Genomic DNA, 48,235 nt, shown 5'->3' on the forward strand with positions numbered 1-48,235 from the left:
GGGAAGATCACCCGTTCTACCGGATCTCCGTTCTCATGTCCTGATCTTCTGACGGTCTTGAAATACCAGCCCCAACCCTAACTAACCGGCATTGCGGCTAACCGGGCCTGCAGATCGGTGGTCCAGCCGAGGTAGTGGCGGGCGTGCCGGTACGGCTGGGCGAAGTGCAGCAGGTAGACGGTGCCCGTCATGGCGTGCCCATCGTGGTGGTCGTGGGGAATTCCACCCATGTGCGGCCGTCGAGCTGCCGGCCAGCACGCTTCTTTCCGACGCGGATGGCGATCGTGTCGGGATCGAGCAGGACACCGCCGCGGGTCGCTTCGCCTGGCAACATGAGCCTGGTTACGCCAGCGCGGAAAGTCCCTGAACGGCCGCGCTCACGAAGGACCGGAGCCGACCGTCCCCCGCGAGGGTGATCGAACGCACGTCCGCCGAAGAAGGCGGGATCATCTTCGACTGGAACGGACAGATACTCCCCCCACTGCTTGAACAGGAACGGCACGCCTGCTGCTTGGCATTGGTCTCGGAGAGTGCGCGCCCAGTCGGGGTGCATGGGTCGGGCGCCTGGGCCTGATTCGCCGCCGGCGATGATCCAGTGCAGGCCGCCGGCGATTCCTACTCGGCCGGACAGTGAGGCGAACATTTCCTGCCCCCAGCCCTCGAACGATTCCATCCATTCGAGGCCGAGCCACGGCGAAAGATCTACGGGCCCGAATAGCGGTTCACAGGACAGAAATCGCCTGGTGGCGGGCGTCTGGAGAAGGGCGGGGATTCTCAAGTTGGCGCGTCTTTGATCCTCTACCGAGACACCCAGCAGCACATTGGGCAGCGGCCATGCCAGCGGTGTCGGGCAGTCCGTCAGAGCGAGGTCGGTCTCCATCTGCCGGAGTGGCGCCTCGATGCGCGGCAGAAGGGACCGGAGGCGGCTGTGGCGCTTGGTGAGCACTTGGAAGGTGTGCTGAGGCGACCACCACATGCGCGCGAACACCTCGACGATGAACTCGTCTGGTACCTGCTCGTGGAAGAGGTCGCCCATGGAGGTGACGAAGATCTTGCGTGGTTTGCGCCACCTAAGCGGCAGGTCGAGGCGTTCGGGCCACAGGCGGATGTTGAAGCCTTGCTCGAAGGGGTGGCCGGGGGTGCCCCGCCAGCGGCCTGCGAATGTCTCGGCGTAGCAGTGATCGCAGCCGGGGCTGACCTTGGTGCAGCCGGTAACGGGGTTCCAGGTGGCGTCGGTCCACTCGATCGCGCTGCGGTCGCTCATGGCAGGCGCACCTCCAGGTAGAGGCGGACCTGGCGGGAGTTGCCGCGGCTCGGATAGGGGGTGGAGGTTTCGACCACGGTCAGCACGCGGGCGATCTCGGCGGCGGCGCGGTCGACTTCGTCGGGCAGGCCGACAATGCGGATCTTCACGATCATCTCCAGAAGCCTGTTGGGGACACGGGGAGGGCTGGCCGGGTTATGGGTGCTTGGCGAACAGGCGTAGTTCGCGGCCGGTGCCGTCGCAGCGGTCGCAGGCGCGAAACGAGCGGGTGAAAATGGCGCCGCGGTGTTTGCGGGAGCCCTGGCAGCGTCGACAGTTGCGGTAGGGGTGCAGCCGGATGGAGATCGTGTAACCGACGCTGTAGAGGGCGGCGAGCCCGGCCAGGAACAGCCAGCCAAAGGTGGGGTCGCCCGCCTCAGCAGCAGGCGCGGACAGGACGACAGCAAGAAGTGGGTGCACGACGAAGCTCCTAACGGCGGGGGTGCGCCCGTGACGGTGTGTAGTGGCCCGGTGGAGGCCGGGATTTCGCTCTTTCCGCTCACGCGGCCTCACATAGGGGTCCGATGAGCGGAATGAGTGAGCGGAATCAGTGAGCGGAAACGCCCCGACGTTGGCTACTCTTCGTGATCATCTGGGGCGTGCTCGGGCAGGTAGTAGCGGGCGGCGCGGGTGCTGCCGCGGCTGACGGTCAGCCCTTGGTCGCGCATGATCGCCAGCCACCGCCGGACCGTGGATTCCGGTTTGCCGGTGGCCTTGACGAGATCGGCCGGGCTGGCCCCCTCCGGGCCGCGCTCGTCCAGCAGCGTCAGGACGGGCTGGGCGATGTGGGCCGGGATGGTGATGCCGCGGTTGAGGCCCGGGTCGTTGCTTTCGGCGTTGTCGAACAGCTGCTTGGCCGCGACCAGGTCGTCGAGACTGGTGGCGCGCTCGGGCGGGTCGGGCATGCCGGCGAGCCGGGATTCGACGTCGGCGACCAGGTCGTGGGCCAGCCGTTCGACGGCGCCCGGGTCGGCGGGGTCGATCCCCCAGCCAGAGCTGGGAGACGGGCTGGGGGCGCGACCGGTGCCGCTTCCTGCGGTGGCGTGGACGCGGCGGCGGTCGGCGTAGCCGTCGAGTGCGGCGGCCAGGTCCGGCTCCAGCGTCGCGGCCGGGGTACCTCGGGTGTGGGCGAGAGCTTCGACGGCGTCCAAATCGGACATGTTGCGGACACGGCCGGCCGACCACACGTTTTCACCGTCGACCACCAGCGCCACGCCTTTGACTCCGCGGGCGTAGCTGACCATGTTGGGCATGCCGTCGATCTGCCAGTCGGGGATGACGTTGCCCATCTCGCTGGCCCGATTCAGCCGCAGCACAATCTTGTTGTCAGCGTTGGCGTGCGGGTCCTTGGTGCCGGTGTACTGCACCACGCCACGCTGGGAGGCGGTGGCCACCCCGACGCCGGCCGAGCGGCCACGCCGGTAAATCGTCTCGAACAGCGGCTTCGCCTTGTGCCCGATGGGCGAGTTGTAGCCGGCCAGCTCATCAAGCTCGTCAATCGGGATCAGGATGAACGGCTCGCTCGGGGACGGTACGTGGTTGCGTCCGCCTGACTTCAGCGACCGGTACTTGATGACCTGGTCGGCCCAGGTGAGGATCTGCAACGCCCGGTCGTATTCGTCGATACCGGCGTAGGCGTCCAGGGCGTCGCCCCAGATGGCGCCCAGGGTGCCCTTGCCCAGGTCGATCCCCCATACCAGGACGTCGCGGCAGGCGGTCGCCTGTTCGATGATGTTGTAATACAAGACGGTCTTGCCGCTGCCGGTCGGGGCGACGATGAACGTGTGGTGGCCGCCGGCGCGATCGAACACCACCAGGGTCATGTCGCGGCCGGAGTCGGGGTCGAAGCCGATCACGAGCGGACCGTCCATGATGGAACGCCGGGTTGTCGGCGCGGTCTGGCTGGTCAGGGCGGGGCTTTCGACCTTGCCCTGCCAGGGGTCGACCGTGTGCACGTCCACGATGATGATTCCGGCGTGCTTGTGGTAGTCGGTGACCTTGACGCGTTCGCGCGGCAGGGCGAGCGCGCCGGCGATGTCTTCGGCCATGGCACTGTTGCTGCCGGCCAGCTGGCTGGCGCGCTTGCCGGTCTTACGGACGTCGACGCGGTAGCGCTTGCCCAGCCGGACGTCTTTGACCGAGATCAGCCGCGAATCGGTCAGGCTTGCTGCTTGGGCGAGGTGCTCCCAGCCTGCGCATTCGGCCTGCCAGTTGCGACGCTCGCGCAGCACGTCCGACCAGGTGTAGGCCGACCAGGCAAGGGCGGCGGCGCCGCTGTAGACGGCCAGAGTGGGGAGGCTGAAAGCCCCCGCGTGAGCAGCGAAGGCCAGCCAGCCCGGGGCGGCCGCGACGGTGGCGGCCACGGTGGCGGAGTAGCTCTTGGAGCGGTGCTTTCGGTAGGTGGCGGTCCAGGCGGCCAGGGCCAGCGGGGCGGACGGGGCGGCCACCCACAAGGGGTCAGGCAGCTGCATCAGGTGGGCGAGCTGGCCTGCTGGATACAGAGCGGTCAGGCCGGTGGCCAGGCCGCGGGTGTCCGGGGAGCGGGCAACCCACCGGGCGTACCCGCGAACGACCGCACTGAGCACGCGGCCGAAGGTGATCCGGTCGCGGTAGTAGCCGGACGATCGATAGGGCGTCTCATCGCCCCATCGCCCGTCGTGACGGGGGCGGTATGAGCGGTCGCGCCGGGGGTTGCGCCGCGCCATTGAGCAGTCCTCCTCACGAGATCCTTCGGGCGAAGCAGGGGCAGGTGTTCATGCGCGGCCAAGCAGCCTTAGGTAGGCGCGCAGCCAGAGCACAGCAAGGGCGGTCTGTACCGGGTCGCCGCCGGGGTCGTAGGGGCAGGTTGTCGCGGGCAGGCCGCGGGTCGCGGCGAGCATGGCGGAGGTGATGGCCGCTCGGCGGTCCCGTTCGGGGATGGTCATGTGCGGTCCTCTTGGTGGCGGCGGGCGGCTTTGACGTCGGCGTCGCGGTGCAGTAGCTGGGCGCGGAACTCGGTCAGGGTCAGGCGCGGGTGGGTGTGCCACCAGGCTTTGAGTTCCTCGCTGGCGTAGGCGGCGGCGCGGCGCGGGCTGCCGTGCAGCAGGCTGCGGCCGTCGACGCCGTGGGCTCGGCCGCGCTTGTTGACCAGCACGCCGCGGGTGGCGTGCTCGGCGGCCAGGAACTGCGCTTCGATCCATTCGCCGTACAGGCGTCGGGCCAGGGCATCGGCGCTTTCGCCTGGTAGGCGTTGCGTGTGCAGGTGCGCTCGGGCTTGCTGGCGGTGCAGGTCGTCGACGTCCAGCCGGTAGACCTGGGCGTAGGCGTCCAGCTGATCCATGCCGGAGGCGATCAGGGCGGTGATCTGCCGGTCCTGGTCGGTTTCGAGCTGTCGCCAGTCCCAGCCGGGGTTGAGGCGGCGTTCGCGCTCGTCCAGCTGGTTGAGAAGGTGCTCCAGGCCGGGGTGGTCACGAAACCGTGTGATGAGGTTGACCAGCCTTTCGCCGGTCACCGAAGCGAAGTCGGCAGGCAGCTCCGACAGGGCGGCGTCGGCTTCCTGCAAGGCCCAGCCTGGCGCCTGGTCATGCGCGGGCGGTTCTGCCTGCTTGGGGCGGGGTTCTGCGTGGGCTGGGCCGGTGGGCTCCGTCGTGGATGCCGGGGCGTTGCCCGCTCGTAGGGAGCGGGCAACAAGGGCAGGGTGGCGGTGCCGGGATGCTCTTCAAGCGGCGTCGCGGCCGGTGATCGTCATGCCGGCGGCGGCGACGTCGCGGGCTTCCTCGAACTCCTCCTCGAAGCGGGTGGCGGCGGTCATCGCGGAGTTGGCGGCTTCGGTCAGACCTTCGCCGATGCCGATCAACGGCTGGGTGATGTGCTTCGGCAGCTTTCTGCGGGCTACGACCTCAGCCCATTCCGATATCGCCAGAGCGCTGGACCTCATGAAGGAGGCGATGGCGTGGCAGTCGTCGAGGAACTCGGCGTCGGACTTCGGCTCGTCCAGATCAAGGACGACTCTGCGGGGATTGGACATGCTTCCTCCGGAGGAAGTAGGGCGTTCGGGCGAAGTGGCGGGGGGCGCGGGCGGCCGGGGGCTTGTCGCGGTGGGCTCGGGTTGGTGCTGAGGTTGGGCGGGAGCGGCCTGTCCAGATGTGGCCGCGGCCGGCGGCTCGGTCTTCGAGGCGAGAGCCGTACCCGGTGCGGGCTTGGGCTTGGCTTGCGGTGCGGCGGGGCCGAGCGGCGGAGGGTCTGGGTCGCGGGGGCGGCGACTGAACAAGGGGGTCGGCTCGGGGTTGGCCTGCTTGCGTCGCTCCCACCGCGCTTTGAGCCGGCGCAGGACCCCCACGTGGCCGGCGCGGGCGGTCTTGGCTGTGGCGCGGCCGGTCCAGGCTCCGGCGCGGCCGGAGTGGTGGATGAGCGCCTTGCCGGGGGTGCGCCAGCCGGTGGCCTTGTAGCCGGAGCGCACGGCGTTGCCGACCATGCCGCGGCCGGTCTTGGTGACGGTCATGACCGCGGCCAGCAGGATGAGCAGGGTGATGGGGTCACCCATGGCGCTCATCCCGCTCGGCGTTGCCGTGTCGGCCGGGGCCGTCGTAGTACTCGGCGGGCTTTTCGCCCTCCGCTGTTGCTGTTTGCGGGGTGGCCGATAGCGCGTTGACGGCAGTGGCGCCAGCCAGTACGGCGGCCAGAAGCAAGCCGAACCACCAGGAGATACCCAGCAGGTAGTGGGCGATGACGGTGAGCGAGGCGCAGAAGAGGTAGTCGCCCCAGCCGGGACGGTGCGTCCACATCGCCCGCCCGAAGGCGATCAGCCGGTGTCTGGCGTTCGGGCTGAGCCACAGCGCCAGGCCGGAAGTGGTGATCGAGTTCGCCACCTCCGGCAGGTTTGAGCCGAGATCGCCGACCCATTTGCTGATCTGGCCGTTGAACACCAGGCCATCCAGCAGCAGCACGAACAGGCCACAGACGATGAACTCATACGTCTTGAGCTGCCGAGACTTAAAGCCGACCAGCACGGCGCCGGCCAGCGCAGCGAAGATGATCCATTTGCCCGCTTCCATGAGCGGTTCTCCTCCGTGAGCAGGGACGAAACAGCCCACCGGGACAGGGTGATGTCCGGTGGGCTGCAAGGCGGGGCGCCTGGTTGGGGCGCGGGTCAGGCGGCGGGCCGTCCGGGAGACGTCGGTCCGGCGCTGCTGCGCTTGTAGCGCTTGAGCACGGTCTTGGCGTTGGAGGCGGTGACGGTGACGCCGTGCGCGGCCAGCCAGGCGACGATGTCGCCGGGGCTCGCGGCGGTGCCGAGAGCGTCAATCGCCACGCGGATGCGCTGGGAATCGTGCGCGGCCTGCGACAGATCAGCGATCACCGGGACCGAGCCAGCCTGCTCCGTGAGCGGGGTCACCCGATTGGGTCCGGGGTCAGGGTGGCTCGGATGCGGGGTCAAGGCGGGGTCAGGAGTGGGCAGGTGACCCCCAGCGCCGGGGGTCGGAGGGGCAGCGGGGTCAGCAGCCGGGGTCAGCGATGGGGGCGAAGGCGCCCGGTCGGTGAACAGGTGCCGCGGGTGGGAGTCGAGCATGTTCGGGCCATTCCACAGGTTGGCCCACGTGTCGAGTACGGCCTTGGCCTCCTCGACCTCCGGATTGGGCTGGTTCTGGTCGGCGGTCAGCGAGGCGAGTACGCGCGTCCATGGGGTGGGCATGCCAGCGCTGGTCAGGCTGGCCGCGTGGGTGAGCGCGCCGATCTGGGAGATCAGCGTGCGCTGCTGGCCGGGATCGGTGGCAAGGGCTGCGTGCTCGATCGCGGCGTTCATGCTCTTGCGCAGCCGCGCCAGAGCACGCGAGCGTCGCCAGCCTCCGGCGATCCGGGCGCCGGCGGTGAGCTGGACGCGATGAGCGGCACGCGCCACCGCGGTGACCCGCCGGTGGGCTGCCACCTCGGAGATGGCGCGGTCAGCGGGTTCGGCCAGCCCGAGCCGGACCAGAACGCGCTCGCGGGTCAACCGCCAATACACCCGCTCGCGCTGCTGAGCGCCGGCGCGCTTGCGCCGCTCCCCGGCCAGCCCGCGCTCCCACAACCACGCGGCCACGAACGGAGTTGCCAGCCGCAGCACGTCGACGGCGAAGGAGTCAGCCGCCAGCGCGGACAGTACCGCGGACAGGCCGGTCAGCACCCACACGGCCAGCCCGTCGACTCCAGCCGTGCCAGGCCCATCAGCGTCGCGGATGTTCTGACGGGCGCGCACGGCGGAGGTGAGTACGGCCAGCTCCAGGAAGCCGAAGAACACCACGCGCAGTGCGATCGGCAGGCGCGGGAGCTTCTCGTCGAAGAACTCCCACATGCCGCTGGCGGCCACCGCGCTGGCCACGAGTGCCGACAGCACGGTGAGCCGGTCGGCCGGGGTCGCGCCGGTCTTGCGCAGAGCGCGCCAGGCCAGCCAGCAGCCCCCGACACCGAGCCCGGCCAGCACGAGCCACGCGACAGCGGTGACCGGGTCGTCCTGCAGCAGGGATAGCAGATCGCTAAGGGTCGCCATTCGGGGTCACCTCCAGATAGACGCGGACCTGGCCCGCATCGCCGGGACTCGGGTAGGGGTGGGCGAACCGAGTGATGTCGTACGCCCCAGTCGGCGAGACGATGAACGGGCCGGCCAGAGCTGCTACCGCGGTGTCGACCTCATCGGGCGTGCAGACGAGGCGGAGGTTCACCGCCTGCTCCCGTCGCGGTCGGGTGCGTACCTGCTGGGCACGGCCAGGGCGCGGACGCGGGCCGCGGCCGGCGGAACCGTGGAGAAGATCCAGCCCAGACGCTGGTAGAAGGCCGATTCACGCTCGGACAGGTCGACCAGCATGGCGTGCATGCAGTCAAAACCGTTGAGCCCGGCCTGCTCCAGCAGGCGCACGGCGGCCCGGTCGATGCCGTACTCACCGCGCCGCTGCAGAGCGAGGTCGGCCAGCGCGCCGACGCTCCAGGCCAGGCTCCCCAGCAGCAGCGTCCGGACGCTGCCCGAGGTCAGCGCGATCAGCAGGCCGGCGATGGTGACCGTGAAGGCCACCATGGTCAGACGGCCGGTCCAGCGCTGCCAGGCGGTGGGCTGCCACTCGTGGCTGACGAGCGCGTAGGCCAGCGTGCCGGCCGCGATCCGCCCGACCGGGGTGTCGGCATCGCCGTGCAGCAGGTGCTCGCCGACAGTGAGGATCGGGATGGGGCTGTCTTCGTCGGTGCGCTCGACAGCTACCCCGGACGGCTGATCGGGGTCGGCGACCAGCATGACCGCCGGCAGGCCAGCCGCCTGTGCCAGGTGCTTGGTCAGCGCGGTCAGGGCGGTGTAGCTGGCGACCAGGTCGTGGTGCACGCCGGGCAGGGACGTGGGTGAGGTAGACACGGAAACGCTCCTTTCGCAGGAATGGCGATATGGCCGGGAGAGGCCCCTTGGTAGGCGGGCGGATCATGCGATAGCCCCTTCACGCCCGTGGGTGGCGTACGGCCGGAGGTGGTCGGGTAACAGGTCGGATATGGCGGCGGCTCCTTGGAGGGGGAGGACGCCGTTGCCGAGGGCTTTAAGGCGGGCGTTGCGAAGGCCGGCGGGCCGCATGCCGGTCGGGGCGGGGACATCGCAGACGTGGCCAGCGGGAAGGCCCATCATCCACTCGACGAAGGGAGCTGCAAGGCGTCCTCGATCGTCAACTGGAGAGGGCGCAGGGCGGCCAAGGATGCGCTCCCAGCGGTGGACGGCCGGACCGTACTGGCGCCAGAGCTCAGCTCGCTCATCTCCGCGGCCAGGCACAGGCCGTGCTTCCCTGCCTTCTGCGTCGGAGAGCGCTTCGTCTGCCGGTTCTCCCGAGCGGAGGCTCGCGGGGTCGGCAGCAGCCGGGCCGCATCGAGAAGCGTCATCCCGTAGCCGTCGCTGTACGGCGTGCCGTCGGCCCGGTAGTTCGCGGTCGTCGCCGGACGGGTCGCCGTGGGCGTCGGCAGCAGCGAGATCGTGTGGCGCAGATTCATCCCGCCCTGCGCCGCGTGCCCCGCACCGGTGCCCTCGCTGGTTGTCGGTGTCGGCAGCAGCTCCACCACGTTCGGCAGAGCGTCGTCGTAGCCGCGCCCCTTCGAGTCGCGTGCCCGCGGAGTCGGCAGGCCAGGCGAGGCAGAACCAGCGCCACCGCTCGTGCGGGGCGCCGACGTCGGCCGCGCGGACACACTCCCACTCCGCATCGAACCCGAGCTCGGCAAGCGAAGTGAGGACGACATCAAGTCCAGGTCGCCGAGCAACGATGGCCCGCACGTTTTCCAGGACAACGAGCTTGGGTCGTAGCGCACGGATGGCGTCGGCGACGGCGTACCAGAGGCCACTGCGGGTTCCTTCCTTGATTCCGGCGCCGCGGCCGGCGTAGCTGAGGTCTTGGCAGGGAAACCCGGCGGTGAGCACGTCGATCGGCTCGAGCTGCGTCCAGTCCACAGCGGTGATGTCGCCGTGGTTGGGGACGGCCGGCCAGTGGCGTTCGAGGATGGCGGCGGCGTACTGGTGGCGGTCGTCGGGGTCGTACTGGCAGTGCCACGCCATGCGGGCGTCGAGGACGTCCATGACGGCCATGTCGAGCCCGCCGTACCCAGAGCACAGCGACCCCGCCCTGAGCGGAGATAGGCCGGTGGCCGATACGTTGACAGCGGGACCGATCACGCCGCCGTCCGTTTGAGCGCTCTGCGGGACTTCTCCGCAGAGCTGCGGCAGATGGCGCTGCAGTACACGCGGCGGGGGTCCGGGTCGAGAACCGGACTCGAACAGTGCCCGCACCGGTGCGGGAGATACTTGATCTCGCGCCGCTTGCGCTCCGAGACTCCACCCCGGATCCCGTACCGCTCACGCTGGACGAGCGCATCGGTCAGGCACTCGAACCGGACCGGGCAGGCCGCGCACACCCCTTTGGCCGCGGCGGCGCTGGCGTGGTCGCCCTGGTCGGGGAAGAACAGTTCGGGGTCGACTTCCTGGCACAGCGCCAGGTCCTGCCACACCTGGTCGAGGTCGGTGTTCATGAGGTCTCCTGCAGGTGGTTCGGGTTGGCGTCATCGGCGGTGTCGCTGATGTTGTTGGGGGCGGGGAAGCGCACGTGGGTGTTCAGCACGCAGCGCGCGATGCGGGCGGCCAGGCTCGGCGGGCGGCCGGAAAGCGTGCCGTACCGGTCCTCGTGCCGGATGCCGATCGGGACGGCAACCATGACGACGGCCAGGGCGACGGCGGCAACGGCGCCGAGCACGATGACAACGCGCCAGCCCATGACCAGGTAGCCAGCGATGACGGGAGTGATACCGGGCATGGCCAGCCCGGCAAGGCGCAGGAATGTACGCATGACGAAGCTCCGATCAACACGGAAGAAGGCGCACGCCAGGCCGGGCGTGCATGCGGGAGTGCGGGAGATTGCCGAAGTGCCCCGGCAGGGAGTCGAACCCCGCCTTTGACCATCGGGGCGGTAGAAAGACGATCAGCGGAGCGGGACGCTCATCGGTCAGCGCTCGGCGCTTCGTGCCAGCGCATCGCGCGCCTCATCGGTCAGCAGCCACCGGCCCTCAATGGCCTCCTTGGCGTAGGCCATCAACACCATGGCGTCCCGTCTGCCCTGCGCCTGCTCAGATGTCGGACCCTGGCCATCAGGCCAGTCGGAGTTGAGCCAATCCCGTGCATCGGACAGGCAGGAACGAGCTTGCCGGGCGTACTCGCAGTACGGCTGAAGTTTCACCGGTCAGTCCTCCCGTTCGTCATGCCAGGCGGCCAGCTCGCGCCCGTGACGTTCGCAGGCGGTGGCGTGGCCGCGTTCGCAGTCGTCGGGGTGGCCGTTGTACGGGCCGTAGTCGAGGATCAGCTGCCCGCATGCCAGGTCGGGGCAGCGCCAGGTGAAACTTGGATCGCCGTAACCGGCCTCGGTCAAGTACTCGAACGCGGCCTCGCTGAGCGCGCGATGGTCGTCATCGGGCAGTTCCAGGGCTTGGCCGATCTCGTGCCAGGTGTGGCCGGCCTCACGAGCGTGCCGCGCCTGGCGGCCGATCTCAGCCCTGGCCAGCGCTGCCAGCAGCTTGGCAGCCCACAATCCGGGCAGCGGATCGGCGACCCGGTCGTGAGACAAGGCGCCCGGGAAGATCGGCCGCGTAGCGATGGCCTGCTGGCCATAGGTCTCGGCCATCAGGTCGACAACTGCGGCTTCTATCCGGTGGCGCGCCTTGCTACGGGCTTCGGCCGGGTCGTGCGGGGTCATGTGCCCACCTCCATGCGGACGAGCCGGACTCCGGTCTGGCTGCTGTCGGCGGGGTGGGCGCAGCGCGGGCACAGCCGGGACTCCGGCGGCTGCACGTCGATACCTGCGGTGAGCATCGCGTGGCCGCAGCCCCGGCAGCTCCAGCCGACACCCGGCGGGCACACGACGTCGGGGAGGGAACCGTCAAGCAGGGCTCGGGTGGCCGCGGCGTCGGCCAGCACGCGCGCCGCGGTGACACCGTCGGCCGGCAGCTGACCGTGGCGTTCCAACTCCCACCGCACGAACGTCAGCGGAGCGGCCTCCCCGCAACCATCAGCGGCGATGGTGGCGCGAGCGGCAGCCAGCAGGGCAATGTAGTCGGCGCGCGTCAGGCTCTCCCGCACGCGGCTACTGGCCACCTCGGCCAGCAGTTCGTCAACGATGCCGGCCAGTTCGGCGGCCTCGTGGACCAGAAGCGCGGCCTGGGCGTGCTCGCGCAGACCGTCGAAGCGGGCGCGGCTCATCATGACGGACTGCCCGCGCGCCGCTGGCTGCGCAGCTCGTTCAGGACCTGGTCGAGCGTGCCGGCGATGCGCTCCAGCGCGTCGACCTGGGCCAGCCGCGCGGCCAGCTCGGCAACGCGCATCCGGGTGTCGAACTGCGCCTGGTCGACGGCTGTAGCGAGGTCCGGGTCGTAGCCGAGTGCCTCGTTCAGCTCCCACTCGGCCCAGCCCCGATGCGTCTCGACGGTCGAGGAGTCCGTGTCATGGCTGTCGGTCATTGGTTGCCCCTCTCTGCTTGGGCATGAGTAGGCGCCCGGCCACATCCGCGTGGAGTCCGACCGGGCGCTCAGGGTGGGATTGGATTAGGCGGCGGCGCGCTGCCGCAGGCCAGCGAGGAGGTCGTGCAGGCTGGCGGGGTTCACCAGCACGTCGCGCGCTTTTGCGCCTGTGCTGGGGCCGACGACACCACGACGTTCTAACTCGTCCATGAACAACTCGGCCCCAGCGAGGGGGATGCGGAGCTTGCGGGCGAGCATCCGTGTGGAGCCGTACTGAGCGACGACCACCAGCTCAGCAGCGATCAGCAGCAGCTCATACTCCTGGCCCGAGCATCGGGCGCGAGCGTCATTGACTGGCACCGGGAGACTCCTCGGGTGTGAGGGCATAAGAAAGCGCCCGGCCGGACCTGGTAAAGGGTCCGATCGGGCGCCGGGACGGGGTGCCGACCTGTCAGGCGGCAGCAATGCGGTGGAGCGGCTCGGGCGTCGGCGGGGCAGGCTTGCGGTGCGTCCGGCTCCCGCGGCGGGTCGCGGCCTGCCGGACGGCTACGACCATGGCGCTCCGCCATTCCACGGACGTCAAATCGACCACCAGGCGAGTACCACTGCCGGGACAGCGGGTCACGCCGTCATCAGCGCGATGCGGCCAGATCATGCCGCGACGGATCACGCGCCAGGTCCTGCAATCGGGGCAGACCATGGTCAGCCGTTCCCCGGGGTGCAGGTTGAGATCGTTCGGCGGCAGAGTGCTCGCCAGGATGGATCGACCGTTCGAGCGCACGGGGCGTCTCCTCATGAACACGGGCTGGGGGCTTGCGTTCTCCGCCCGCCACGAACCCGCCCTACCGAAGCTGCCGGGTTCGTGCCGGACAGGCAGCGCAAGCGCTGCACGTACTGCCAGCCGTACCGGCCTGCGACCGAGGGACCTCGTTGTTCGTCACCTTGATCGCCTGCCCAGCTAGCCACTCTGAAGTTCTCAAGATCTGTAGGCCTCAGGGAGTAGCAACCCACCGGGGTCTATGGCGTTCAGTGGCGTGCACTGACATGCGCTAGCGTATACGCAGCTGTGTATACACACAAGTCTTGCGTATACAGTGATGCGTATACACTGACTACGTCGCAGAAGACGTCCAGGAAGGAGTGATCGCCAGTGGCAGAGCCGGCCTACGTTCGCATCGCAGGGGAGTACGCCCGACGGATCCGAGCCGGAGAGCTTCCGTCAGGCATACAGCTGCCGAGCTACGCCGAGATCGCCCAGCAGAGCGGCGTCTCGGACATCGTGGTTCGGCAGGCCATCCAATTGCTTCAACGCCAAGGACTCGTCCGGTCCGTCCCGCGTCGTGGCATCTTCGTCGCCAGCAGGCCCAACCTCGTTCGAGTCTCGCCCGAGCGCCAGATGGAGACGGCCGAGCGCTCATTCGAGCACGAGTCCGACCGTGACGTCGCGGTGGAGCGCGACACAGCACAGATCGCCGCAACCGACGAACTTGCCGAAGCATTCGATCTATCGGCGGGCGAGGAGGTCATGCACGTCATTACTCGAGCCAGCGAAGACGGTCGGCCTATCTCGATCTCGGATACCTATCATCCGTTGGATATCGCAGACATATCAGAAGCCGTCTACCTGGAGGAGACGCTGTCTGATCAACTGCCGACGCAGGCGCACGCCAACTGGTTGGGCACAGCACCAGGCGATCTTGTCCAGACGGTCCACCAGCGGTTCCTTGCCGATGATGGACGACCCGTGATGATTTCGGATATTTCGTACCCGCGCGACCGGTACGACGCGTTCGTGTTCCGCATGCGCCTCAAGTAGCCCAAAGAAAGGGGGGTATCGATTTGATCGATACCCCCCTTTCTTTGTCATCTACCTTCTAACCCAGCACTGGGCACTGTCTTTTGCTGTCCACCATGAAACAAATTGTGGCTCGACGGAGTCGAGCCTCCATCGCTCCGAGAGTGTGTCAAAGAAGACATCGTCTCCAGTTGCGCCCCCCTTTGGCTCTCCAATATAGATGAGTCGCTCACCTCCCGATGCCTCGAACGACAGCAATGCTTCAGATGCCATCGTGTTGCCCCATCCAGGAGGCCAGCAGAGGAATAGTACGTAACTCTTAGATCGGGAACGTGTCGCGAGCTCTTCAAGGGGGCCCACTGGATGCCAAACATCAACCTGGCCGGCCGCTCCGAGGAATGAGACGTTCTTGACCTTGTCGGGCGGCTCCAGGTCGTATGCCTCGACGGCTATCCCAGCATGGGACAACTGTGCAGCCCAATATCCCCGACCAGCTCCCAATTCCACGATTGGGAGATCAGCGCTGAGGCTCGATATCCATTCGATGGTCGTTGGAGAAGGTATGGCATATGAGTAAGCCGCCTGCAGGATCGTCTGCGCAAATGCGAGTCGCGCGCTCCCACCCTCCCGGCCCCCATTTATGACCTGGCACCCCTTGTGCTCGAACACAAGAGGTTCGACGATGTCCCAGTACGGGTTCGGGCTAACCGTGCTTCCACCCGTCATATAGTGGACGAACCGTAGGCCAAAAGCCGCTTCTACCTGATCGTCGCCCGTTCCTGATAGCCCTTCTGCCATATCTAGATACTCAGCTACTCTGGGATACTCGGCCTGAAGACGTTGCTCATCCTTCAGCAGAACCGTGAGTTCATCCCATCTCTGCGCGGTCATGGTCATCTTGGCCATGCAACTAAGCATCTCGCGTCGAGTCTGCCTCTGCCACACTTTGCGCGGACCTTTGCCGTCAGGCCTGTGAGGTTGACCAGTGCATCCCCATCTGGAGGCCAGGTGGATGAGCTGGGTGTCACGCTCTTCAAGTAGCCCTCTGGGGCTAGTCCGACCGAACTCGCCGCCGCAATGAGGCCTCCATCCTGTAGCCCGAGGAGAGCTTTACGGGCGCGCGTCGGGACCATCCCGCCTGTGGAAGCACAGCATCTGCGGCACGTTTGTTGACGTGCTTGAGCCTGAGACCATCCCCGCGTGCGCGGGGAGCACAGACCTGCTGTCACGGTCTCCGGCCGGGTCGAGGGACCATCCCCGCGTGCGCGGGGAGCACGTGTGGGGGCGGCCCCGGGCCGCGGGGTAGCGGGGACCATCCCCGCTGCGCGGGGAGCACCTCCGCCAGCTCGGCGACGGCCACTGGTGGGCGGGACCATCCCTGCGTGCGCGGGGAGCACGCTGACCAGCGCTCCCCGGTCAGCGCGAAGTCGGGACCATCCCTGCGTGCGCGGGGAGCACGACATCGCACCGGGCCCAGTGCCCTTGATGAAGGGACCATCCCCGCGTGCGCGGGGAGCACGCGTAACGCAGCAGCCCGGCCGCGTTCGAGCCGGGACCATCCTCGCGTGCGCGGGGAGCACGCCACGGTTGCGTACGCGGTAGATCCGAAGACGGGACCATCCCCGCGTGCACGGGGAGCACCCGGAGTGTGGTGCCTGGGCGGGCTGCATCCAGGGACCATCCCCGCGTGCACGGGGAGCACGGATCGGAGGAGAACGTACACCCCCCGTACTTGGGACCATCCCCGCGTGCGCGGGGAGCACCGCAACAAGGTGCACCAAGTCGCCACAAGTATGGGACCATCCCCGCTGCGCGGGGAGCACGAGGTCTGTACGGACGCGATGGGCAGCGACACGGGACCATCCCCGCGTGCGCGGGGAGCACATCACCGCCCTGGCCGCCATCTCGGCTCTGATGGGACCATCCCCGCGTGCGAGGGGAGCACGGCGGGAGCGCCCGGTGGCGCCGCAGCAGGTCGGGACCATCCCCGCGTGCGCGGGGAGCACGTCTGCTTCCTGGCTATGTCGCTTTGGAGTCGGGGACCATCCCCGCGTGCGCGGGGAGCACACGAGCTGCTTGGCCCCAGCGATGCTAGGGCGGGGACCATCCCCGCGTGCGCGGGGAGCACACGAGCTGCTTGGCCCCAGCGATGCTAGGGCGGGGACCATCCCCGCGTGCGCGGGGAGCACTTCGCGTCGTGTAGCACATCGTGCTCTCGCGGGGGGCCATCCCCGCGAGCGCGGGGAGCACAACTCGGGCAGGTCGGATCGGCGGGGCGTGGTGGGACCATCCCCGCGTGCGCGGGGAGCACCTGCGCCGGGGTGAGACCAGCAAGGCGGAGGAGGGACCATCCCCGCGTGCGCGGGGAGCACAAGGTCGGGTGGGGCACGTTCCACCTTGCTGGGGGACCATCCCCGCGTGCGCGGGGAGCACGACGCGACAGATCGCCGCACGTCCAGATCAGCGGGACCATCCCCGCGTGCGCGGGGAGCACTTCGTCGTCCCGGATCCGAGCGGCGGCGTGAAGGGACCATCCCCGCGTGCGCGGGGAGCACGGACCCCACGGGCCGAACACCTGCGAAGTGGCGGGACCATCCCCGCGTGCGCGGGGAGCACTATTTGCCTGGGTACTTCATGCGGGAACGCCAAGGACCATCCCCGCGTGCGCGGGGAGCACACCGACCGGGTTCGCAGGTCACACGAGCAGTGGGGACCATCCCCGCGTGCGCGGGGAGCACTTACTCCACGCGAAACCGGTCTGGACGTCGCCGGGACCATCCCCGCGTGCGCGGGGAGCACAGCAGTTCTCGTCGTCGGCCGGCGCTGGCCAGGGGACCATCCCCGCGTGCGCGGGGAGCACCTAGAAACCCTTGTATTGCAACTGTGAGCATGGGACCATCCCCGCGTGCGCGGGGAGCACGAAGGTCCTGGCCGAAACCCGGCCGGGAGGCGGGACCATCCCCGCGTGCGCGGGGAGCACCGCTGGTTCTCGGCCGAGACGCCGATCCACACGGGACCATCCCCGCGTGCGCGGGGAGCACTCTGGCGGCAGCCCTTGGACGCAGCAGGCAGAGGGACCATCCCCGCGTGCGCGGGGAGCACGTAGCGCCGATCCTCGTCCTGGTTGCGCAGACGGGACCATCCCCGCGTGCGCGGGGAGCACTCTGGGTTGGCTTCCAGAGCGAGCACGGCCACGGGACCATCCCCGCGTGCGCGGGGAGCACGTCGGCACCAGCCAGATGCGCGGCGAGGGCGCGGGACCATCCCCGCGTGCGCGGGGAGCACATCATAGACGTCACGAAGACGGCCAGACCTTAGGGACCATCCCCGCGTGCGCGGGGAGCACGGCAACCCCACCGTCTCCGGCGGCGACACCGGGGGACCATCCCCGCGTGCGCGGGGAGCACCTGGTGCCGGTGTAGGTGAGGATCTTGATCTCGGGACCATCCCCGCGTGCGCGGGGAGCACCACGACCAGCCGCCCGTCACCCATGACACCCCGGGACCATCCCCGCGTGCGCGGGGAGCACCGGGTCGCCGTACCCTTTGACGACGAGCGGCAGGGACCATCCCCGCGTGCGCGGGGAGCACGGGGAGGTGCTGTCTGCGGCGCTCGCCGATGAGGGACCATCCCCGCGTGCGCGGGGAGCACGACCTGCTGATTCGGATGGTGGGCGGGTATCCGGGACCATCCCCGCGTGCGCGGGGAGCACTTCCCCGAGCCGGGTGTCCGGGCAGGGCTGGAGGGACCATCCCCGCGTGCGCGGGGAGCACATGAGATGCCGTCGCCGGAGGTCTGATTGAAGGGGACCATCCCCGCGTGCGCGGGGAGCACCACATCCTCGGACGGCCCGCGCCTCATCCAGTTGGACCATCCCCGCGTGCGCGGGGAGCACCTCTGGGCTACGAGCGCGATGGGGAGGACTGGGGGACCATCCCCGCGTGCGCGGGGAGCACTCCCGTTCCCACACGCCGCCGCCATCGTCGTAGGGACCATCCCCGCGTGCGCGGGGAGCACACTCGCCGAGCTGCAGGTTTAGGAGGGCGTAGCGGAGTTCTGGAGCACTTTCGATAATTCGGTCATAACGCCCTCCAAGGTCCTGAGCGTCGGGTTGAACCGCTTCTTGCCCTCCGAAAGGCTGGATCGTCGCAGCGATTGTCACCCGTCAGGAGTGCCCATATCTGCGGCGCTTGGCGGCCTTACTCCACCCGGATGGCGCAGCTTCTGCCTGTACTGCTGGTTTCGACTTGGGCCGGTGGATCAGGACGAGTCCTTCATGGTCGATCGGGTGCCAATGGTGATCATGAGTTTGGAAGGCGAAGCCTTGCTCGTTGTCGCTGGAGTGCGCGAGTAGGGCTCGTCCGGTGTCCGCGTACTGCTGCACTTCGGCCCACAGCGCCTCGCGGACTCGGGCGGACGGGCCTCCGATGAAGACACCTGGCGAGATCTCCATGAGCCAGCGGGTGAGAAAGCCCCGTAATCCTGCTGGGCAGCGCGTCAATACCAGGACCATCACCAGGGCACCTCATATTCGCCAGAATCGGATGAGGCATGATCGTCATCGTAGTTGCGGCCGGCTTCCAGCTGGGTTCCGCGGTCTCCTTGGAGCGTGACCCGATCGACATGGTCATCAATGTCGCCTCGCGGCTGATCAGGCAGCAGTAGGTGCTTGATGTCGTTGACGCAGCGCTTGAGGAGGCCAGTGCGGTTGATCTGGTCTCTGATCGCTCTGCGGGTTCGGGAGCCGACGTCGTCGGGTGATTCGGCGGCGACGTCGAAGGCTGTCGGGATGGCGATCTCGGTTTTGTAGAGGTCTGCGATGTCCAGGACGAAGGCCAGTTCGTGCCCCGAGTGGATGAAGCCCAGCCCGGGTGCGCAACCCAGGGCTGCGACGCTGGTCTGGGCGACGCCGTACATGCATTGGGCGGCTGCGGTGACGGCTTGGTTGGCAGGGTCTCCGCCGGTGAAGTCTCCGGGTATGTAGACGCGGCCGTTCCAGTTGATTCCGACTCTGGCGGCGTGGTGGCGGTAGCAGTCTTTGACCCGGCGTCCTTCGCGGCCCAGTAGCTCGTGCCGGGTGAGCGTGGATGGGTCTTCGCCGGGGAACCGCATGCGGTACATCTCGCGCGCCACCTGGAGCCTGCTGCGCTGGTTGGCCCACTGAGTGGCTTGGGCTTCGACCAGGGCGGAAGAGCGGTTCAGGGATCTGCCGCCGGAGTAGAAGCGGACGCCGCGTTCGCCGACCCACACCACGCCGGCGCCGCTGTCGCCGAGGACGCTCATGGCTTGGTGGGTGATGCGTGTGCCGGGGCCCAGCAGGAGCGTGCCGATGGTGGCTGAGGGTATGTGGGTGACGCCTTCGGCGTCTTCGGCGGTCAGGGCGTTGTCGTCGCGGTGGATGGTGCACCGTTCGAGGTAGACGAAGGAGATGCGGTCGCTCATGCGGGTGAGTTCGCGTGGCGAGGATGCTCCTCGTTTGCCGACCGTGGTCATGCGGGTGTTGAGGCCAGGGTCATCAGGCCGCAGCCGTAGGCTTTGGCCTTGCCCAGTCCGTGGGTGAGGGTGCGGCGGAGGGCGTCGGGGTCGGTCACTTCCAGGAGACCGTCGAAGGTGACCGTGACCAGCGTGACCCGGCCTCGCTGACCGGGTTTGCCGAAGGCGAGCTGGCGTTTGTCGTGGAGGGTGAGCTCGTATTCGTCGCCTTCGGGTAGGCGGCGTTGCTCGGCGGGCTTCTCGACGATTTTGAATCCTGCCTGTTCCTGCCGCTGCAGCAGCCAGCCGCGCTGGTGATGGACCCCGATGTGGGCGGTGGGTTTGGTGGGTTCGTCGGCGGTGCGGCGGATGGAGTGCACGGGGTTGGCCGTCAGCCGGAAGGCCCATCGGCCGCCGGCGTTCAGCCGCTGCAGCAGGGGCGTGTAGTCGCGGGTGTCCCACTTGCCGGTCTGGGGCCAGCCTGCTTGTTCGACCAGGTGGGTCAGGTCCGGGGCATCGGGGCTGACGATGTACAGGTAGGTTTCGGCGCGGCTGTTGGCGTCCAGGCGCCACAGTACGCGGGGGCCGTCGCCGGGGGTGGGCGGGATGTCGGCGAAGGACGACATGACGGCGGCGTGCAGGATCTGCGGGGAGGACAGCAGCCTTCGGGCGGTGACCCGGGCGGTGTTGAACCGGAAGCGGGTCAGGTGCATCACGTGCCTCCCAGGAGTGCCATGGGGTCGTGGTGGAGGGGTGGTGGCTTGGTGGCGTGGGGGTTGGGCACGCTGACCCAGATTCGAGTGATGCCGCGCAGCCCGTACTGCCGGTGCAATGGGTCGAAGCTGATGGGCTGGTCTCGCTGGATGTCGGCGCTCGCATCGTCGGCACTGGCTTCGAGGAGGACCTCCAGACGGATGTCGCGCTGGTGGCGGTTGCGGCGCTGGTGCCAGGGTGAAGCTTGCCACGCCTGCGTGGTCAGGGCGTCCTGCAGGCTGCGGTCGTGGAGGGTGGCGAGGTGGATGGGGCGGGCCGGTGGGCAGGAGCGGCGTCCGAGGTAGGGCAGGTACACCGGTGCACGTACGGCGGCGCTCAGGTCGGTGATGATCTCGGTTGGGCCTTCGACGGCGGCGACGAAGACGGCGTCGGCCAGGTAGAGGCGTTCGGAGACCGGCATCGACTCCCCGGTGAAGCGGTGCGCGGTGTGGAAGTCGCGCAGGAGGGTGCCGGGTTGGTCGATGCGCACGCCGAACCGCAGGTGAGCCAGGTCGGTGAGGTCGGCGGTGCGTTCGCGGCCTTGGGCTGCGGCCAGCAGTCCGATCACGCCGCTCTTGGTGGGGGCGGCTTCGGTGGTACGGCGGGCGAAACGCGAGCTGGCCCCCCATGCCTGCAGGGGGCCGGCCAGCTGGGTCAGCAGGACGCTCACGATGGTCCCTGGCGATGGGCGATCTCCTGCCCGGCGGCGTGGACGAGATCGTGCAGTGGGAGCTCTTCGCCCAGTCCGGTCAGCGAGGAGGTGTTCTTGCCGACGCGTAGCAGCCAGGAAGGGGTCGGCTGGTCGTCGCCGTAGGCTTCTTCGACCTGGGGGATGTAGTCGGCCAGGGCCTGGCAGGCTTGGCGCAGGTGGCCGCCGGTTTCCGGCTCGGCGTGGCAGGGCTCTTCGAATGCTGCGACGTAGCTGATGGGCCGGGTGGATCGGATCTTGACCAGCACGGCGTCCGGGAGGGTGTGATGGGCGAAGGTGTTGATCCTGCCGGTGGGCAGCGAGGTGATGAAGCACTGCAAAAAGGCTTCGACGGCCTGCCGTACGGGCTCATCGGTGGTGTCGCCTTCGTGCAGTCCGTTGCCGAGGTTGCGGCGTAGGAGGTCGACATCGACGCAGGCGTAGCGGTAGAGGGTGGCGGAGTTGAATTCGATTGTGCCGATCATGCCCGCGCCGGTCTCTTCGCTGTCGTCGCGCTGGTAGTCGTCGACCGCCGTGTAATAGTCGGATTCGTTGTCGACACGGTGCACGCTGATGGCGTGGGCGACTTGGGCGGCGCCGTCGACGTTGATGTCGGCGCTGTCGGCCACCATGCGTCCGAACAGGGCTATATCGACGGAGTGGCGGGTGTTGGCGATCTTCTTGGCTTCGTCCTTGATGCCTTTGTCCTTGAAGAACGCCTTCGGGTCGTCGCCTGCTTTGACGGCGAGTTCGGCCAGGCCGTCCAGTTGCAGGGCGCTGAGGAAGAGCAGGTACTTGGATTCGGGGGCGGGTTCTGGGCCGCCGTCGGTGGTCTTGTTCGCTGCCCGCTTGGGAATGTCGACCTTGGATCCGGTGGCGGTCTGGATGGTCTCGGCGGCCAGTGCCCAGGCGGCTTGTTCGGAGATCGTCGTGTTCAGGGTGCGGATGCGGCCGGCGAGGAGTTCGGCGACTCTGCGGGTGCGCACGCCGAGCTGGCTGGGGTCCAGGATCTGCTGGAAGTCGCGGCGGGTGACGCGCTTCCATGCCTGGCTGGACACGCGTGCTCGTGGGACGCCGCCGTAGACCGCTGTCTTCGGGGTTCCGGTGTCGTCTCGGTTGAGACAGCTTGGCGGGACCGTCTGCAGCACGTGGACCTCAAGGATCGTGCGCGTCATCAGTCGTCAGCCTCTCCGGGAGAGTGGGCGGGGGAAGGGGCGGTGTCTGCCGGTGTGGCGGCGGGGCGGTGGGCGTGGAAGCTGCGCCCCCAGCGTTGCCGTACCTGGCGCATGCCGTCGGGTAGTTGTGCCTGGTAGAGGCGCTGGGCCAGGAGGGCGTAGTCGATGGGGATGGACTCGCGGTGCAGCAGGGAGACGAGGTCGCGCAGTCGTTCGGCCAGGGCCTGCCGGGTGGTGGCGGTGCCGGCGCGGACGAAGCGGCGGCGGATGGGTTCGTCGATGGCGCCGCCGGGCATCAGGCGGCGGACCGCGGTGCCGAGTTCGGTGCCGGGGTGGTGCATGCGCGTGGTGCGGCGGGACTGCTGGTGGAGCGCGTAGAGGGTTACGGCGATGAACTGGGCGGCTTCGGCACGTTCCAGGGCGGTGTCACCGCTTCGGGGTGGCAGTTGGTGGTGGAGTTCTTCGAGGCCGGTGGCGCCCCAGAGGTCGGGTACGTCTTGGGGCAGTTTGCCGGCGCCGCGTCGCAGCCGGGCCAGCAGGCTTACTGCCCAGCTCTCGTCGTTGAGGTAGCCCCGTTGGAGGGGGGCGAGGTAGGCGCCGGTTGTGGTGCCGACCAGCTCGGCAGGCGACGTCGGCGTGGGTGTGGCGGTCATGCTGGTGCCCCTGTCGTCGGCGCCGAGGCCAGCGGCAGCGCTCTGTTCAGCCCCGTGCGGCAGGTCAGGTCTGCTCGGGAGGCGGTCAACCAGAGTTCGGTGCCTTGGCGGGTGGTGATGACGCGCCCTTGCCAGGCTGCGTCCGGCGCTGATCGGAGGAGGTCGTCACCGACGGCGCTGATGATTCGGTGTGCTTTGAGTTGCCACGTTGCTCTTTGCTCGTGGGGGTTGTCGTCCGGGCGCAGGGCGGCCAGCCAGTTCCGGAATGGGCCGTCGAGCGCGGCGTAGCCGGCCAGCCGGGCCTTGCCCTTCGGGCCGTCGGCTGCGGTGCCAGCCGCGCGGGCGAGGTCTGCGGCGAGATCGCCGATGAGCGCTACGGCGTGGTCGGCGTCGGCGGCCGCGTCGATCGCGGTCTGTCCCAGACCTTGGTCTTGCTCGTGGAGGAGGATCACCGGCATCGCGACGGCGTCGTTGACGATCTCGTCGACGACCGACTGCTGGGTGCCGTACACCTGGCCGAAGAGCCGGGCTCGGATCAGGAAGTCGGCGGGCAGGTCTCCTTCGACGGTCATGCGGGCCACCCAGTCGAGGATGCGCGGCCGTACGATGGCCGCGGCTTCGCGTCTCTGCTCGGCGCCGCCGACGCGGCCGGCGACCAGGGCGCCCAGGCCTCGCCAGGCGCTTCGGTCCGGGTCGTGTTCGCGGGGCAGGTATACCTGGGCCATCGCGAGCTTCTTCTCTTGCTCGGGGCTGCGGCGCCAGCTCGTCATCGGCTCGTGCAGGTGCATGTTGCGTGGTGAGAGCGGGTCGCCGTAGGCGAGGATGACGCTGGTGACGCCTTCGGTGTCGGCGTGCAGACGGATGCGGCGTGACTGCCAGGTGTACAGGTCTCGGGGTCCGGCGGGGCGGTCGGCCATATCGGCCTGGTCGATGGCTTGTGGGCCGGTCGGGGGTCTGCGCCAGGCCGGCAGGTCGTGCTGGGGTTCGGCGTGCAGGTTCGGGGTGTCGAAGGCGATCAGGTTGAGCAGCAGGGTTTCGTGCAGTGACTCGCCTTCGGCCATGACGCCGCCCAGGTTTCCCGTCCATGCGACGCCTTGGGGGTAGCCGCGACCGCCTTTGGCGCGTGGGTCGCCGACCGCGCCGGTCTTGATGCCGGAGGTGTCGAAGGCGTGCGCGTGCACGAGCCAGCGGGCCGCTTCGCCGTACGTGAGCCGGGTCGCTCCGCGGGCGCGCATGGTGAAGAAGCGTGCGCCGTTGGGTACGTCGGCGACGAGCCGGTCGAGTGAGCTGACCTCGCCGGAGGCGGCGCGTAGATCCGGCGTTTGGAAGAAGGGCCTCTGCGGATGCAGCAGGTCGAAGTGATCGCGGTGACATTGGAGGTAGTCCTCGATGCGATCACCGGGCAGGCCATGGTCCCAGAGCTCCTGCCATTCCTGCAGGTCAGCCGGGCCTTGCAGGGCGTCGTGCAGGATCGCCAGCAGGAGGCGGATCAGCGCGAACTCCTGAGTGGGCACATCTCCCATCAGGCAGCGCACCTCGCGCGCCTCGGCGAAGATCTGGCGCAGCGACAGGTCGGCTTTGCTGCCGTTGCGGTAGCGCACCGGCAGCCAGCGTTCGCTGGTCAGATCGAACGATGGACGTCCGTCATCCGGCATGAGACACCTCCAGGCCGTCAGCAGGGGTGTAACGCAGGTCGTAGCCTGCCAGGCGGGTCCGACAGTTCTCGTCCAGCTCCAAGATCAGCTGCCCGGCGAGCCATGAGCTGTCCTGCGTCTGCCAGGCAGGGATGTAGGTCTTTTCCAGTTCGCTGATGGCGCGGTCGATCACGTGCGGCATGGAGAAGTGGTAGGGCAGTCGAAGTGCGCATGAAGCCACGACGCGGGCCAGTTGCGGCTCCGGGAGGCTGTCGGTCGGGATTACGCGCCCGCCGTACCCTTGGCCGAGATGAGGCAGCGTCGCCAGCGTGCCGTCCCGGCGCTTCTGCACGACCAGCACCTCCAGTGCGTCTATGCCATCGCGAACTTGGGCACGGCCTCGTGGGGTGTCCTCGGCGTCGCCGACTCCGGCCTCCAGCCAGCCGAACAACGCCCGCCCCTCCTTACCGATGTCGCCCAGCTGGAAAGCAGACGCCTTACGACGTTGCTCCTGCTGGTGTGCTTCCTCCTGGAGCCGTGCCTCTTCGATCGCCTGCTGCCATGGCTGTGGCCCGATCGGCTCGCTGCCGTAGGCGCGCTGAACCAGAGGACTGATGTCGGCGGGTAGCTCCACCGGCTGCCGTGCACCGGATTCCGGGAAGAGATGAGGGTGCAGTGCCGCCGCGGACCGCAGCAACGCGTAGGAGCGGTAGACGCGGCGGGAACCGCGCACCGGGACAGGCACAGCCTGCCAATCCGCGCCCGTCACCAGGCATCGCGCCTCGTCCACACGAGGTGGGCGCTCGCCACGCTCGTGCCGGTGCAGCCGGCCGATGCGCTGCAGCAGCAGGTCGATCGGGCACAGATCGCTGACCAGCAGGTCGAAGTCGATGTCCAGCGACTGTTCGGCCACCTGGCTCGCGACCACGATATGCGCCTCGGTCGGGCGCCGGCTCGCCTCTTGCGGGGGGCCGAAACGTTCCAGCAGTTCGGCGTCCTTGCGCAAGCGATCCACGTCGACGAACCGGGCATGCGCCACGGTCACCGCGTCTGCGCCGAAGCGGCTCCGCAGGTGTGCGGCCGTCTCCAGCACGCGATCGACCGTGTTGCGGACCACCAGCGCGCAGCCGCCTTGAGCGAGATCGGCGGCGAGCCTGTCGCTCAACGCGTCGAGATCATCCTCCAGCGGCTCAAGCTGAACCGTCGTCGACCGGTTCGAAGGCTCCGCCCGGATGGTCACCGGCTGACCTGCTGGTTCAACGGCGGTAAGCAGTGGGTAGCCGTCCTCGGCGGCGTCCGCCGTTGGGGTGCCGGCATACGCCGTAGCCAGGTCACGGCGGCGTGTGGCGGGAAGGGTCGCCGACAGCACGACCACCGGCACGCCGTAAGCGCCGAGCCATGTGAGGACCCTGTCCAAGTAGGAGTTCATGTACTCGTCGTAGGCGTGGGCTTCGTCGATGATGACGACCTTGCCCGCCAGCGCGAGGTGCCGCAGGGCCAGGTGACGGCTCTTCAGGCCCATGAACAGCAGCTGGTCGACCGTTCCCACCACGAAAGAGGCCAGCATGCCCTTCTTCCGCCCGCGCAGCCACTGGTGCGCGATCAACTCGGCGGGTGCGGCCTTGCGCGGTAGGGCATCGTCGCCGTCGATGTCGACGCCGTGTACGGCACGCCGTCCTGCCCGGACGAGAGCGGCGTAGTGCTTGTTCAGCGCCGCCTTCGAATGTGCCAATTGGACGGAGTGCCGCTGGTCGACGCCCAGAGCCCGGTCCAGCCACTGCAGCACTCGCGTGAACATGGCGTTGCCCGTCGCCATCGTCGGCAGCGCGACGAAGCACCCGCCCGCGCCGGAGCGTGCGGCGAAGACTTCGGCCACCGCAAGGGCCGCCTCGGTCTTCCCTTCCCCCATCGGCGCCTCGATGATCATAAGTCCGGGCGAGGTCATCGATCGGGCCAGCTCAACCGCACGTCGCTGCACCGGCCGGATCTCGGCGCCCACGGGAAGCCGGAACCGTGTCGCGAACAGGGTGTCCACGTCGGTCTCCTTGGTGTCCACCGGCTTCCACGGCTGCGGCAGGTCCAGGCCTCGCCATGCTGCCTCCACCCGTTCGCTGCCAGTACGGCCGGCCGCCTCGGGGAAGTACGGGAACAGGTCTGGGTTGCTGGCGATCCAGTCGGCCACGATGACCAGGCCGGTCAGCAGTACCTGCGATGGTTGCGGCAGCTTCACCGCGCGCAAGGTACCAAGGAGTTGCAGGACGTCACACGCTTGGGCGCAGCGGTCCAGGAACTCCCATTGCACCTGCTTCCAGGAAGTGGCCGAGTCTGGGGTGCGCAGCAGAGCAGCATGGGTGGCCACTTCGTGGATGTCGGTGGCGGCCGGGGGCACGCCGTGGTGGCCGCCCACGACGATGGTGAGCTGATGCGCGGCTGAGCGTGTCCATCCGAACCGCTCCATGAGCCATTCCTGCAGCAGCACTTGGCCAGCGAGTCCATGGGGAGCCAGTTTGCGGTCGGGCATGAGCTTGAACTCGGGCATGGTGAGCCCTGCTTGCCGCATAACCTCTGCCAAAGGATCCACCTGGCATGCGAACGCGGGTGTGGCCTTGCCTATGTCGTGGATCGTCGCCAGCCAGATCGCCAGGCGCCGCGCTTCCTCGACCGACAGCGGACCGGCGATGATGCGCCTCACCTGTGGCGGAAGCCAGATATCCCACAGCCTTGTCGCCACCGAGCCACTGTCGGCCATGTGGCTCCACAGCGGCAGCCAACCATCCGTTGGCCTGTCATGCTTGGCCCACACCGCATGGGCAGCCGACGACCAGTCCAGGCTCAGCCGGTCCCATAGGCTCCCACCATCGCGCATGAAGGTCATTAAAGAGCAGGGCGGGCTTACGTGCTGGCTATGTGGCGACAAAGTCGAAAAGAGACGCACCAAGAGGACGGTGTCGGGGTGACGATATGAATTTATGGCCTCTCAATTCCCCGATGGCCCTTTACTTCAAATATGCAAGTGAAACGTGATCCATAACCTCTATGGTAGCTTTTGGGTCATATGTCGGATCTGACAAAAGTACTCGAAACACTGGCCAGCGCCTGACTCCACCGCAGGTCGGCGAGTGTGCTCCCGCGCACGCGGGGATGGTCCTCTGCAGCCATCTCAGGCTCCGCTATTCGTTGTGTGCTCCCCGCGCACGCGGGGATGGTCCCGACGCCCAGCCCGCCGACGACGTACGGACCCTGTGCTCCCCGCGCACGCGGGGATGGTCCCAACATCGAGGCCACAGCGGGGAGAAGTCGCGTGTGCTCCCCGCGCACGCGGGGATGGTCCCGCGCGGCCGATTTGCTCGCTTGGGCTTACGAGGTGCTCCCCGCGCACGCGGGGATGGTCCCAGCAGGTCGCTCGACATGGTGCAGATGTCGGAGTGCTCCCCGCGCACGCGGGGATGGTCCCGGTACGACCGGGCGGGGCTGGTGGTGCGGCTTGTGCTCCCCGCGCACGCGGGGATGGTCCCGTGCGCGCGTCCGGCCGGTGGACCCAGACGGTGTGCTCCCCGCGCACGCGGGAATGGTCCCACCCACCGGCCCAGCCTCATGCCTGCTCGGGCGTGCTCCCCGCGCACGCGGGGATGGTCCCGGCATGCAGAAGGTGTCCGGCACCGGCCTGGTGTGCTCCCCGCGCACGCGGGGATGGTCCAGACGGGAGCAGGAGTGAGTGTCGAGGCGATCAGTGCTCCCCGCGCACGCGGGGATGGTCCCATCGCCCCAATCGAAGACCTGCCCGACCTGTAGTGCTCCCCGCGCATGCGGGGATGGTCCCGAGCCCGGGTGCACGCGCGAGCGGATGGCCGGGTGCTCCCCGCGCACGCGGGGATGGTCCCGAGTCGTACGGGGATCGAGTGGTCGGGACTCGTGCTCCCCGCGCACGCAGGGATGGTCCTCGACGCCGTGCTTGTGGCCGAGGCTAGCGTTCCCAGAGTCACTCTTGAGAGTTCAGACGAAGTGGCCGCGGTTTCGCCGATACTCTCGTGCCCCCGTCAGAAGCGTCTTCGGGCGAGATATTCGGGCTACCTGCGGGCAGAGAGATGCAGAGTGGCCTGGAGGCTGCAGATGGAGGTCAACTTCTGGAGGGGCCTCCGGAGCCGGGTGCGTAGGTTCGAATCCTACAGGGGGCACCCATTACCAGCCAGGCCAGACACCGTCTGACCTGGCTTTTTGCTTGATCCGCCGGATGTCGGTCACGCCCGTACCGTTTCAAAACTCGCAAACATAGTCTGAGCTGGCATTTTCTTCGAATCAGCTATGCGGCTCGGTGGTACTCGTTGATGGCTCCGCCGAGCACCTTTCGACGCCGAATCCGGCCTTCCAGCGGCACCAGAACGTGCTCGTCTTGATCGGGTGGACGTTGTTGGCGTGACTGGTGCGGGCGATGGTTGTTGTGCAGACGAACCGACACAAGACCCGATCCTGCCCTACCGCCTTCGCTGATCGAACCCGCAGATCAAGCACCGCGCGATGGGTTATGAAACGGTACAGCCTGGCGAACTGATTAAGCAGGTTGCTCCTTCGATGACGGCGGCGATCGTTTCACCGCCCCCTGTGGGTTGCCGTGTGCTCACCGTGGAAGGCCATGCGCCTTACCGATTCACCCATTGGGGCGTTCCATTCCGTTCCGTCGCGGATCCGGTACCGCTCGGTGCTGTAGCCGGGATGCTTCTGCGGGGCGAGAGTGGCGCCGGGGGGCCTGTGACGCGCCGGAGCCGGCCGACGTGACCGCTCTGGCGACCCGAGGGTTAGGTGAGGAAGGCGGTGTATCGGCCGTTGTAGCCGAGGAGGCTGGCGTGCGTGCCGGTCTCCACGACGCGGCCGTGGTCCAGTACGACGATCTGGTCGGCGTTCCGGACCGTGGACAGCCGGTGTGCGATGGTGATCGTGGTCCGGCCTTGGGTGAGCAGGTCGAACGCCTGCTGTACCGCTCGCTCGGTCGCGGTGTCCAGCGCGCTGGTGGCCTCGTCCAGGACGAGCACGCGCGGGTCGCGCAGCAGCGTGCGGGCGATCGCGATCCGCTGCCGCTCGCCGCCGGAGAAGCGGTGTCCGCGGGACCCGACCACGGTGTCGTAGCCGTGCGGTAGGCCGGTGATCAGATCGTGGATCTGGGCGGCGGTGGCGGCCGCCTCGATCTCGGCGTCGGTCGCCGCCGGCCGTGCGGACCGGAGGTTGTCGCGTACGGTGCCGTGCAGCAGGTAGGTCTCCTGGCTGACCACGCCGACGGTCGCGGCGAGGTCGGCGAGCGTGAGGTCGCGCAGGTCGATGCCGTCGAGGGTGACCCGGCCGCCGGTGGGGTCGCGCAGCCGCGGTACGAGTGATGCCAGTGTGCTCTTGCCGGCACCGGTCTCGCCGACCACGGCCAGCGTCGTCCCAGCGGGTACGTCAATGGTGACGCCGGCGACCGCGGCCGGGCCGCCACCGGGGTAGGCGACGGTGACGTCCTCGAAGCGTAGCCGGCCGGTGACGGTGGCCGGGTCGATCCGTACGGGGTCGGCTGGGTCGTCGATCTCGACCGGTAGGTCCAAGTACTCGAAGACGCGTCCGAAAAGGGCCAGCGAGCTGCTCACCATGGCGCCGGTGTTCAGCAGGCCCATCATCGGCTGGAGCAGCGCCGACTGCAGGCCGGTGAACGCGACCACCGTGCCGATGGTGGTCGTTTCGGCGTAGCCGGCGCCGACGTAGATCATGGCCGGGATCGCGGAGAACAGGACGTTCAGCGCCACCATCCGCCACCGGCCGGTGAGCTGGGCGCGGAGCTCGAGGTCGACCAGGCGGGTGGAGATCTCGGTGAACCGGGCGACCTGGCCGGGCCCGGTGCCGAGCGTCTTGATCAGCTGGATGCCGTTGACCGAAAGGCTCTCCTCAACCGTGACGGTGAGGTCTTCGTACGCGAGCTGCCGCTGGCTGAGTATTCTCCGGCGCAGCGCGGCGACCTGGCGGGTGACCAGCACCGCCGGTGTCGTCATCACGAGGGAGATGAGCATGAGCCGCCAGGACAACGCGGCCATCGCCACGGCGACGGCGACGGCCGTCGTGAGCTGCAACGCGGCCGAGGAGGCGGCCGAGGTGATCACGTTCTGCAGGCCTCCGACATCGTTGGCGATCCGCGATTGCACCTCCCCGGCCCGGGTCCGGGTGAAGAACGCGAGCGACTGCCGCTGCAGGTGGGCGAACACCTCGGTCCGCAGCCGGTGCATGATCCGCAAGCCGACCCGGGAACTGATCCAGCCCTGCAACATGCTCAGCACGGCGACCAGCGCCGCCACCGCGACGAGACCGGCACCGAGCTGGTAGAGCAGAGCAAGGTCACGCCGTGGCAACGCGGTGTCGATGACCGCCCGCACCAGGAACGGTGACACCGTCCCCACCACGGACGTGGCAACGGTGACCGTCAGCATCAGGACCAGCGCCGGCCAGTGCGGCGCGAACAGCCCGCCCAGCCGGCGCAGCGGCACCCTGTGCGCGGGGTCGGCCGGCTCGGTCACCGACCCCACCGCACGGGCAGCAGCAGGGATGGGATCTGCGGCGCCGCCAGCCGGAGGTAGAAGTAGCCGATCCCGGCCAGGCCGAGCATCAGATTCGGGCTCTCCTCACTGTGGGTTCCGCACGGCCAGGTGCCGGTACTCGCGTTCCGCTCCAGCCCGTGGTCGGCGACGAGCGATGGGATATCGCGGCCGCCCGCGTCGGCGCCGAGGATCACGCCCGCCTGCTGGAAGGACTCCGCGTTGCCGGGGAGCCCGTGACAGAGCGAGTAGTCGGCGCCGCCACCTTCCAGCAGCTGGCGCGTCACCCGCTCGGTGGTGGCGAGCGCCGTGGTCGCGTCCTGCCGCCACTGCGACTCGCCGAGCTGCTCGTAGGCGTACAGGCGGGACAGCGCGATGCCCGGGGCTCCGGTGCACCACAGCGGGGTGTAGACGCGGGTCCGGCCGGCGTCGGTGTGGCGCCGGAAGTCCGGCCAGTCGCCTTCTTCGACGCTCAGCCAGCGGTTCTCATAGCGCATCGCGTTACGGGCGGCCGTCGCGAACAGTTCCTCACCGGTCAGCCGGTACGCCTCGATCAGCGCGATGGCCACTCCCGCCGCGCCGTGCGAGAGGCCAGTGAGATCACGCTGAGCGGGTATCCGGAATGAGTGCCAGGACCAGCCGGTGCGGGTCTTGCGGGCGGTTCGTAGCAGCCAGCCGGCGGCCGTTGCCGCCGCCTCGGCCAGCGCGTCCTCGCCGGTGTAACGATGTCCCAGGACAAGCGCCAAGACGGTGCCGGCCATGCCCGACATGAGATCGAACTCCGGCCGGCCCGGCGACTCGACGTCCTGCCCGTCGACCGCCTCGACGAGCCGGCAGACCTCACGCAGCAGGCCGGTCCCGACGTCGACGAACTCCGCGTCGTCCAGCAGCAGCCCGGTGCGGAGCGCGGCCACCCCCATTCCGGACCAGCCGGTGTAGAAAGCGACGCGCATGTGGGGATCGAGCTCCTCGCGCCGGGAGAACGCATGCCGCATCGCCGCCAGCGCCGTCGGCCGGAACTCATCCTGGCCAGTGGTTGTGCACAGCTGGGCGAGGAACAGTGCGACGCCGCTGCTGCCGGCGTACAGGTTCGGGCCGAGCGCTCGGTAGGTCAACGCGAGCCTCGCGCCGTTCCGGTTCCGCAGATCCAGCGGTTCGGCGCCGACCCAGTTGCAGCGGTCTCCCGACCAGATGGCTTCGGCCACCAGCCGGGCGCCGATTCCCACCGCGGCCGACAGCTGCCGGTCCGCGGTGTCGGCGGCGGGGCTGTAGCCGGGCGCGCTCATGAGACGCCAACCAGGTCGGGACTCAGGTGCGCGGCGTCCAGATCGATGCGGGCTTCGGCAAAGCGTTCTTCCACGGCGGCCAGTACGGTCGCGTCGTCGGCCCATCCCGATTCGTGCGACCGCACCAATGCCTCGGCGAGCAGCCGGCAGCGGTGCTCCCCGAAGCTTCTCCCTGTTCCCGGGTCTTCGGCGAAACCCAGACCAGGAGCCAGTTGGGCGGTGAACACCGGCGTACGCGGGGAGAGGAAGCCGGCGATCTCGGCGTGCAGGGCGAGCATCAGATCGGCCAGCGCGGGATAGTCGTCGCGGGGCAGATAGATGACTCCCGCGTCGCACCGGATGAAGGTGCTCGGGTCGTTCGGCACCTTGAGGTTGAACGCCGCCGCCGCGGAGTTGAGCAGCCGAGTCGCGGCCGCGACGAACGGGGCGGCCCCGTCCGGGCGCAGGTTCCAGTACAGGCGTACGGGCCGTCGGCTGTCCATCGGGCGGTCGCCGCAGGCCAGGTAGAAACCGGGGGAGACCCAGAAAAGCTCCTTGGGCAGCCGTAGTGCGGCCCACTCGCCGGCAGCCGGCACGTCGGACGGTGTCGCCCAGGTCAGCTCGTCCGCCATGACGGTCAGTTCCAGCCCGTTCTTGACGACCATTACCCCGTACTCGTCGGTTCCCCGCACCTGCCAGCCGCCGTCCAGATGTCCCTGCCCGCAGTTGGCCGCCGACAACGCGGCCTCGAAATCGTGCCGGCTCGCTGACAGCCGGTTGACATGCCATCGCGTCCGCTCGGCTCGACCGTTTCGGTAGAAGTCGGCGTACAACCGGCTGGACAACTGGTCCACGAGATAGTCCCGGGTCGCGCGCGAGCTGAGCGTACGGGCGGCGCGGGCCGCCGGCCGCGCAGACATCACGCCGAACCACGAGTAGCACGCCGGCGGGTAGATGCGGGTGGCGGCAATGGCCTCGGCCACCAGCGCGCGGGTGTCACTCATCACTTCCCTCTCGCGGAGACAGGCCAAGCAGATGCTCGGCCGCTTCTTCGGGCCGGGCCAGCACGTTCTCGGCCAGTTGGGTGAGGCAGACCACCACCGTGGACACTCGGGACAGGGGCTTGGTCCGCTCGCACGCGGTCTGCAACAGCCGTGCGCCCGCGTAACGGATGCTGCGGATCAGTGCCGCATCCGCCGTCGCGGAGTCCCACCCGCGGACGCGCACGTAGGTCGCCCAGAACGCCCGCATCGCCTTGTGCATGCGCCCCAGCGGGAAGCGAGCCTGGTCGAGGTAGTGGTCGGGTTGCTCGCTGCCGGTCAGCGGGAACGAGATCAGCCAGTGGTGCAGGTAGGAGGAGAAGATCGAACCGGTGTCCCAGCAGGCATCGCCGAGGTTGCCGAGCTCCCAGTCGACGAGCGCCAGCCGGGTGTGCCGGCCGGAGGTACCGGCCGCGAGGACCACACAGTTGTCCAGCTTGAGGTCGTGGTGGATGAAGGCATCGGTCCGCCAGCCGGCGCGTAGCTCCGCGAGCGCCGCCCGCAGCTCCGGAGACGACTGCACGATCCGCACCAGCCCGAGGCCCGCGTTGCTCATCTGGCGATAGAACGCCGTTCCCGGCCGGTCCAGCCGCAGCGCCCAGGGCAGGTAGCCGGGAAACTCCGATGGTCGTTCCCGCGCCGGGCCGGTGGCATGTTCGTGCAGATCGGCGAGTGCGGCCCCGAGCCGGGTTCCGAGGGTGACCGGAAAACGCCGCGTACGGGCATGGTGGGTGAGGAGGTCCGATGCGTCCGGGAACAGTTCCAGGACGAGCACGCCGTGGTCTGCGTCGAACCCCAGGCAGCGTGGCACCGGCACCGAAGCTCGGCTGGAAGGATGTCGCCGGGCAAGCGAGTCGAGCAGCGCATACACCGCTGCCTCGTGTGCGGTCGTTCCCGGCCCGGTCCAGCCGGTGACCGGCTGGACCGGATCGGACCTACCCTGCTTGATGAACAGCCCGACCGCCGGGTCGGCACGCACAATGACGTTGCTATGACGGCTGGACGCATCGACCATGCCGAGACCGCCGTCAACTACCGCGTCCGGGTGAACATGCTGCCGATCCAGCAGATAGCCGGTCAGCTCCGATAGGCCGAGGACCATGGGTTAGCAGCCGAAGGTATTGCTGCATACCTGGAGGTCGGTCGCGCAGCCGAAGTCGGTCGGAAGCGCGGTGGTGTGGCAACCGTCGGTCTCGATCCGGCAGGCCGGAACGTGCAGGTTGTTCGTGCACGTGACGGCATCCGAAAAGGCCGCTTGTGGAAGATACGGCCGGCCGTGCTCGACGAACGGGGTGACGTCAGCCGATTGAAGGTGCCTGGCGACAATGCCGCCCTGCAGGAAAGACGCTTGCGGGTTCGAGGCGAACCCGTTGCTGCCGAACTGACTACGCATGTCGCTCCTTCGATGACGGCGGCGATCGATTCACCGCCTCCTGTGCGTTGCCGTGCTCACGGGGAAGGCCTTGCGCCTTACACTGGTTGGGCGTTCCATCGCGTTCCGTGGCGTTCCATCGCACCAGCGCGTTTCCGGACTCTTCGGCCCGTCTCTACACGTGCGCGGCGTGTAGAGGGGTGCTCGCGAGGGCCCTGCCCGTGACAGGGCGGGCCCTCGGTCCCACGGCGACCTCAGGCCACGCCTGCGTGCCTGGCGGCCGGACATGCTGGGCGATTTTGTCGCCGCCGCGGCGTACGAGAGGTCATGGTGTCGGCGATCACGTTGTCGAGCCGGAAAAGCATGGTCAACTTCACCGATGTGAGCCGGACCGGGAAGCCTCGATCGCGCAATGGGGTCAGGTCACGACATGTGCGTGTCGTCTGGACTTGGTCAGCCCATTCCATGATCATTTTGGTAGTCCATCAAGGGCTCGCCAAAGGGGGATCATGGCGCGAGAAGAGCTTGCCCCTCTCGAGGACCTCCTCGAGAGGGGTCAGAGAAACCCTTGGAGACTCCAGTGACCCAACACACACCCATGATCGCTGTCACCGACGGCGAGCTGGACGAGCTGCGCTCCCGGCTGCGCCACACCCGCTGGCCCACCCCGTGGCCCACCGGCGCGTGGGAGGCCGGCACCGACCCCGGCGAACTGCGACGCCTGGTCACCTGCTGGGCCTCCGGCTACGACTGGCGTGTCCACGAGGCCACCATCAACGCGCTGCCGTCCCACGTCGCGGACATCGACGGCACCCCGGTCCACTACCTGCGCTTCGACGGCGAGCAACCCGGCGCCCTGCCGATCGTGCTGACCAACGGCTGGCCCAGTTCCTTCCTCGAACTGATCACCCTCGCCCGCCGGCTGGCCACGCCGTCGCGGTACGGGGGTGACGCCGCCGACGCGTTCACCGTCATCATCCCCTCGCTGCCCGGATTCGCCTTCTCCGCTCAGCGGCCCTCGCTCGCGCAGCCACCGCAGACCCAGGAGATCTGGCACCGCCTCATGTACGACGAACTCGGCTTCGCACGCTATGTCGCGCACGGCAGCGACCTGGGCGCCGGCATCACCTCCCGGCTCGCCGAGGCCCACCCCGAGTCCGTGGCGGCGATCCATCTGATGGCGGTCGCCGGCCCGCCCGCCTACGACGCCGACAGCCTCGCCCCCGAGGAGCAGGAGTACCTCGACTCCATCGCCCGCTGGTCCGCCGAGGAGGGCGGATACCAGCACCAGCAGAGCACCCGCCCGCTCACGCTGAGCTACGGTCTGTCCGACTCGCCGACCGGGCTGCTCGCCTGGATCGTCGAGAAGTACCGTGCGTGGAGCGACTGCGATGGCGACCTGTCGTCCCGGTTCAGCGACGACTTCCTCCTCACCCAGGCGTCGCTCTACTGGTTCACCGGCACCATCTCGACATCCTTCCGTCCCTACTACGAGTACGCGCAGGGGCTGACGAGGAGGGTGCAGCGGGTGGAGGTTCCCACGGCCCTCGCCCTGTTCCCGGCCGACCTCGCCCAACCGCCGCGCAGTTGGGCCGAGCGCACGTACAACATCACGAGGTACACCCGCATGCCGCGTGGCGGACACTTCGCCGCCCATGAGGAACCCGAACTCCTCGCGCACGACCTCACCGAGTTCTTCCGCCCACACCGCAATCCGTAGACGATCACTGACAGTCATGGACGCCACCCACGGCATCGTGCTGACCGCCTACTCGCCAGTTGCCGGCCCCTGTCTCAGCCGGTCCTCCTGCACGGCCGGTTCTGCTGTTCCAGCCATTTCGTGATCGCTCGGTTCGTTTCTTCGGGCTTCTCCTGCTGGATCCGGTGGCCGCAGTCCAGGCTGACCACTTCCACGTTGGGGACGAACTCGGTCAGGTTCTCGGACCTCGCGACCAGGTCCCGGTCGCCGTAGATCATGAGGGTGGGCTGGTGGATGATCGGGTCCGCTCAGCCTTGCAGGCCCGCCGGGTCGAACCAGATGACCTCCCACAGGTGGCCGTCCGGGTCGCAGAAGCTGCGGCTGTGCATGTCATGGGTGTCTGGCTGATCGACAGGAGACCCGCCTGCGGCGAGCGCCTTGTCCACGAGGTCGTCGACCTCTTCCCGGCTGTCCACCGACAGCGCGAGGATCGTCTCGGTGACCTGCGTGGCGTCGGCGACGTCGCGTGGGGTGAAGCGCCGGAAGAGCGGCTCGACCAGCACCATCACCTGGATCTCGTCGCTGATCACCACGCACGCCACGTCGTCGTCGGTGAAGTCCGGGTTCATGGAGTAGCCGAGCGCGGTGTAGAAGCTCTTGGCCTTCGCCAGGTCCTTTGTCGGCAGGTTGACGAGAATCTTCTTCGGCATGATCTGTTCCTCTTCTTCGGGGTGTTCACGTGCGCTTACTGACCGCCGGTGCCCGCACCCAGGACCGGCGGACTGCGTCTCGGCGGTGATCCTGCCCGTCCGTCCGGGCCGGCTGCTCCTGTGATTCGTCTTCGGCCGGCTACGGCGCGCTCTCGTTGAGCTGGACGGACGGCAGGTACCGCATGATGGCGAATGCGCTGGAGCGGGATCAGGCGGACAGGCGGCGGGCGATGGCCGGGACCACGATCGCCGCGGCGATCACGTGCGTCAGCATCAGCAGTACCCTCGTGGCCGGGGCCGCGTCCACGAGCACATCCGGCACCAGCGACAACACGGTGAGCGCGATCGTGGTGCGGACGAACGCCGTGCGCGGACGGCGGGCCCGGCGGGCCAGGACCAGGGCGAGCGCCAGGCCCACCACGGAGAAGATGACGGTCAGCACGCCGAACCCGGGCACCGGGATCGGCACGCCGCCGACAACCAGGCTGATCCCGGCGAACTCACCCGCTGCGGCGACGGCCGCGGTCGCCGCGCCGGCGACCGCCGAGGCGACCAGTCCACCGATGACCAGCGACTGCGTCGAAGAGGGAGAGGTAGCGGTGGTGATGTCTGCGTGGATGTTGTGCGCCATGGTGATGCCTTTCGGGGGGAGAAGTTACTAGGAGGGGTACACGCCGGTCTGCAGATGCCCTGAAGCGTTGAGCGTCTTCCGCGCATGTAGGCGCGGAGCGACAGCGGGACGAAGATCACTGGTAGTGCGGCCACCGGGTGCGCGAGCGGCCAGGCCACGTTTCCGGATGGGGCGCCCGGGTTGCCGATCAGCTCCCGGGAGGTCCTTGTGGGCTTATGGTGTGGCCTGGTCGAGAGCCCTTGCGATACATTCGGCCGCAGCCGAATCCAAAGGGTGCCCGCATATGCTCACGGTGGCGTTCTCCGCCTACGACGTGACCTCGATCAGGTTCGCCTACTCGCCGCTGAGGGAGATCTCGGCCAGCGTCCACGCCCTGCGCACCCCGGCCGGCCGGGCGCTGCACCTGCCATGGTTCAAGCAGGTACGCCCCAACCTCACGGCCGACCTGGCGCCCCTGCTGGACCTCATCCCCGGCGGCGCGTACATCCCGGACTTCCTGTGTCCCATCCCCACCGTCCCCACGCCGGACCTGGCCGGTGAGCTGGCCGCCCTGCGCGCCCTTCCCGACGAGGTGATCCGCGGGGACCTGGACCGCATGACGAGCTGGCCCACCTGCGGCCCGCTGGAGGGCACCGCGATAGAGCTCTACGAGAACCCGGGTCCGGCTCTGGACCGGCTGGCGCAGGCCATCGGGGCGTACTGGCGGATCGCCATCGCGCCACACTGGTCCCGCATGCGCAATCTGCTCGAAGGTGATCTCCTCTACCGCGCCGGCCGGCTCGCGCAGGACGGCCCGGCCGGGGTGTTCGCGGACATGCACCCGGCCATCCGCTGGGAAGATCGCACCCTCTACCTCCAACAGCGGCCTCAGGAGCTGTCCCGCGTGCTGAAAGGCGAGGGCCTGCTGCTGATCGCCTCCGTCTTCGTCTGGCCAGGCCTGTTCCACCGCACCGATTCCCCCGGCCAGCCGATCATCACCTACCCCGTGCGCGCCATCGCCACCCTGTGGGAACGTGGCACCGCGCCCGCCCCCGACGCGCTGGCGGCCGTCATCGGCCGCTCCCGCGCACTGCTGCTGACCGAGCTGGACACCCCCGCCTCCACCACCGACCTGTCCCGCCGCACCGGCCTGGCCGCTGCGAGCGTGTCCGAGCAGCTCGCCCTCCTGCTGTCCGCGGGCCTGGTCACCAAGCACCGCGTCGGCAGGGCCATGCTCTACGTACGGACCCCGCGCGCCCAGAGCCTGCTGGACGACTGACTCCGCAGGGTTGATTCGGCGCGACTGCCTAGTGACTCGCAGCCCCTCTCTGGACGGAGCCGGCCCCTCGCGATCATGAAGCGGGGTCCTGCGAGAGGTCAGGTGGAACACCCCCGAGGAGAGCCCTCACGGCGCTCCCCGGTCAGCCGCGCCGGCCGATTCGGGGGCCGGCGCCACGGCGGCGTCGCGGGACCGTCCCCTCGACCGGATCACGGCATCAAGCTGAGGTCCGCAGTCCGGGTTGTGGGCGACGATCGAGGCGTACGGTGCGGTGGCGAACGCCGTACAGGCCGTGCACGGCACCAAGGCCAGGCCCGCCGGTCGGCCGGTCGGTGCGGTTCATGGCGAGGTCCGGCGTTGCTTCAACTCGGCTTCCGCGACGTGCCGGCGGCCGTCCATCAGTCGGTCGCGGACTTCGGACTCCAGGGCGCGGAAGGTGGCGTAGTACCCCGCGTCGTAGTCCTCCACGATCTGAAACGTCCACCGATCCTTGATCACGTCGCGGCCGACCAGATCGCGGCGGATGCGTTCGGCCAGCTCACGCTGCCCGGCCTTGTCCAGGAGCTCCGTCACCGCGTCCAGGGCGAAGTCAGCCCTGCCGGTGAGCTGATGAAAGGTGTACAGGTGGCCCCGGGCTCGCTCCAGAAGCTCTAGTGCCTCCGTCAACTTGCCCACGGCCTCCACGGTGGTGTCGTCGGCGTGCTCGGGACGTCGGTGCTCGGAATCGGGCTCGTATGCCATGACCTGCCCGTACCCGCGTCGTCCTCGATAAACGCACCGCTTGTGCGTCGTTTGGCACGCCCCGGCCTCGATCGAGGGCGCCGCGATACCGGTGTCCGAGGTCGGCCGGGTGAGCTCGGCCTGCCCCAGTGCCGGACACCGTCGACGCCGAGACCGGCCGCCACGGAGATGAGAGTGGCAGCGCCGAGCCCGGTGATTCCTCCAGCGGCAGGACCAGATGGCGGGATTCGACCTGCGCACTAGCGTGCAGCCGGTTGAGCAGGCCCCGCTCGGCGCCCTCCGGCAGGGAGGCCCGCGCCGCCAGTTCGGTGATCTGGGGCGTAGCGATGCGGTGGCACTACGCCGTGAACGGCGGATCATAACCTCCACGATTGCCCTCACCCGTGGCCCCTACGGCATGGAGGCTCAGCCGGCTTCTCCAGAGCCGCGCGCACGCTGCCCGCGTACGGCCAGAACGATGTCCACGACCGTGGCCACGATCACCACGCCGGCCCCGATGGCCAGCAGCGGGATGCCCATCAGCAGGCCGAGCACACCGAGCGCGACGGCGAAGATCAAAATGAAGGAGCCGATCCTCACGTGCACCACAACGCGCGGGGTGGCACGGGCCATCGGCTTGCCTTCGGGCGAGCGCTCGGGCGGGCGGTAGTCCTCATTGTGCGTCATGATCATCAACTCTCGATGTCGATGGGCTCGGCGATGCTGTTCACGGCAGTGATCCCTTCTTGGTGATGTACGGCTGAAGCCGTCGGATCAGCGCGGCAGGATCGGCCACGGTGACGGTCAGTCCGCGATGGCGCACGAGCCCGATCGGCTCGCCACCGTGCACCGGCGAGTGGAAGCGGAGACACACGCCCTGCCTGGTGTTGGAACCGAACGTCAGGCCCCGGTCGGCCAGCGAGCACACCCCGCTCGGTGACGATGACCGCGCACGTGTCCGGCCGAATGCCCAGCAGCGACAACGGCCGGCGGTGGCGGTCATCGAAGGCGAAGGCGAACCGGTCAATGGACGGCAGCGGCATGTTCCCGATCTCGCTCACGGAACCTCCCCGACACGCACCACAGAGGCCGCCGGCCTCCGACATCGCGGGCGCCACGGCTTTCCCACAGCTCACCCTGAGTGGCCGGGCGCTGGTGACAGCGTCGGGCAAGCGCGGCAACAGGTCATGAGACTAGGCTGCCCTCGTATCGGCACATAAAACGACGCATAAACGTCGCACGCTTCCACCCTGACCGTCCCGGCGCCGGGCTCGCAGCAACCGAACGGCCAGCGACTGCGGAGCCCGGCACCGCTGGGCGGCGGCTGGGCTCATCAGAGCCCTACTGGATCCCGAAGTCGGCTCGGTGAAGGTGCTGGGCGTCGACGATCGGCCCACCGGTGCGGCAACTCCAATGCCAGCGTCCTGGTCGACATGGACGATCACCGCGTCGTCGACATCCTGCCTGATCGGGAGGCCGGTACCTTGCCGAATGGCTGCGCGCACGCCGAGAACAGAGCCCGTGTCGTGCGAACGCCGGACGAACTCGACACGCACAAGCCCTGCCTGCATCATGACCTCGCGCCTACCCCGCTAGTTCCGGGGTAGGCGCGCGAGCCACGCGGACCCATAGCTGGATCGAACGAGCCGCCTGTCTGGACGCGGATCCGAAGTTGTTCTTCCCCATCTCGGCGGACGGGCAGGGCGCGGCCGAAGGAGGTGTGCGCCAGATGCGTGGTACGCGATCGCTGCCTGGCCTATGCGCTGGACACCCGTCAACTGCACGGGGTGTGGGGTGGCACTGACCCCGCACCAGCACGGCGGGTTCGCGAGTCAACCCTAGATGCCCCCTTGGGCTCATGAACCTGGTGCGACACTCCGGCCATTGCCACCGGGCGCCATCTGGCGATCTGCTCGTGTCAGGTCATCCGCGCTTTGCGGCTCGGCGGTTCGGCTTGCGTCGGGCGCGAGTCGTCCGCGCCAAAGCGGCTGTGGCCGTGTCGGTGGCCGTGCCTATGAGCAGGGCGAGAACCATCGCCCCTATCGCGAAGGCCGCCTCAGGACCTGGCAGGCGCTGCCGTAGCCGCTGCCTGGCGCGCTGCGCTCTCCCCGTCTCGTCCCGGCCGAACGGGCTGGGCGACCTCAATGGAGTGCGGATCAGCGGTCATCACGTCAGCTACGGTCTGGGCCGTGTCATCCTCCTGAATCGGTGTCCCGAGAGCCTCTACCCATGGGCGGCCACCGCATGTGGTCTCTGCTGACCTTCCGCGCGAATCCGTGTCCGTGACGGCTGTCCGGGTGCGATCCCGAGACCGATGGCCCCGCCGGGGGGCAGGTGTGCGGCCATGCGACTCGGCGTGCTCGACATCGGATCCAACGCCGCCCATCTGCGTATCTCCGTCCTCGCCGGCGGTGTCGGCGAGATCTCCGCCCTGCATCTCACCGGCCACGCCACGGCGGTCGCGACATCCAGGACTTTCCACCAGCTCGCCCGACTGTGCGGGGCACCGGCGGCCAAAGCCGGTCCCCATGTGGCCCGCCGACTCAACCGCGACGACGTGCGCGAGGCCATCGAACTGCTCGCCGGCAGGATACCCCTGCTCCATGGGCTCCGGGTACGTCGCGGACTCGCCGTAAATCGGCAGCAGCGGAGAGATGACTCCACCGCCGATCCTCTCGGGCTGTTGCTGTCCGTACACCACCGCAGGATGAGGGACTCCGTCGGGACCCCGCGGCGACCGGCGAGGTGATCGTGGAGGCCGGCCTGCTCACCGGTGCAGGACGTTACGGCGGCAGCGCCCCGAGGACCGGCTGGCGAGCGCGCCCTTCGGCTCCGCTCCGCCGCCGCGCACGTCGGTGATGACGAAGCCGCTGCGGGGCCGTGTGGGTACCCTGCGCAGGGAGATGGTCAGGTCCTGGCGCGGCACCATGTAGTCCAGCCTCGCGAGCCGTACGGCCAGCGTCCGCAGCAGCGCGACGGTGACCGCTTCGCCCGGACACCGGTGTCCGGTGTGCGGATCCCCGCCGCCCTGGGGCACAAGATCGTCGCGTCCGAGGGAGGCGCCGACGAACCTGCCGGGTTCGAAGGAGTAGGGGCGTGCCCACAGGTCGCCATCATGGTTTTGGCCATAGAGGTCGAGCAGCACCAGGGCGCCTTCGGGGATCGGCTCGCCCTGCCAGGTCAGATCCTTGACAGCGAAGGCGCCGACGAAGGGGGCGATGGGGTAGAAGCGCCGTACCTCCTGGGCGAACGCGTCGGCGTAGGAGAAGCCGTCGGCGAGCAGTCGCGCACGATTGTCCGGCCAGCGATGCAGAGCATGAGCCGCGAAGGCCACATACCAGGCGACGGCGACCGTGGGCCTGATGATGTTGAGCAACTCGGTAGCGGCGAGTTCCGGCTCGAGGCCCTCGCCGTCGTGCCCGCGATGGCGCGCGACGAGATCGGCCACCGATCCGGCCGGCACCGCTCCCGGCTCGGAGAGCAGCCCGGCCAGCCACTTCTCGCGCCGTACCCGAGCCCGCCGTGCCTTCCAGTGCCGGGGTCCGACGCCGCCGAACCCGTCGACGAGCGCCACCATGTCGGCGGCCAGCGCGTCGGCTTCGTCAGCGGGCAACGGGACGCCCGCCCAGGCGCACACGCCCTCGGTGATGGCCTTGGCCGCCTCGTCGAAAACCACGACACGCGAGTGCGCGGGCCAGCCTCGAACCCGTTCGTCCCAGCGTGCGCCTACCTCCTCGGCCAGGGCGGTGACCCGGCCGGGGTCGGCCAGCGCGGACAGGAACAGGTGTTTGCGCGCTCGGTGCTCGGGTCCGTCGAGGCTGTGCACCGTCTTCTTGCCGGTGAGCGTGGCCTGGACCGGTTCGGGAAGCGCGCCATGCCGCTTCATGTGGCGTTCGTCGTAGAAGAACCGCACCGCCTCGGGCCCGCGCAGCGCCACGGTACGGCGTCCCAGCACACGAGTGCGGACGACGCCGCCGCGGCGGCGGCGCCACAATCCGGGCAGCCAGGCGTATCCACCGGTCAGCAGGCTGAGCGTTTCATCGAGGAAGGATGGGCGTGGATTCGTCATCTACGCCGCTTGCCCTCGATGCAGCGAACAAAACAGCGTGTCCGGACCGGTCAGAGGTCCTCCCGTGCCGAGGTACAGCGAGAGACCCCGGCGGCCGCAGGCTGCGCCCGACCGCGCGTCCCGGTGGTGAGGTGCGGTTCACCACCGGAACGAAGTACCTCGCTGGTGCGCGGAAACGACTCCACGGAGGCAGTATGTCGTTCGGCCGTTATCCGCCCACCCGATGCCCGGTCCAGCCGTTGCCGATCCAGGAGCGCGCCCCGAGGCTGCTGCCGTTGCTGGGATACAGGAACATGTTCCCGCCGTTGTCGACCATCACGACGTCGGCCTTGCTGTCGCCCGTCATGTCTCCCAGGTCCACGACCGCGATTCCCGCGGTCCAGCCGTTGCCGATCCAGGAGCGGGCCCCGAGGCTGCTGCCGTTGCCGGGATACAGGTACATGTCGCCGGAGGTGGTGATGGCCACCACGTCGGCCTTCCCATCGCCCGTGATGTCCCCGGCGTTCAGATTGGCCCACCCGTCCTTCCAGCCGTTGCCGATCCAGGAGCGGGCCCCCAGGCTGCTGCCGTTGCCGGGATACAGGTACATGTCGCCGGAGGTGGTGGTGGTCACGACGTCGGCCTTCCCATCCCCGGTCACGTCGGCCACGTTGATGGTGGCGATGCCCGCGCCCCAGCCGTACCCGATCCAGGAACGCTCGCCCAGACTCGTGCCGTTGCCGGGATACAGGTACATGTCACCCGAGGTGGTGGTGGCGACCACGTCGGCCTTCCCATCCCCGGTCACGTCGGCCACGTTGATGGTGGCGATGCCCGCGCCCCAGCCGTACCCGATCCAGGAACGCTCGCCCAGACTGGAGCCGTTGCCGGGGTACAAGTACAGGTCGTCGCCGTGGACCGTGAGGACGTCGGCTTTCCCGTCCCCGGTCAGATCGCCGACGGTGCCGCCTCCTCGGACGACGGGGGTTTGTGGTTTTCCGATAGGTTCACCTCTGCCTCCGGCGCCACCGCTACCGCCTTCTCCGGGGGCGCACGTCTCTCCGCATCCTCCGCCAGGTCGGTGGCTGATGCTGTCGGTGGACTTCTTCAGAACGGCATCGGGAAGGTCCGGCGGCGAGTAGTTCACGTTGAAGCTCAGGCCCGTGGGGGTGGACGCGCCGAAACTGTAGGACCAGGATCCGTTGCCCAGGATGTTGTGCTCGAGGAAGTATCTTCCCCATAGGTCATCGGTGCATGACCCGATCTTCTTGTAGGACACCATGTGCTGGCCGTGGTGGGTGAGCACGCTTCCCCAGTACTCGGTGGCTCTGAGCCCCCACACGCTCTCTTCCTCGCCCCCGTCCTTCCGGTAGGCGTCCCCGTGCTTGGGTTCGTTCGACCGTGACCACGCCCATAAGTAGTCGCCGGCGTACTTCCAGCAGGTCGGGGTTTCGGGCTTGATCCTTACTGCCGAGGCGTCGTCGGGCGCCATGCGGGGATTCGGCTCGGAGTAACCGTTCTTGAACTGCCATGAGCCGGTGAAGTTCCACCACTCTCCGTACTGGTCCTGGACGCGGTACCAGTAGGCGGAAACCTGGAAGGCGTCGACGGGAATCTCCGGGACGCTCGCGGATGCCATGGTCGGCGTGCCGGCCACGGCTGCGTTGTGAGCCCGCTGTGCCTGCTCCGCCGGCACGCCCTCGGCTCCGGCGACGCTGAATCGCACCGTGTCCCCGCCGGCCTGCTCGATGGCCCTGGACAGGCCGGTGAAGTCGCTGGGATGGGCTCCCCAGTAGGCGGCCGCGGCTTCGGCGACCAGCAGATGTTTCGGTTTCACTCCGGAGACGGCCGGTTGAGCAGCCGTCGCCGACAGGGCATTCTGCCCGCTCAGTAACAGAGCCAGCGTAGGAAGAACGACCAGGAGCCTACGCATGCCCGATTTCCTCGTCATCCAGACGCCCAGGCGCGGCGGCGGTGATCGCACTAGCGGTTCTTCTCATGCTTGTCCTCCGGAATACGGGTTGAGACGGGCTGTCACGCCGCCACCGTGCCGGATCGTGTTGTCGCGGGTCTTGGAAATTTCTTACCGGGGCGTCTCTCCCTCGGCGCCGGCTGTCGAACCGTGCGTAGGCCTCCGCTCCATCCACGGCCTGGGATCCCACCCGAAAGCTTCGCGACGGCCTGGTTGGTATCGCCGCAGGTCACAGCAGGCCGCATGTGTAAGAGGAAGGCATGGGGGCACTGGTGAGACGTATGCGCCCGGAATGGGTGCGCTGGTGAAGGGTGGTGATGGTCGTACTTTCGGGTTCCCGGCTGGAGTGGCCGATCACGGACCGCCCCGACGCACCGCGGGAGTGTGTGCGGGCCTTCGGCAGGTCGCTGGATTGACCGCTGGTGATCACGGCCGGCGAGGTCGCCATCAAGGTTCCGGAACACGGCAGGCAGGCAGCTGATCACCTGGGGCGATGTCGGCGGGGTGAGCCTGGAGGTCATGGATGCGGCTGGTGGGTAGTCGCAGCGATCCCGCCCCGGGCATCGGGATCTGGCCGACGTGCCGCCGTTGCGATGAGATCAGCGACCTTACCCGGCTGACGGGCGGCGCTGCCGTACCGGAGGAGCTGAGTAGCTGAGCGCCCCCACCACGGCGGCGCGGCCGATGACGACGCATCGATGCGGATGACCGCCGCGGTCGGAGGGCAGCCGAGCGATGCCCGTCGTCGCAGCGCGGCCGCGGGTGGGCGCCGGCCGGGGTCATGGTGCTGAAAGGCGAACGCAGGAGTGGGAGTGTCATGGTGGAGATGAGCGGGGTGGAGCGGATGTTGAAGGGCCTGTTGGAGGCCAGCCACCTGGCAACCTTGGATGATCTTCCCGGGCTGGTGACCCGCCATGCCGCTCACGCGGGCCTCGACGACGTGGTGATCTACGTGGCCGATCTACAGCAGAGCGTGTTGCGTCCGATGACGCCATCCGGCCTGGGCGCGGCGTCCGCGGCTCGGTCACACGGCAGCAAGCACGGACCCGGCCAAGACGGCGAGCACGATGGCGAGTTGCGCATCGATGCCACGCTGCCCGGCCGCGCCTTCCAGGAAGTGCGGCCCTTGTCGCAGCGCAGCGAGGACGGGCGGCAGTTGTGGTGGCTCCCGCTGCTGAACGGCACCGAACGGCTCGGCCTGCTCAAGCTGCCCGGCCCTGAGAGCGAGCCCCCTGCGGCCGGCCGCCACCTGGCGTCCCTGCTGGCGTTGCTGCTGGTCAGCCAGCGCGTCAGCAGTGACTCCTACCCCAGGCTCGTGCGCTCGCGACCGATGAACGTCGCCGCCGAGATGCAGTGGCGGCTGGCCCCGTCGCTGACCTGCGCCACCCCGCGGGTGACCATCGGCGCGGCGATGGAGCCCGCCTACGAGATGGGCGGAGACACCTTCGACTACGCCTTCTACGACGACACCCTGCATCTGGCCGTCTTCGACGCCGAAGGCCATGACCTGTCGGCGGCCCTGACCTCCACACTGGCCATGGCCTCCTGCCGCAACCATCGCCGTCAGGACATGGACCTGGCCGCCAACAGCACGGCCATCGAACAAGTCCTGATCGCACAGTTCGGCCGCACCACCCGCTATGTCACCGCCGTCATGGCCGACCTCGACCTGCAAACCGGCATGCTCAACTGGATCAACCGCGGCCATCCACCGCCGGTGCTCATCCGCGGCGGCCGCTGGAGCACCACCTTGACCTGCCCACCCTCCCATCCCATGGGCATGAATCTGGGGGTGCCCGTCACCGTGTGCCACGAACAGCTCGAACCCGGTGACCGGCTACTGCTCTACACCGACGGCATCACCGAAGCCGGCGCACCGCACGGCCGCGAATTCGGGCTGGCCAGATTCGTCGACTTCATCATCCGTCACCACAGCAGCAACCTGCCCGTCCCCGAAACCCTCCGACGCCTGATCATGAACATCCTCGACCACCACCACGGCCAACTCGGCGACGACGCCACGGTCCTGCTCACCGAATGGCGCACAGCCGCCCACGAACAACTGGCGCCGGAACTGAACGAAGCACGCTCATAGTTTGCGCAGCCCGTCCCTGGGCGCCCGGCGACTCCGAGGCCGGCACGCTGGTTGGCGGACCGAACTTGTGATGCCACGTCCGGCACATTCGCCCGCCGAATCGGGTGCTCTGCGCTCGGGCGAGATTCACCGCGAGGCATCCCAGAGGGGTACTCACCGCCCGGACACCCATCTCACACTTCATGACCGCGTCGGGCGGCCCGCCACAGCAGGTGCTGCGTGAGCAGTTCCCGCTCAAAGCCTTGATGTGGAGGTTTACCGCGCGGGACCCCCGCCTGGCAGCGGTCTCGCAGGCCATCGAGCACGTCGGCCGCGCCTGCGGCCCCACGTCGCGGGTCAGGTGCTGTAGGTGGATGTGCTGGTGAGGTGGGCGGCGTTCATCGCTTGCTGTGGTGAGGGGTGGGTGTGGAAGAGGTGGTCGGTGCCGGTG

48 protein-coding genes, 1 pseudogene and 3 CRISPR repeat arrays are annotated in these 48,235 nt (G+C 68.5%); of the genes and pseudogenes, 6 read left to right on the forward strand and 43 right to left on the reverse strand.

Annotated features, from left to right (window positions below; translation table 11 throughout):
* Positions 1–187: 187 nt before the first annotated feature.
* From HNR40_RS52080 to HNR40_RS52175, 21 genes and pseudogenes are all read right to left on the reverse strand, one after another.
* Positions 188–1,264, reverse strand: a complete 1,077-nt coding sequence (locus HNR40_RS52080) for a DUF5131 family protein (protein ID WP_184976120.1) — start codon at positions 1,262–1,264, stop codon at positions 188–190.
* Entirely contained in the window at positions 1,261–1,413 is a 153-nt protein-coding gene (locus HNR40_RS52085; protein WP_184976123.1) for a hypothetical protein, read from the reverse strand. Before HNR40_RS52085 ends, HNR40_RS52080 begins: the two co-directional genes overlap by 4 nt.
* Positions 1,414–1,459: 46 nt before the next feature.
* Positions 1,460–1,723, reverse strand: coding sequence for a hypothetical protein (locus HNR40_RS52090; RefSeq protein ID WP_221341895.1), 264 nt, complete (start codon positions 1,721–1,723; stop codon positions 1,460–1,462).
* 155 nt (positions 1,724–1,878) lie between these two features.
* Positions 1,879–4,008 carry a hypothetical protein gene (locus HNR40_RS52095; RefSeq protein ID WP_184976126.1) on the reverse strand — a complete coding sequence of 710 codons (2,130 nt, stop codon included), beginning with the start codon at positions 4,006–4,008 and terminating at the stop codon, positions 1,879–1,881.
* A 48-nt stretch (positions 4,009–4,056) separates the two neighbouring features.
* Entirely contained in the window at positions 4,057–4,227 is a 171-nt protein-coding gene (locus HNR40_RS52100; protein WP_184976129.1) for an Rmf/CrpP family protein, read from the reverse strand.
* Positions 4,224–4,844 carry a hypothetical protein gene (locus tag HNR40_RS52105; RefSeq protein ID WP_184976132.1) on the reverse strand — a complete coding sequence of 207 codons (621 nt, stop codon included), beginning with the start codon at positions 4,842–4,844 and terminating at the stop codon, positions 4,224–4,226. The genes HNR40_RS52100 and HNR40_RS52105 overlap by 4 nt, the downstream gene beginning before the upstream one ends.
* A 156-nt stretch (positions 4,845–5,000) precedes the next feature.
* Positions 5,001–5,825: a hypothetical protein gene (locus tag HNR40_RS52110; protein ID WP_184976134.1), complete on the reverse strand. Its 825-nt coding sequence runs from the start codon at positions 5,823–5,825 to the stop codon at positions 5,001–5,003.
* A complete protein-coding gene (locus tag HNR40_RS52115) occupies positions 5,818–6,336 on the reverse strand; it encodes a hypothetical protein (protein ID WP_184976137.1) in 519 nt (172 codons plus the stop codon). The genes HNR40_RS52110 and HNR40_RS52115 overlap by 8 nt, the downstream gene beginning before the upstream one ends.
* 95 nt (positions 6,337–6,431) lie before the next feature.
* The gene (locus HNR40_RS52120; protein ID WP_184976140.1) at positions 6,432–7,808 is read right to left on the reverse strand and encodes a hypothetical protein; all 1,377 of its coding nucleotides are present in this window, start codon (positions 7,806–7,808) and stop codon (positions 6,432–6,434) included.
* Positions 7,795–7,980, reverse strand: a complete 186-nt coding sequence (locus HNR40_RS52125; RefSeq protein ID WP_184976143.1) for a hypothetical protein — start codon at positions 7,978–7,980, stop codon at positions 7,795–7,797. The genes HNR40_RS52120 and HNR40_RS52125 overlap by 14 nt, the downstream gene beginning before the upstream one ends.
* A complete protein-coding gene (locus HNR40_RS52130) occupies positions 7,977–8,657 on the reverse strand; it encodes a hypothetical protein (RefSeq protein WP_184976146.1) in 681 nt (226 codons plus the stop codon). The genes HNR40_RS52125 and HNR40_RS52130 overlap by 4 nt, the downstream gene beginning before the upstream one ends.
* Positions 8,658–8,914: 257 nt before the next feature.
* Positions 8,915–9,343, reverse strand: a complete 429-nt coding sequence (locus HNR40_RS55890) for a hypothetical protein (RefSeq protein ID WP_246510882.1) — start codon at positions 9,341–9,343, stop codon at positions 8,915–8,917.
* A gap of 64 nt (positions 9,344–9,407) precedes the next feature.
* A pseudogene (locus HNR40_RS58080) lies at positions 9,408–10,061 on the reverse strand (DNA cytosine methyltransferase); the annotation flags it as partial.
* Positions 9,944–10,300, reverse strand: a complete 357-nt coding sequence (locus tag HNR40_RS58085; RefSeq protein ID WP_184976151.1) for a WhiB family transcriptional regulator — start codon at positions 10,298–10,300, stop codon at positions 9,944–9,946. The gene HNR40_RS58085 and the pseudogene HNR40_RS58080, both read right to left, overlap by 118 nt.
* A complete protein-coding gene (locus HNR40_RS52145; RefSeq protein WP_184976155.1) occupies positions 10,297–10,614 on the reverse strand; it encodes a hypothetical protein in 318 nt (105 codons plus the stop codon). The genes HNR40_RS58085 and HNR40_RS52145 overlap by 4 nt, the downstream gene beginning before the upstream one ends.
* Positions 10,615–10,770: 156 nt before the next feature.
* Complete coding sequence (locus HNR40_RS52150) at positions 10,771–11,001, reverse strand: hypothetical protein (protein WP_184976158.1); 231 nt, start codon at positions 10,999–11,001, stop codon at positions 10,771–10,773.
* A gap of 3 nt (positions 11,002–11,004) precedes the next feature.
* Positions 11,005–11,514, reverse strand: coding sequence for a hypothetical protein (locus HNR40_RS52155; protein WP_184976161.1), 510 nt, complete (start codon positions 11,512–11,514; stop codon positions 11,005–11,007).
* On the reverse strand, positions 11,511–12,020 hold the full coding sequence (locus HNR40_RS52160; protein ID WP_184976163.1) for a hypothetical protein: 510 nt from the start codon (positions 12,018–12,020) through the stop codon (positions 11,511–11,513). Before HNR40_RS52160 ends, HNR40_RS52155 begins: the two co-directional genes overlap by 4 nt.
* Positions 12,017–12,274: a hypothetical protein gene (locus HNR40_RS52165; protein ID WP_184976166.1), complete on the reverse strand. Its 258-nt coding sequence runs from the start codon at positions 12,272–12,274 to the stop codon at positions 12,017–12,019. Before HNR40_RS52165 ends, HNR40_RS52160 begins: the two co-directional genes overlap by 4 nt.
* Positions 12,275–12,358: 84 nt before the next feature.
* Positions 12,359–12,634, reverse strand: a complete 276-nt coding sequence (locus tag HNR40_RS56975; RefSeq protein ID WP_312896870.1) for a DNA translocase FtsK — start codon at positions 12,632–12,634, stop codon at positions 12,359–12,361.
* Between the two features lie 91 nt (positions 12,635–12,725).
* The gene (locus HNR40_RS52175; protein WP_184976170.1) at positions 12,726–13,055 is read right to left on the reverse strand and encodes a hypothetical protein; all 330 of its coding nucleotides are present in this window, start codon (positions 13,053–13,055) and stop codon (positions 12,726–12,728) included.
* Between the two features lie 369 nt (positions 13,056–13,424).
* Between HNR40_RS52175 and HNR40_RS57740 the strand changes: the two genes are divergently transcribed.
* Complete coding sequence (locus HNR40_RS57740) at positions 13,425–14,090, forward strand: GntR family transcriptional regulator (RefSeq protein WP_184976172.1); 666 nt, start codon at positions 13,425–13,427, stop codon at positions 14,088–14,090.
* Between the two features lie 51 nt (positions 14,091–14,141).
* On the opposite strand, the gene HNR40_RS52185 is transcribed toward HNR40_RS57740, so the two are convergent.
* The 14 genes from HNR40_RS52185 to HNR40_RS52250 all read right to left on the reverse strand — a co-directional run bounded on the left by HNR40_RS52185 (position 14,142) and on the right by HNR40_RS52250 (position 34,693).
* Positions 14,142–14,975 carry a hypothetical protein gene (locus HNR40_RS52185; RefSeq protein WP_184976177.1) on the reverse strand — a complete coding sequence of 278 codons (834 nt, stop codon included), beginning with the start codon at positions 14,973–14,975 and terminating at the stop codon, positions 14,142–14,144.
* A 462-nt stretch (positions 14,976–15,437) separates the two neighbouring features.
* Positions 15,438–15,833: a CRISPR direct-repeat array (repeat unit 29 nt; unit sequence GGGACCATCCCCGCGTGCGCGGGGAGCAC).
* Positions 15,834–15,924: 91 nt separating this feature from the next.
* A CRISPR array of direct repeats spans positions 15,925–18,086; the repeat unit is 29 nt; unit sequence GGGACCATCCCCGCGTGCGCGGGGAGCAC.
* 148 nt (positions 18,087–18,234) lie between these two features.
* A complete protein-coding gene (gene cas2e, locus HNR40_RS52190) occupies positions 18,235–18,585 on the reverse strand; it encodes a type I-E CRISPR-associated endoribonuclease Cas2e (RefSeq protein ID WP_184976180.1) in 351 nt (116 codons plus the stop codon).
* Positions 18,582–19,562, reverse strand: a complete 981-nt coding sequence (cas1e, locus tag HNR40_RS52195) for a type I-E CRISPR-associated endonuclease Cas1e (RefSeq protein WP_184976183.1) — start codon at positions 19,560–19,562, stop codon at positions 18,582–18,584. Before cas1e ends, cas2e begins: the two co-directional genes overlap by 4 nt.
* The gene (gene cas6e, locus HNR40_RS52200) at positions 19,559–20,254 is read right to left on the reverse strand and encodes a type I-E CRISPR-associated protein Cas6/Cse3/CasE (RefSeq protein WP_184976186.1); all 696 of its coding nucleotides are present in this window, start codon (positions 20,252–20,254) and stop codon (positions 19,559–19,561) included. Before cas6e ends, cas1e begins: the two co-directional genes overlap by 4 nt.
* Positions 20,254–20,964 carry a type I-E CRISPR-associated protein Cas5/CasD gene (gene cas5e / locus HNR40_RS52205; protein WP_184976189.1) on the reverse strand — a complete coding sequence of 237 codons (711 nt, stop codon included), beginning with the start codon at positions 20,962–20,964 and terminating at the stop codon, positions 20,254–20,256. Before cas5e ends, cas6e begins: the two co-directional genes overlap by 1 nt.
* Positions 20,961–22,157 carry a type I-E CRISPR-associated protein Cas7/Cse4/CasC gene (gene cas7e, locus HNR40_RS52210; RefSeq protein ID WP_184976191.1) on the reverse strand — a complete coding sequence of 399 codons (1,197 nt, stop codon included), beginning with the start codon at positions 22,155–22,157 and terminating at the stop codon, positions 20,961–20,963. Before cas7e ends, cas5e begins: the two co-directional genes overlap by 4 nt.
* Positions 22,157–22,810 (reverse strand): type I-E CRISPR-associated protein Cse2/CasB, encoded by a 654-nt coding sequence (gene casB / locus HNR40_RS52215; protein WP_184976194.1) that lies wholly within the window; start codon positions 22,808–22,810, stop codon positions 22,157–22,159. The genes cas7e and casB overlap by 1 nt, the downstream gene beginning before the upstream one ends.
* On the reverse strand, positions 22,807–24,465 hold the full coding sequence (casA, locus tag HNR40_RS52220; RefSeq protein ID WP_184976197.1) for a type I-E CRISPR-associated protein Cse1/CasA: 1,659 nt from the start codon (positions 24,463–24,465) through the stop codon (positions 22,807–22,809). Before casA ends, casB begins: the two co-directional genes overlap by 4 nt.
* Positions 24,455–27,319: a CRISPR-associated helicase Cas3' gene (cas3, locus tag HNR40_RS52225; RefSeq protein WP_246510883.1), complete on the reverse strand. Its 2,865-nt coding sequence runs from the start codon at positions 27,317–27,319 to the stop codon at positions 24,455–24,457. Before cas3 ends, casA begins: the two co-directional genes overlap by 11 nt.
* 306 nt (positions 27,320–27,625) lie before the next feature.
* A CRISPR array of direct repeats spans positions 27,626–28,385; the repeat unit is 29 nt; unit sequence GTGCTCCCCGCGCACGCGGGGATGGTCCC.
* A gap of 852 nt (positions 28,386–29,237) precedes the next feature.
* The gene (locus HNR40_RS52230) at positions 29,238–30,977 is read right to left on the reverse strand and encodes an ABC transporter ATP-binding protein (RefSeq protein WP_312896871.1); all 1,740 of its coding nucleotides are present in this window, start codon (positions 30,975–30,977) and stop codon (positions 29,238–29,240) included.
* Positions 30,974–32,281 (reverse strand): lanthionine synthetase LanC family protein, encoded by a 1,308-nt coding sequence (locus HNR40_RS52235; protein WP_184976200.1) that lies wholly within the window; start codon positions 32,279–32,281, stop codon positions 30,974–30,976. Before HNR40_RS52235 ends, HNR40_RS52230 begins: the two co-directional genes overlap by 4 nt.
* A complete protein-coding gene (locus HNR40_RS52240; RefSeq protein ID WP_184976203.1) occupies positions 32,278–33,264 on the reverse strand; it encodes a T3SS effector HopA1 family protein in 987 nt (328 codons plus the stop codon). The genes HNR40_RS52235 and HNR40_RS52240 overlap by 4 nt, the downstream gene beginning before the upstream one ends.
* Positions 33,257–34,402 (reverse strand): phosphotransferase family protein, encoded by a 1,146-nt coding sequence (locus tag HNR40_RS52245; protein WP_184976205.1) that lies wholly within the window; start codon positions 34,400–34,402, stop codon positions 33,257–33,259. The genes HNR40_RS52240 and HNR40_RS52245 overlap by 8 nt, the downstream gene beginning before the upstream one ends.
* A gap of 3 nt (positions 34,403–34,405) precedes the next feature.
* Positions 34,406–34,693 carry a hypothetical protein gene (locus HNR40_RS52250; RefSeq protein WP_184976207.1) on the reverse strand — a complete coding sequence of 96 codons (288 nt, stop codon included), beginning with the start codon at positions 34,691–34,693 and terminating at the stop codon, positions 34,406–34,408.
* 577 nt (positions 34,694–35,270) lie between these two features.
* On the opposite strand from HNR40_RS52250, the gene HNR40_RS52255 reads away from it, so the two are divergent.
* Positions 35,271–36,392: an epoxide hydrolase family protein gene (locus tag HNR40_RS52255; protein ID WP_184976209.1), complete on the forward strand. Its 1,122-nt coding sequence runs from the start codon at positions 35,271–35,273 to the stop codon at positions 36,390–36,392.
* Positions 36,393–36,466: 74 nt separating this feature from the next.
* Here HNR40_RS52255 and HNR40_RS52260 read toward each other — a convergent pair whose 3' ends face one another.
* From HNR40_RS52260 to HNR40_RS52270, 3 genes are all read right to left on the reverse strand, one after another.
* Complete coding sequence (locus HNR40_RS52260) at positions 36,467–36,649, reverse strand: alpha/beta fold hydrolase (protein ID WP_221341896.1); 183 nt, start codon at positions 36,647–36,649, stop codon at positions 36,467–36,469.
* A gap of 30 nt (positions 36,650–36,679) precedes the next feature.
* Positions 36,680–37,081, reverse strand: coding sequence for a VOC family protein (locus tag HNR40_RS52265; protein WP_184976211.1), 402 nt, complete (start codon positions 37,079–37,081; stop codon positions 36,680–36,682).
* A gap of 208 nt (positions 37,082–37,289) precedes the next feature.
* A complete protein-coding gene (locus HNR40_RS52270) occupies positions 37,290–37,712 on the reverse strand; it encodes a DUF6069 family protein (RefSeq protein ID WP_184976213.1) in 423 nt (140 codons plus the stop codon).
* Between the two features lie 283 nt (positions 37,713–37,995).
* On the opposite strand from HNR40_RS52270, the gene HNR40_RS52275 reads away from it, so the two are divergent.
* On the forward strand, positions 37,996–38,970 hold the full coding sequence (locus HNR40_RS52275) for an ArsR/SmtB family transcription factor (protein ID WP_184976215.1): 975 nt from the start codon (positions 37,996–37,998) through the stop codon (positions 38,968–38,970).
* Positions 38,971–39,309: 339 nt separating this feature from the next.
* Here HNR40_RS52275 and HNR40_RS52280 read toward each other — a convergent pair whose 3' ends face one another.
* The 3 genes from HNR40_RS52280 to HNR40_RS52290 form a co-directional block, all read right to left on the reverse strand.
* The gene (locus HNR40_RS52280; protein WP_184976217.1) at positions 39,310–39,711 is read right to left on the reverse strand and encodes a hypothetical protein; all 402 of its coding nucleotides are present in this window, start codon (positions 39,709–39,711) and stop codon (positions 39,310–39,312) included.
* A 405-nt stretch (positions 39,712–40,116) separates the two neighbouring features.
* Positions 40,117–40,377, reverse strand: coding sequence for a hypothetical protein (locus tag HNR40_RS52285; protein ID WP_184976219.1), 261 nt, complete (start codon positions 40,375–40,377; stop codon positions 40,117–40,119).
* A 40-nt stretch (positions 40,378–40,417) separates the two neighbouring features.
* Positions 40,418–40,693, reverse strand: a complete 276-nt coding sequence (locus tag HNR40_RS52290) for a hypothetical protein (RefSeq protein ID WP_221341897.1) — start codon at positions 40,691–40,693, stop codon at positions 40,418–40,420.
* Positions 40,694–41,354: 661 nt separating this feature from the next.
* Between HNR40_RS52290 and HNR40_RS57745 the strand changes: the two genes are divergently transcribed.
* On the forward strand, positions 41,355–41,552 hold the full coding sequence (locus tag HNR40_RS57745) for a WhiB family transcriptional regulator (protein WP_376773621.1): 198 nt from the start codon (positions 41,355–41,357) through the stop codon (positions 41,550–41,552).
* A 482-nt stretch (positions 41,553–42,034) separates the two neighbouring features.
* Positions 42,035–42,439, forward strand: coding sequence for a hypothetical protein (locus tag HNR40_RS52300; RefSeq protein WP_184976221.1), 405 nt, complete (start codon positions 42,035–42,037; stop codon positions 42,437–42,439).
* Between the two features lie 18 nt (positions 42,440–42,457).
* Here the strand turns inward: HNR40_RS52300 and HNR40_RS52305 are convergent, their stop codons facing one another.
* Positions 42,458–43,759, reverse strand: coding sequence for a cytochrome P450 (locus tag HNR40_RS52305; RefSeq protein ID WP_184976223.1), 1,302 nt, complete (start codon positions 43,757–43,759; stop codon positions 42,458–42,460).
* 208 nt (positions 43,760–43,967) lie between these two features.
* Entirely contained in the window at positions 43,968–45,575 is a 1,608-nt protein-coding gene (locus HNR40_RS52310) for an FG-GAP repeat domain-containing protein (protein ID WP_184976225.1), read from the reverse strand.
* Positions 45,576–46,527: 952 nt separating this feature from the next.
* Between HNR40_RS52310 and HNR40_RS52315 the strand changes: the two genes are divergently transcribed.
* On the forward strand, positions 46,528–47,805 hold the full coding sequence (locus HNR40_RS52315) for a PP2C family protein-serine/threonine phosphatase (protein ID WP_221341898.1): 1,278 nt from the start codon (positions 46,528–46,530) through the stop codon (positions 47,803–47,805).
* Positions 47,806–48,235: the final 430 nt, after the last annotated feature.

The sequence above is a fragment of the Nonomuraea endophytica genome, assembly GCF_014203235.1.
Lineage (GTDB): Bacteria > Actinomycetota > Actinomycetes > Streptosporangiales > Streptosporangiaceae > Nonomuraea > Nonomuraea endophytica.

Excerpts from the sequence above, each read along its gene's own strand:
- HNR40_RS52185 (WP_184976177.1), bottom strand. The coding sequence starts at position 14,975 with ATGGCCAAGATGACCATGACCGCGCAGAGATGGGATGAACTCACGGTT.
- HNR40_RS52280 (WP_184976217.1), bottom strand. The coding sequence starts at position 39,711 with ATGGCATACGAGCCCGATTCCGAGCACCGACGTCCCGAGCACGCCGAC.
- casB (WP_184976194.1), bottom strand. The coding sequence starts at position 22,810 with ATGACCGCCACACCCACGCCGACGTCGCCTGCCGAGCTGGTCGGCACC.
- HNR40_RS52250 (WP_184976207.1), bottom strand. The coding sequence starts at position 34,693 with ATGCGTAGTCAGTTCGGCAGCAACGGGTTCGCCTCGAACCCGCAAGCG.
- HNR40_RS52235 (WP_184976200.1), bottom strand. The coding sequence starts at position 32,281 with ATGAGCGCGCCCGGCTACAGCCCCGCCGCCGACACCGCGGACCGGCAG.
- cas6e (WP_184976186.1), bottom strand. The coding sequence starts at position 20,254 with ATGCACCTGACCCGCTTCCGGTTCAACACCGCCCGGGTCACCGCCCGA.
- HNR40_RS52240 (WP_184976203.1), bottom strand. The coding sequence starts at position 33,264 with ATGAGTGACACCCGCGCGCTGGTGGCCGAGGCCATTGCCGCCACCCGC.
- HNR40_RS58085 (WP_184976151.1), bottom strand. The coding sequence starts at position 10,300 with ATGAACACCGACCTCGACCAGGTGTGGCAGGACCTGGCGCTGTGCCAG.
- HNR40_RS52080 (WP_184976120.1), bottom strand. The coding sequence starts at position 1,264 with ATGAGCGACCGCAGCGCGATCGAGTGGACCGACGCCACCTGGAACCCC.
- casA (WP_184976197.1), bottom strand. The coding sequence starts at position 24,465 with ATGCCGGATGACGGACGTCCATCGTTCGATCTGACCAGCGAACGCTGG.
- HNR40_RS52275 (WP_184976215.1), top strand. The coding sequence starts at position 37,996 with ATGCTCACGGTGGCGTTCTCCGCCTACGACGTGACCTCGATCAGGTTC.
- HNR40_RS52115 (WP_184976137.1), bottom strand. The coding sequence starts at position 6,336 with ATGGAAGCGGGCAAATGGATCATCTTCGCTGCGCTGGCCGGCGCCGTG.
- HNR40_RS52305 (WP_184976223.1), bottom strand. The coding sequence starts at position 43,759 with ATGACGAATCCACGCCCATCCTTCCTCGATGAAACGCTCAGCCTGCTG.
- HNR40_RS52145 (WP_184976155.1), bottom strand. The coding sequence starts at position 10,614 with ATGCGTACATTCCTGCGCCTTGCCGGGCTGGCCATGCCCGGTATCACT.
- HNR40_RS52160 (WP_184976163.1), bottom strand. The coding sequence starts at position 12,020 with ATGATGAGCCGCGCCCGCTTCGACGGTCTGCGCGAGCACGCCCAGGCC.
- cas1e (WP_184976183.1), bottom strand. The coding sequence starts at position 19,562 with ATGACCACGGTCGGCAAACGAGGAGCATCCTCGCCACGCGAACTCACC.
- cas3 (WP_246510883.1), bottom strand. The coding sequence starts at position 27,319 with ATGACCTTCATGCGCGATGGTGGGAGCCTATGGGACCGGCTGAGCCTG.
- HNR40_RS52245 (WP_184976205.1), bottom strand. The coding sequence starts at position 34,402 with ATGGTCCTCGGCCTATCGGAGCTGACCGGCTATCTGCTGGATCGGCAG.
- HNR40_RS52290 (WP_221341897.1), bottom strand. The coding sequence starts at position 40,693 with ATGACCGCCACCGCCGGCCGTTGTCGCTGCTGGGCATTCGGCCGGACA.
- HNR40_RS52300 (WP_184976221.1), top strand. The coding sequence starts at position 42,035 with ATGCGACTCGGCGTGCTCGACATCGGATCCAACGCCGCCCATCTGCGT.
- HNR40_RS52285 (WP_184976219.1), bottom strand. The coding sequence starts at position 40,377 with ATGACGCACAATGAGGACTACCGCCCGCCCGAGCGCTCGCCCGAAGGC.
- HNR40_RS52260 (WP_221341896.1), bottom strand. The coding sequence starts at position 36,649 with ATGATCTACGGCGACCGGGACCTGGTCGCGAGGTCCGAGAACCTGACC.
- HNR40_RS52095 (WP_184976126.1), bottom strand. The coding sequence starts at position 4,008 with ATGGCGCGGCGCAACCCCCGGCGCGACCGCTCATACCGCCCCCGTCAC.
- cas7e (WP_184976191.1), bottom strand. The coding sequence starts at position 22,157 with ATGACGCGCACGATCCTTGAGGTCCACGTGCTGCAGACGGTCCCGCCA.
- HNR40_RS52165 (WP_184976166.1), bottom strand. The coding sequence starts at position 12,274 with ATGACCGACAGCCATGACACGGACTCCTCGACCGTCGAGACGCATCGG.
- HNR40_RS52155 (WP_184976161.1), bottom strand. The coding sequence starts at position 11,514 with ATGACCCCGCACGACCCGGCCGAAGCCCGTAGCAAGGCGCGCCACCGG.
- HNR40_RS52270 (WP_184976213.1), bottom strand. The coding sequence starts at position 37,712 with ATGGCGCACAACATCCACGCAGACATCACCACCGCTACCTCTCCCTCT.
- HNR40_RS52255 (WP_184976209.1), top strand. The coding sequence starts at position 35,271 with ATGATCGCTGTCACCGACGGCGAGCTGGACGAGCTGCGCTCCCGGCTG.
- HNR40_RS52265 (WP_184976211.1), bottom strand. The coding sequence starts at position 37,081 with ATGCCGAAGAAGATTCTCGTCAACCTGCCGACAAAGGACCTGGCGAAG.
- HNR40_RS52110 (WP_184976134.1), bottom strand. The coding sequence starts at position 5,825 with ATGGGTGACCCCATCACCCTGCTCATCCTGCTGGCCGCGGTCATGACC.
- HNR40_RS52120 (WP_184976140.1), bottom strand. The coding sequence starts at position 7,808 with ATGGCGACCCTTAGCGATCTGCTATCCCTGCTGCAGGACGACCCGGTC.
- HNR40_RS52315 (WP_221341898.1), top strand. The coding sequence starts at position 46,528 with ATGGTGGAGATGAGCGGGGTGGAGCGGATGTTGAAGGGCCTGTTGGAG.
- HNR40_RS52100 (WP_184976129.1), bottom strand. The coding sequence starts at position 4,227 with ATGACCATCCCCGAACGGGACCGCCGAGCGGCCATCACCTCCGCCATG.